The 56218-nt window shown below is 44.5% G+C and carries 51 protein-coding genes; 25 read left to right on the top strand and 26 right to left on the bottom strand.

What is annotated here, in order from left to right; translation table 11 throughout:
- Window positions 1-705: 705 nt before the first annotated feature.
- The 7 genes from ISR87_06095 to ISR87_06065 are packed head-to-tail and all read right to left on the bottom strand — an operon-like array spanning window position 706 to window position 6375.
- On the bottom strand, window positions 706-1689 hold the full coding sequence (locus ISR87_06095) for a hypothetical protein (GenBank protein MBL7025011.1): 984 nt from the start codon (window positions 1687-1689) through the stop codon (window positions 706-708).
- A 21-nt stretch (window positions 1690-1710) separates the two neighbouring features.
- On the bottom strand, window positions 1711-2205 hold the full coding sequence (locus tag ISR87_06090; protein MBL7025010.1) for a hypothetical protein: 495 nt from the start codon (window positions 2203-2205) through the stop codon (window positions 1711-1713).
- A gap of 1 nt (window position 2206) precedes the next feature.
- Window positions 2207-2626 carry a hypothetical protein gene (locus ISR87_06085; GenBank protein ID MBL7025009.1) on the bottom strand — a complete coding sequence of 140 codons (420 nt, stop codon included), beginning with the start codon at window positions 2624-2626 and terminating at the stop codon, window positions 2207-2209.
- A 1-nt stretch (window position 2627) separates the two neighbouring features.
- Window positions 2628-3176 carry an RNA polymerase sigma factor gene (locus tag ISR87_06080; protein ID MBL7025008.1) on the bottom strand — a complete coding sequence of 183 codons (549 nt, stop codon included), beginning with the start codon at window positions 3174-3176 and terminating at the stop codon, window positions 2628-2630.
- A 50-nt stretch (window positions 3177-3226) separates the two neighbouring features.
- Window positions 3227-4819 carry a hypothetical protein gene (locus tag ISR87_06075; protein MBL7025007.1) on the bottom strand — a complete coding sequence of 531 codons (1593 nt, stop codon included), beginning with the start codon at window positions 4817-4819 and terminating at the stop codon, window positions 3227-3229.
- Window positions 4809-5390 (bottom strand): hypothetical protein, encoded by a 582-nt coding sequence (locus ISR87_06070; protein MBL7025006.1) that lies wholly within the window; start codon window positions 5388-5390, stop codon window positions 4809-4811. Before ISR87_06070 ends, ISR87_06075 begins: the two co-directional genes overlap by 11 nt.
- Before the next feature lie 7 nt (window positions 5391-5397).
- Window positions 5398-6375, bottom strand: a complete 978-nt coding sequence (locus ISR87_06065; GenBank protein MBL7025005.1) for an HD domain-containing protein — start codon at window positions 6373-6375, stop codon at window positions 5398-5400.
- A gap of 174 nt (window positions 6376-6549) precedes the next feature.
- On the opposite strand from ISR87_06065, the gene ISR87_06060 reads away from it, so the two are divergent.
- On the top strand, window positions 6550-7029 hold the full coding sequence (locus ISR87_06060) for a hypothetical protein (protein MBL7025004.1): 480 nt from the start codon (window positions 6550-6552) through the stop codon (window positions 7027-7029).
- Here the strand turns inward: ISR87_06060 and ISR87_06055 are convergent.
- Window positions 7016-7534, bottom strand: coding sequence for a molybdenum cofactor guanylyltransferase (locus tag ISR87_06055; GenBank protein MBL7025003.1), 519 nt, complete (start codon window positions 7532-7534; stop codon window positions 7016-7018). The two genes, ISR87_06060 and ISR87_06055, sit on opposite strands and share 14 nt — an antisense overlap.
- A 72-nt stretch (window positions 7535-7606) precedes the next feature.
- The gene (locus tag ISR87_06050; protein MBL7025002.1) at window positions 7607-9676 is read right to left on the bottom strand and encodes a thioredoxin domain-containing protein; all 2070 of its coding nucleotides are present in this window, start codon (window positions 9674-9676) and stop codon (window positions 7607-7609) included.
- Between the two features lie 374 nt (window positions 9677-10050).
- Between ISR87_06050 and ISR87_06045 the strand changes: the two genes are divergently transcribed.
- The 22 genes from ISR87_06045 (at window position 10051) to ftsZ (ending at window position 36576) form a co-directional block, all read left to right on the top strand.
- The gene (locus tag ISR87_06045; GenBank protein MBL7025001.1) at window positions 10051-11868 is read left to right on the top strand and encodes a SurA N-terminal domain-containing protein; all 1818 of its coding nucleotides are present in this window, start codon (window positions 10051-10053) and stop codon (window positions 11866-11868) included.
- Between the two features lie 153 nt (window positions 11869-12021).
- Window positions 12022-12453, top strand: a complete 432-nt coding sequence (locus ISR87_06040; GenBank protein MBL7025000.1) for a heme-binding domain-containing protein — start codon at window positions 12022-12024, stop codon at window positions 12451-12453.
- 40 nt (window positions 12454-12493) lie between these two features.
- A complete protein-coding gene (locus tag ISR87_06035; protein MBL7024999.1) occupies window positions 12494-13321 on the top strand; it encodes a MotA/TolQ/ExbB proton channel family protein in 828 nt (275 codons plus the stop codon).
- A 6-nt stretch (window positions 13322-13327) separates the two neighbouring features.
- On the top strand, window positions 13328-14020 hold the full coding sequence (locus ISR87_06030; GenBank protein ID MBL7024998.1) for an OmpA family protein: 693 nt from the start codon (window positions 13328-13330) through the stop codon (window positions 14018-14020).
- Entirely contained in the window at window positions 14013-14708 is a 696-nt protein-coding gene (locus ISR87_06025) for an OmpA family protein (GenBank protein ID MBL7024997.1), read from the top strand. Before ISR87_06030 ends, ISR87_06025 begins: the two co-directional genes overlap by 8 nt.
- Before the next feature lie 301 nt (window positions 14709-15009).
- Window positions 15010-18876: a type IX secretion system sortase PorU gene (gene porU, locus ISR87_06020; protein ID MBL7024996.1), complete on the top strand. Its 3867-nt coding sequence runs from the start codon at window positions 15010-15012 to the stop codon at window positions 18874-18876.
- Entirely contained in the window at window positions 18873-19469 is a 597-nt protein-coding gene (maf, locus tag ISR87_06015; protein MBL7024995.1) for a septum formation protein Maf, read from the top strand. The genes porU and maf overlap by 4 nt, the downstream gene beginning before the upstream one ends.
- Before the next feature lie 114 nt (window positions 19470-19583).
- A complete protein-coding gene (locus tag ISR87_06010) occupies window positions 19584-20378 on the top strand; it encodes a helix-turn-helix domain-containing protein (GenBank protein MBL7024994.1) in 795 nt (264 codons plus the stop codon).
- Window positions 20379-20692: 314 nt separating this feature from the next.
- A complete protein-coding gene (mraZ, locus tag ISR87_06005) occupies window positions 20693-21154 on the top strand; it encodes a division/cell wall cluster transcriptional repressor MraZ (protein ID MBL7024993.1) in 462 nt (153 codons plus the stop codon).
- 62 nt (window positions 21155-21216) lie between these two features.
- The gene (gene rsmH, locus ISR87_06000) at window positions 21217-22101 is read left to right on the top strand and encodes a 16S rRNA (cytosine(1402)-N(4))-methyltransferase RsmH (GenBank protein MBL7024992.1); all 885 of its coding nucleotides are present in this window, start codon (window positions 21217-21219) and stop codon (window positions 22099-22101) included.
- Window positions 22088-22387, top strand: coding sequence for a hypothetical protein (locus tag ISR87_05995; GenBank protein MBL7024991.1), 300 nt, complete (start codon window positions 22088-22090; stop codon window positions 22385-22387). Before rsmH ends, ISR87_05995 begins: the two co-directional genes overlap by 14 nt.
- On the top strand, window positions 22384-24357 hold the full coding sequence (locus ISR87_05990; protein ID MBL7024990.1) for a transpeptidase family protein: 1974 nt from the start codon (window positions 22384-22386) through the stop codon (window positions 24355-24357). The genes ISR87_05995 and ISR87_05990 overlap by 4 nt, the downstream gene beginning before the upstream one ends.
- Window positions 24357-25829, top strand: coding sequence for a UDP-N-acetylmuramoyl-L-alanyl-D-glutamate--2,6-diaminopimelate ligase (locus tag ISR87_05985; GenBank protein MBL7024989.1), 1473 nt, complete (start codon window positions 24357-24359; stop codon window positions 25827-25829). The genes ISR87_05990 and ISR87_05985 overlap by 1 nt, the downstream gene beginning before the upstream one ends.
- Window positions 25813-27180 carry a UDP-N-acetylmuramoyl-tripeptide--D-alanyl-D-alanine ligase gene (murF, locus tag ISR87_05980; GenBank protein MBL7024988.1) on the top strand — a complete coding sequence of 456 codons (1368 nt, stop codon included), beginning with the start codon at window positions 25813-25815 and terminating at the stop codon, window positions 27178-27180. The genes ISR87_05985 and murF overlap by 17 nt, the downstream gene beginning before the upstream one ends.
- On the top strand, window positions 27180-28289 hold the full coding sequence (locus ISR87_05975; GenBank protein MBL7024987.1) for a phospho-N-acetylmuramoyl-pentapeptide-transferase: 1110 nt from the start codon (window positions 27180-27182) through the stop codon (window positions 28287-28289). The genes murF and ISR87_05975 overlap by 1 nt, the downstream gene beginning before the upstream one ends.
- A 1-nt stretch (window position 28290) precedes the next feature.
- Complete coding sequence (gene murD / locus ISR87_05970; protein MBL7024986.1) at window positions 28291-29667, top strand: UDP-N-acetylmuramoyl-L-alanine--D-glutamate ligase; 1377 nt, start codon at window positions 28291-28293, stop codon at window positions 29665-29667.
- Window positions 29664-30788: an FtsW/RodA/SpoVE family cell cycle protein gene (locus ISR87_05965; protein ID MBL7024985.1), complete on the top strand. Its 1125-nt coding sequence runs from the start codon at window positions 29664-29666 to the stop codon at window positions 30786-30788. The genes murD and ISR87_05965 overlap by 4 nt, the downstream gene beginning before the upstream one ends.
- On the top strand, window positions 30778-31920 hold the full coding sequence (murG, locus tag ISR87_05960; protein ID MBL7024984.1) for an undecaprenyldiphospho-muramoylpentapeptide beta-N-acetylglucosaminyltransferase: 1143 nt from the start codon (window positions 30778-30780) through the stop codon (window positions 31918-31920). The genes ISR87_05965 and murG overlap by 11 nt, the downstream gene beginning before the upstream one ends.
- Window positions 31913-33274, top strand: a complete 1362-nt coding sequence (locus ISR87_05955; GenBank protein ID MBL7024983.1) for a UDP-N-acetylmuramate--L-alanine ligase — start codon at window positions 31913-31915, stop codon at window positions 33272-33274. Before murG ends, ISR87_05955 begins: the two co-directional genes overlap by 8 nt.
- A complete protein-coding gene (locus ISR87_05950; GenBank protein MBL7024982.1) occupies window positions 33275-34048 on the top strand; it encodes an FtsQ-type POTRA domain-containing protein in 774 nt (257 codons plus the stop codon).
- Entirely contained in the window at window positions 34045-35295 is a 1251-nt protein-coding gene (gene ftsA / locus ISR87_05945; GenBank protein ID MBL7024981.1) for a cell division protein FtsA, read from the top strand. The genes ISR87_05950 and ftsA overlap by 4 nt, the downstream gene beginning before the upstream one ends.
- Before the next feature lie 33 nt (window positions 35296-35328).
- Window positions 35329-36576, top strand: coding sequence for a cell division protein FtsZ (ftsZ, locus tag ISR87_05940; GenBank protein MBL7024980.1), 1248 nt, complete (start codon window positions 35329-35331; stop codon window positions 36574-36576).
- Window positions 36577-36595: 19 nt separating this feature from the next.
- On the opposite strand, the gene ISR87_05935 is transcribed toward ftsZ, so the two are convergent.
- Window positions 36596-36748 carry a hypothetical protein gene (locus tag ISR87_05935; GenBank protein ID MBL7024979.1) on the bottom strand — a complete coding sequence of 51 codons (153 nt, stop codon included), beginning with the start codon at window positions 36746-36748 and terminating at the stop codon, window positions 36596-36598.
- Between the two features lie 67 nt (window positions 36749-36815).
- Between ISR87_05935 and ISR87_05930 the strand changes: the two genes are divergently transcribed.
- The gene (locus ISR87_05930) at window positions 36816-37268 is read left to right on the top strand and encodes a DUF2269 family protein (GenBank protein MBL7024978.1); all 453 of its coding nucleotides are present in this window, start codon (window positions 36816-36818) and stop codon (window positions 37266-37268) included.
- Window positions 37269-37278: 10 nt separating this feature from the next.
- Entirely contained in the window at window positions 37279-37827 is a 549-nt protein-coding gene (locus ISR87_05925) for a dihydrofolate reductase (protein MBL7024977.1), read from the top strand.
- Between the two features lie 182 nt (window positions 37828-38009).
- On the opposite strand, the gene ISR87_05920 is transcribed toward ISR87_05925, so the two are convergent.
- The 16 genes from ISR87_05920 to ISR87_05845 all read right to left on the bottom strand — a co-directional run bounded on the left by ISR87_05920 (window position 38010) and on the right by ISR87_05845 (window position 55992).
- Complete coding sequence (locus ISR87_05920; protein MBL7024976.1) at window positions 38010-39341, bottom strand: aminotransferase class III-fold pyridoxal phosphate-dependent enzyme; 1332 nt, start codon at window positions 39339-39341, stop codon at window positions 38010-38012.
- A gap of 80 nt (window positions 39342-39421) precedes the next feature.
- Window positions 39422-40201, bottom strand: a complete 780-nt coding sequence (locus ISR87_05915; protein MBL7024975.1) for a prepilin peptidase — start codon at window positions 40199-40201, stop codon at window positions 39422-39424.
- A gap of 18 nt (window positions 40202-40219) precedes the next feature.
- Window positions 40220-41434 carry a type II secretion system F family protein gene (locus ISR87_05910; protein ID MBL7024974.1) on the bottom strand — a complete coding sequence of 405 codons (1215 nt, stop codon included), beginning with the start codon at window positions 41432-41434 and terminating at the stop codon, window positions 40220-40222.
- A complete protein-coding gene (tadA, locus tag ISR87_05905) occupies window positions 41435-43141 on the bottom strand; it encodes a Flp pilus assembly complex ATPase component TadA (GenBank protein MBL7024973.1) in 1707 nt (568 codons plus the stop codon).
- A 20-nt stretch (window positions 43142-43161) separates the two neighbouring features.
- Complete coding sequence (locus ISR87_05900) at window positions 43162-45726, bottom strand: hypothetical protein (protein MBL7024972.1); 2565 nt, start codon at window positions 45724-45726, stop codon at window positions 43162-43164.
- A gap of 28 nt (window positions 45727-45754) precedes the next feature.
- Window positions 45755-47182: a hypothetical protein gene (locus ISR87_05895; protein ID MBL7024971.1), complete on the bottom strand. Its 1428-nt coding sequence runs from the start codon at window positions 47180-47182 to the stop codon at window positions 45755-45757.
- A complete protein-coding gene (locus ISR87_05890; GenBank protein MBL7024970.1) occupies window positions 47182-47739 on the bottom strand; it encodes a hypothetical protein in 558 nt (185 codons plus the stop codon). The genes ISR87_05895 and ISR87_05890 overlap by 1 nt, the downstream gene beginning before the upstream one ends.
- Entirely contained in the window at window positions 47739-48296 is a 558-nt protein-coding gene (gene pilO / locus ISR87_05885) for a type 4a pilus biogenesis protein PilO (GenBank protein ID MBL7024969.1), read from the bottom strand. The genes ISR87_05890 and pilO overlap by 1 nt, the downstream gene beginning before the upstream one ends.
- Window positions 48296-48907 carry a PilN domain-containing protein gene (locus ISR87_05880; protein MBL7024968.1) on the bottom strand — a complete coding sequence of 204 codons (612 nt, stop codon included), beginning with the start codon at window positions 48905-48907 and terminating at the stop codon, window positions 48296-48298. Before ISR87_05880 ends, pilO begins: the two co-directional genes overlap by 1 nt.
- A gap of 84 nt (window positions 48908-48991) precedes the next feature.
- Window positions 48992-50053 (bottom strand): type IV pilus assembly protein PilM, encoded by a 1062-nt coding sequence (pilM, locus tag ISR87_05875; protein ID MBL7024967.1) that lies wholly within the window; start codon window positions 50051-50053, stop codon window positions 48992-48994.
- A complete protein-coding gene (locus ISR87_05870) occupies window positions 50050-51828 on the bottom strand; it encodes a hypothetical protein (protein MBL7024966.1) in 1779 nt (592 codons plus the stop codon). The genes pilM and ISR87_05870 overlap by 4 nt, the downstream gene beginning before the upstream one ends.
- Window positions 51825-52433, bottom strand: coding sequence for a prepilin-type N-terminal cleavage/methylation domain-containing protein (locus ISR87_05865; protein ID MBL7024965.1), 609 nt, complete (start codon window positions 52431-52433; stop codon window positions 51825-51827). The genes ISR87_05870 and ISR87_05865 overlap by 4 nt, the downstream gene beginning before the upstream one ends.
- Complete coding sequence (locus tag ISR87_05860) at window positions 52433-52915, bottom strand: type II secretion system protein (protein MBL7024964.1); 483 nt, start codon at window positions 52913-52915, stop codon at window positions 52433-52435. The genes ISR87_05865 and ISR87_05860 overlap by 1 nt, the downstream gene beginning before the upstream one ends.
- Window positions 52916-53974, bottom strand: a complete 1059-nt coding sequence (locus ISR87_05855) for a type IV pilus twitching motility protein PilT (GenBank protein MBL7024963.1) — start codon at window positions 53972-53974, stop codon at window positions 52916-52918.
- Between the two features lie 5 nt (window positions 53975-53979).
- Window positions 53980-54399 carry a prepilin-type N-terminal cleavage/methylation domain-containing protein gene (locus ISR87_05850; GenBank protein MBL7024962.1) on the bottom strand — a complete coding sequence of 140 codons (420 nt, stop codon included), beginning with the start codon at window positions 54397-54399 and terminating at the stop codon, window positions 53980-53982.
- A gap of 273 nt (window positions 54400-54672) precedes the next feature.
- Window positions 54673-55992, bottom strand: coding sequence for an NCS2 family permease (locus ISR87_05845; GenBank protein ID MBL7024961.1), 1320 nt, complete (start codon window positions 55990-55992; stop codon window positions 54673-54675).
- Between the last annotated feature and the right edge of the window lie 226 nt (window positions 55993-56218).

Genomic DNA, 56218 nt, shown 5'->3' with positions numbered 1-56218 from the left:
TCTTAGAGCCATCCTTTTTGCGCCTGATTTTATCCGTACCAAAATCGATCAAATATGGCAAGTTATTAGAAACATTGACGCTTGCTGCGATACAGCCAAAATCCAGGTGGCGTAAAACGTGGTTTATCAGGGACGACTATTTTAGTCACAGATTTACACCCGTCTCTGCTCGTTGAGCTACGCCGGGAAGGCGGATTATCACAGATGTTAAAATCCAAGCTATGGTGATATTCTCAAGTCATGGGAGCTACAATCAGCTCACCAGAGACAGCTAACCGACTCTTTCCCGTTCCCATGATTCTCTTCGTCCATAGTTTCATGAGACTCTGGGCAATAGCATCAAACCCAAACTCACTATTCAGTTTATGAAAACTTCGGAGTGGAAGTAGCTGGAGTAACGATTTGTTTTGACCGAATACTGCCTCCAGGATAAATGTGAAGAACCCTATCCAGTTCCACCTTGTCGATCACCTTGCTGATCAGACGTACCAAATGGTTTCTGGTAGCCATAGAGCGAAAGAGTTGGGATAGGTGTTGTTCGTATGCTTTGAAGTTAACCTTTGGGGACAATGGATTGATCATATACAGCTATAATATTAACAGTGATATATGTGTGAATATTCTTTTATACCCCCTTTATTTACAACAAAAAAAGGCTGCCATTTGGGGACAGCCTCTAATTTGTATTTTATGCTTTATTACTGGCTAGGGTCTTACTCTTTCACGAGTCGTATAAATAAAACCCAGTGTAGCTGAAGTATACGTTTCATAGTCATGATCAAAAAGAGTACGGAAATCAATTACTTCAATAAAACCTTTGAAATGTCTGCGATGGAGCCTGGTAGGAAGGATGCGCTGGGTATATACCTTATCACCTGTATCCAGGGTTTCAGTATAATGAAAATGAAATCGTGATCTCGAGTCGGGACGGCTTAAGCGAGGATGATATCCAAGTCGACCAGCGACCATCTCTCCTTCACCTTCAACCTCATTGCTCAAGACCACATTCATTCGATTGATCCCAGTTTGAGAGAGGAGGAGTGGATTATTGCGGCTATAGAATACGTTTCCAAAATCGGTCAAAACCAAAGTGGAATCTTCAGCAACCCATTCCAGAGCCTCGATATCAAGCACCTCGCCAGAGTGACCACTTAGCAAAGTCATTGCAACTGGCTTCCAATGCTCCTCGCCAGCATCATTCAAACGTTTTCTAAAAGCGACTCGACGCGTTGATGTCATGGCAATGGGCTTCTCACTGAATCGGATTGAATCACCTCTTGTCCATTCACTTTCACCTGTCCAAACCCTGGCAAATTGACGTACGTGAAATGTCCCGGTGACAGCATGTGTGATAAGGGCCAGGGCAGAACTATCGTCTTCGACTTCCACTGTAATACCGCGTTCCACATCCATTCCTCTGCGACCGAATCTCCATACATAATTTGAATCTCTTACTGACATTATTGTAAACAACTCAGCGGAATGATCTCCCTCTGGCGATTTACCCAGGGCGTAATCTTCATCTTCAATATCACCCATGCCTTCAATTCCATACGTGCTATCATCTGCAGCGATAACTCTCATAATGGCATCTTCAATAGCGGTATTCGTATCGCTTTCAGCCACATCACAGGATACAAACATTCCCAGAATGAGTGCCAACAAAACGATAATTTGATACTTTTTCATAGTTCAATCTCCACTTAAATATTACTTACCTTTTTGGGTATTCTTCATGGTTTTTTTCATACCACGCCGTTCATTTTTCATGTACTCCCTCAAATCACTTCTGAAGCGAGCCTCAAAACCGATATAAATAAGCTGTTGCTCAGGAGTCAGATGCTCTGGCAGGCCAGTGATGAAATCATTTTTTATTTTAAACACTGCTCTCTGCTTCTCAGCATATTCTTGTAAGAATTTATCGACCTGTTTCTGAGTCACATCACCCTTTTCCATGAGTGCATGGGCATCTTTGGCCAGGACTCTGATTTCGCCCTGAATTTCTTTTAGTTTGCGCTCATGAATTTGAACGAGAGGAAGGAATGTAACCACCTGTTCTTCGGTTAACTCCAAAACCTCTGTCAACTTCCAGATTCGAATGGCATCCATATTCTGCGGATTCCTCCGACCTTCCATTGGCGTTGGCGGTTGCCCAAGTGAGGTTCCAACCAGGATGATGGTCAAAAATAGAAGCTTTGTTCGCATATTACGCCTCCTTTAAATAGCCCATGAGAGCTTCCAGATCATTTTCGTCCAGAAGTGCATCGGCCTCTTCAACGTATGTAAAGTAGTTATCATCAATTAAATAGTCCACGCTCTGATCATAAAATACGGTGTCTTGCGTATTTACTAGATCCAGATCCTGGGTTTCGGTCCAGGAATATTCCCAACCTGCTACAATCAGTTCGCTACCAGGCAATGTTAAGTCCTCATCATTTCCTGGAATGACCATAATCCCAATCAACACCAGCAAAATGGCGACAGGACTTGAATAGAAAGCCTTTCGTCGAATCGCCCTCTTTTTGATGCTGGAATAGGTTCCAGCAATGACTGTATCAATATCAAATTGGAGGTTTTCATCTCCAGATGATAATTCTTCTCTGATAAATTTTTCTGTTTTGTCCATCTTAACCCACCTGCTTATTTATATATGATTCAATTCTTTTTTTACCCTCATGAAAATGCACTTTTGCTGCATTCTCTGAGCATCCCAGTGCTTCTCCAATCTGAGCAAAGGGCAGATCCTGATAGATGCGAGCCACCACAACGGCATGCTGTCGCGGTGTTAATAATACCAGACTCTTTTCAAGTAGCGTAGAATTATACTCTCTCTCAGTATCTCGAGCTGGATCAGATCCTGAAATCAGAGACTTGATCTCATCAAGGATTGATAAACTCCAGCGCTTCCTCTTTTTCAAATGCGTGTACGAAAGATTGATAGCAATTCTGAATATCCAGGTCTTGACGCTTGACTTGCCCTTGAACTGATGACTTTTTTCCCAAACACGAACAAAGGTATCTTGTAAAATATCCTGGGCGTCTTCAGTATTGGATACAATCCTCAAAATGAAATTGTACAACTCGGGGGAATATTCACGCATGAGTTGATCAAAGGCCCTGGAGTCACGGCTTTGAACCTTTTCAAATAGCACAATATCAGGCTTTTTTGTCATCACTGGAGGTTTAGATGCTTGTCAGTGACAAAAGGTTAAGAGGGTGGATAGGGCTAGTTATCAAAGGTCCAGACAATCGACAGATATCGAAAACGAGAATTGGGGATCTGATTGGCCATAAGTGAATATTCAGGGTTCCAGGAAGTGGATCCATATTGTGACCAAAGCTGGTCATGTAAAAGATTTTGGTCGGTGAAACTGACGATGACAGAACTTACTTGTCCAGAAATGGTGTAATTCAGAAGATGTAGCAGTTCCTCACCTGGGAATCCGGAGTAAGTAGTCTGAAAGTTCTCTGCGTCCAGCATACCTGGTTGGGTATCAAACCAATGTTTCCCCCAGACTTTCAATTCACCATGAAGGGCTGCCTTAAACAGTGTGAGCTCCTGATTGACTTCCCAGTTGATATATTTTTTAGAGAATATCCAATCATGTGTCCCACCCACGATAGCGCCACCCATCATAGCTGACATGTGCCATGGGAACCGGATGCGACCCTCACCAGAATACCCAGATATGCCATATCCGTCGTCTTCACCACTCCAGTAACTCATTGAAAGGTTTATATGTCGAAAGGTAAGCCCTGCTGTCAACTCTTGAATAGTGCTAATAGATAATTTTGGATTCCAAATTCTCTCTTCAACCAATTGATGGGTTTGATATTTGAGGTGCAGGGAACCTACTCCGTATTGAGCGTCGATTATGGGAGAAAAATGCGATTTCCCCACCATTCTCAAGCCCATCTCCAGTGAATAATTATCACCTGACCACTGCGGCAGTGTGAACTCCGACAAGTGGTATGCTCGTTTATTGCCACCGAATTGTTTGGAAATGTATCCTATTTTCAGCCCTGCAGATCCCAGACCCAGCAGGCTAAATCTATGTTTCATATTAGCCATTTGAGAAAGAGATTTTCTCTCACCTCCTGACCAATTCCATACGCCACCCTGTACCCATGCAAATAATTCGCTTCCTTGAGAATTGGAGTCCAGATTATTCCATTCAAAGCTTCCATCCCACCGATTTGAGTGTACCTGGGGAATATCATTGTAATACCAGGCAGACAGACTATCCTGAGCAATCATATAAAGCGGGTTGATCTGGTGATCATACCCAGCTTCAAGCTTATAATATTGACCATCCTTTTCTGTATTGACTTGAAACCTGTGCCGTTGTTCATCATATACCGTGGCATCCAAAATGCGGGGATGTGATCTCAATTTTGAGGTCCATCCATATCGAGTCTCAGTATCCAGACTGTTATGATACCACAATGTAAAATCCTTAAATATCCCATCCCCCTGTCTGTAATTTACCAGAGTTGATGCTGCCGTCGTATCGGCAGGTGCCGTAAGTGAAGGATGCATTTGCTGCCAGAGACTTGCCGTGGGGACTATGGGTATCCAACCCTGGCGGTCTGTATTGAAGGGCTCACCGCTTAAGGGAGATACAACAGTCAAATCTCGCCAATCATCCACGACAATACCTTGCATCCCGAAGGAGCGATAAAATTGAAGATGTCCCCAACTTCCATTGATGCCCCCAAAATCGGGATAGCTATTCCCAACCACTGCAAAGTGATCCAATTGTGCGTTTAAGAAGAGTGGGACACACCCAAGCGTCAGAAAGATATTTCTAACCCGCATGCTGCCCCCTCAATAAGCCGTGCATCTCAAGCTGTCGAAGCACCAACCTGACCAGACCAGGACCAAAAAGGCTAAACATGATTGTGTTTGAAACGAGGTGTGTGACAAAAAATATGATACCAGCACTCAGTGTAGCCCAGACAGTTCCTTCCGTCATCCCTGAACTGATAGGAAAACTCAATGTCGTAAGTACATCATAAAACATTGTCAATAAAAAGCCAATGATACCCAGTGCGATGGAAGTTAGCAGATAGGGTTGTTCTTTTGCTAAAAACCTGGATAAAAGCCCGCCAGTCAGTCCGCTCAAACCCAGGCTGATGATTTGAAAAAGGTATAGAACCGGGAATCCCAGACCAGAGCCGATGGGATTTAAAGCTGAAAAGATTGCTTCCGCCACCAGCGCAACAATTAAACCGCGTCTTGGTCCCAGTGCCACACCACCGAGGAAGGCTGATAGAATAATCAACTCAATATTGGGAATCAACGCGAAAACCATTCCAACCGTGACAATCAGACCTGTCCACAGCGACATGAGGGCAATTCGTCTATATTCTGATAGAGACATTTCCATGAATTGGTTAGACTTCCTGATCACTCTCTAGTTCACCTTTCAGTAGTGGAATGCGGAAATAGTTAAAACGATTGGTCCACACACCTGGCTCTCCGTCTTTATCGAGCACTTCCTCCATCATATTCATGCGGGCATCCAATTCGTCAATATGGTGCAATAGTAACGCTTCCTTGAATTTTGGTCGCTTGGGTGATTGCCATTCATATTTGCCCTGATGTGAAAGTATCATGTGCTCAACCTTAAGTTGTAAATCTTTGGGAAAGTCATCAATTTTTGCCATGGCTTCCCTGGCTAAATCACGTCCCAGTACTATATGCCCCAAAAGTTGGCCTTCATCGGTGTATCCTGGTTGTTGAGCCGGATTCAACTCAATGATTTTTCCAATATCATGGAGCAGGATACCAGTCAGGAGCAGGTCGCCATCTACATTATAGTGTTCACCCAGATACACACCAATCTTGGCCATGGACAATACATGTTCAAGAAAGCCACCTAACCAGGCATGGTGCAATTTCATTGAAGCGGGGTGTTGTTTTATTATATCGGCATTATCTTTATAGATGTTGCTGATCAGGGATTTGAGATGGGTATTTTTCATCTCTTTGATAATTTTGGCTAATTCGCGCCACATCTGATTCACATTGTGTTTGGTGCTGGGGATCAATTTTGCTAAATCAAATCCATACTCCGCGTGCTTCTCAGGTGAAGCTTTCCCAATATCCTCGACTTCAAGCTGAAGCTGTTCTCTGTATAGGCTTACCCTGCCTTTCACGACCACAGCATCTCCAACATCAAATGATTTTTCAAAGGCGGGCACATTTTCCCAAACTTTTGCTTCGATGGTGCCTGTACTATCCTGCAAATCCAACTGCAAATAGGGATGATTTGTACGCGTACTCCTGAGATGTTTTTCTCTGACCAGAAAAAACCCCTGAATGAGGGAATTTTTACGAAAGTTATTTATCCTGGTGATTTTGGCTTTCATGTAAGAAACTACCTTCCTGCTTATGCTCGGGGAACAGTTTAATTAATTTTAATTGTGAGACAATTCCAATGCTGAAGGTCGTGGTTTACACCCTCTGAATTGAACTTGGTCTACCCAACTGACTTTTGTTTGTCTACATTCTAAGCAATATCAAAACGGCAATCAAGGTGAAATGTGTCCAATCTTCAAGAAGACTATATCCTGCGCATGATTCAGATGATAGGCGAAGTCATTACTGCTGCTTTACAACTGAATGCAAAAGGGCAAGCTTCTGAAGCAGATCAGAATTTAGCAAATGTCCTCCATACAATCATGCCCGAACACGCCGATCTTGTTGAAATGGTGGATGAAAGCACTGCCCTAACCCTACTGGGTGATTCAAAATTGGTTGAGGCCTATGTGGAACTTCTACTGGTTCAAGCTGAAATGAAAATAGCTCTGGATAAATACAGAGACGGAGAAGCTTTCCAGACCAGGGCAATCCGACTCATGATCAAGTGTATTCAAAAGGAAGGATATGTCAGCCTAAAAGGTCAATTAATCTGGGGGCGTCTTTCAGAAATAGATTTGCACTTACTGCAGGAAAAAACGGAAATTGAGCTATGGGCAGATCTGGATAGAGCAATCAAAAACGGGCTAATTACTGTTCCCTGAGATAAGATTCGTAGTCCTCTTTCCGATTTAGATTCATCAGGGGCGTTTCGTCTTTCATGGGGAAGAAATATACCGGGCATTTTTTCAAAGCTTTATGGATGGCATACTCTCCATCATCCATGGCTGATCTGAAGATGGGTATGCAGTTCTTACTGTAGAAAGCGAATAGGGGTTGTTGTCGCCCGTCAATACATATTGGCACTACTGCAGATACATGATCCAGGTGTGATCTCATTTTCTCAACCAGAGTCATGTCAATGGTAGGAATATCAACTGCTACTACAAAATTGTACTCTGTCCGTGAAGCACTGAGGACTGAAGTTAACCCCTCGAGGGGACCTCGACCCTGGTGCTCATCTTTCACAACAGGTAAATTGAGATATGCCAGTTTTCCTGGATCGTTAGCCGAGATGAGGACATCCCCAAAATATTGTTTTAAGATACGAACCTGACGATCCAATAGCTGCTCATTGCCCACTTTTAGAAAGCGCTTATCCTTCCCCATTCTTTTCCCACTACCACCAGCAAGAATTATAGCGGTGCAAGAATTACATGGCGAAGCATTCATCGCTTAATCTCAAAATGTTTCCTGAAGAGCTTTCTCCAGTGCAGGCAAATCAGTTGAGGGATATTGACAGGCATAGTCCTGGCAAATATAAACGGTCAGGCCCCCATCAATAGCTTTTTGGTAAGATAAAAATCCTGAAATATCCTCGATAAGATCAAAGTTTTCATTGGGTCGGTAAAGTGTAAGTTTAAAAGGATCATAAAACTTCCTGAGGACACCACGTGCATCAGCAAGATTCTGTTTGTCACCAGCGATAACAATCTCCCGGGTTCCATTCACCTGCGCTTGAACAATCTGCAAGAGTGCCGAAAATCCACGTGGAGCACGATTGACCTGTTCAGAAAAGGTCTCACCGATCTTTCTTGAAAGTCTTTCCCATTCAGGCTTTTCTGCCAGGCGCCCCAGATAGTACAGGTTTTCTGCGGCAATAGAATTCCCTGAAGGAATGGCGCCATCATAAATTTCTTTCTGACGGATGAACAGATCACTATCCCCTGTTTCCGTAAAGAAAAATCCACCACCCTCTTCATCCCAGAATTTGCTGAGCTGAGTATTCTGTAGCTGAATCGCCAATTTTAGATATTCTGCATCAAATGAGGTTTCGTAATAGTTTCTGAATCCCTGGATGATAAAACTGTAATCATCAAGAAATCCCTCAATTCTATTATCCCCAGATTCTGGCATATGCAATAATTGGCCATCCCTCATGATTTCATCCCTGAGAAATGTAGCCAATTCAGAAGCCGCCTTGCTGTACTGTGACTTCCCTGTAGCAGAAGCAGCACGGGAAAGTGCCGAAAGGGCCAAACCATTCCAGTCTGCCAGTATTTTATTGTCCAGACCAGGATGAATTCTGTCCTCCCGTAGCTGATACAGTTTTTCACGCAGCTCTGCCCATTCCTCGCTATTTACTAAGACCTTATATTCTGAACCAGAATCAATATCAAAAATGTTCTCACCCGAAGGTTGGCGACTGGCTTCATCATCGAAATTTCCTGCTTTTTGAAGGCCAAAGATGGGTGCGAATTTGGCGAGTTGATCATCACCCATCACTTCCTGGAGTTTCTCCCAGGACCAGACATAAAACTTACCCTCCTCCCCTTCACTATCGGCATCTTCGGCTGAGTAATAGGCTCCTGTGGGAGCCTTTAGTTTGTCTGAGAGATAGGCGAAAATCTCGTCTACAGTTTGGAGAAATAGAGGATCACGGCTTAGTTCCCAAGCCTCAGTGTATGCCAGCATGAGGTTTACCTGGTCATAAAGCATCTTTTCAAAATGTGGGACATGCCAGTTTGCATCTGTGCTATATCGATGGAAGCCAAAGCCGATATGATCGAAAATACCCCCTAGTCTCATCTCCTTGAGACTGTGAAGCGCCATGTTAGAAATTGTAGAATCATCGGTTCGGTACCCTTCCCGGAGTAAAAATACCAGATTATGGGGTGAGGGGAATTTAGGCGCAGACCCAAAGCCACCTTTGGAGGAATCATAATTTCGCTTGAAGTCTGAACTGGCCTTGGCAAGCACATCACCATCCAATAATTCACCAGCCTGTTCCGGTGTCTTTTGCTGCAATGCATGCATTATTTGATCAGCGGCACCTTCAATTTCTGCTCTTTGTGTCTTCCACGCTTCGGTAATTTTGGGTAAGAGGTCTAACATACCCATCCTCCCTGGTGCGGACTCCTTGGGAAAATAGGTCCCTGCAAAAAAGGGCCGTTTATCATGACTCATCACAATGGTGAGCGGCCAACCCCCTCGCCCGATGAGGGTAGTCGCTGCAGCCATGTAGACTTGATCAATGTCGGGGCGCTCTTCTCGATCGACCTTTATACATACATAATTCTCATTCATGAGCTTGGCCACGGCTTCATCCTCGAAAGATTCATGAGCCATCACGTGGCACCAGTGACAGGTTGAGTAACCAATGGATAAAAAGATTGGTTTGTCCTCCAGCCGTGCTTTTTCAAATGCCTCATCCCCCCATGGATACCAATCAACTGGGTTATGGGCGTGTTGAAGTAAGTAGGGACTAGATGATTTAGCGAGTCTGTTTGTATACGGGTGGGAGTCGTGCATTGAATCTCCTTGGCAAGATATGATAAGCGCTGTAATGCTAATAATTATTAGGGTGTTATGAGAGCGATTGAATCTAAACATTTGTTTTGTCATTCGAGGAATATATTCATTGGCACTTTTAATGCGATTAATATTGTCATAATTGTCATGAAGCAGATCTTTTGTTTTCTCTGGATTTGGTATCATGATTGGATTCCAGGTATCCATATCTGCTTTTCCGACGACAACTTGCAACCATATAAAAATTGAATGTAATACTATTCTAATTCAGTGTCAGCCACCCTTGCAACCCCATGTGTGTGAAACTATATTGGGCGGCTTTTTTTAAATCCAAAATTTTTATACGCTATGAGTAGCGCAGGAGGAATAACAAAATGGGTGTGATGAATAAAATGCGGGACAACATGGCTGGGATCATGATATTTCTGGTTGTTGTCTTCGTACTGACCATGTCTGTAGGTGGATTGGTTGGAGGTGCGGATATCACGGACCTGCTCAGCGGTAATCAACCCAATGCCTTTACTATGGTAAATGGCGAGGAGCTTTCCCGAGAAAATTTCATGCGTTCTCTACAAAATGAGCGGGAAAACTATAGACAACGCAACGGATCCGAACCAACAGAACAGCAAATGGCCCAGTTAACGGATCAAGTATGGGAAACCATGGTGACTCAACTGCTTATTCAACAGCAGATAAAGAAACAGGGCATATCTGTTTCTGCAGATGAGATAAAATACTACTTCTCTGAAAATATTCACCCCAGCGTTCGTCAATATTTTGTTTCTGAAGCTGGAGAATTCGACTATAACGCCTATCAGGAAGCAGTTAATTCCCCTCAAGCCGGTAGTTTTTGGGCTGCCATGAGGCAACAGGTTGCCTCCATCGTCCCGGTTGAAAAATTACAGCAAAAGGTACTGGCTACCACTCAGGTCTCAGATGCAGAAGTCCGGGCAGAGTACATGAAAAACAATATCTCCTATGACCTGGATTATCTTTTCGTGAAAACCTCCCTCTGGAAGGATGATGAAGTAGAAATCTCCGAAGCAGAGACGCAAAATTATTATGACCTGAACATTGAAGATTATCAGCAGGATGAAACACGCGGCTTGCAAGTGGTTGCAACTGAGATTAAAGCCACTGCATCAGACTCCACACGAGCCCTGAACCTCATTGAGGATATCAAAGCTGATATAGTCGCTGGCGCATCTTTTGAAGCCACAGCTCAAATTCAATCTGAAGGTCCTTCAGCTCCAAATGGTGGATTCCTTGGTTGGTTTGGAAAAGGTAAAATGGCTAAACCTTTTGAAGATGCAGCATTTGCAGCTCCAGTAGGTGAAGTTGTAGGCCCTGTATTAACTCAGTTTGGTTATCACCTCATCAAAGTTGAATCTACGAGAGAAGTTGAAGGTCAGCCCGAAGTTGAAGCCCGCCATATCCTCATAAAAATTCTACCCAGCGAAACCACTCGCGATAAAATCAGAAGAAGTTTGAAAAACCTTGAATTTATGGCTGACGAGGTCGGGTTTGAAAAAGCAGTTGATTCACTGGGGATGAGTGCAAAAGCCAGCAATAAACTCCATCAAAAGGACACCTTTGTATCTGGTGTTGGATCTTTTCAATCGGCCGTCCGTTTTGCTTTCCTCTCTGAAGTTGGTACTCACAGTAAGGTGATGCAGAATGAGACACATTTCGCAATTTTCATGCTCTCAGAAATCACTCCAGCTGGTCCCAGACCTTATGATCAGGCCAAGGTCAGTATCGAACGCAAATTGATGAATGAGAAAAAGCAGTCCCTGGCAAATGATGCAGCATCCGCCCTTCTCACCCAGCTAGATGCTGAAAATGATTGGGCCAGCGTGAAACTGGATGATCGCGAAGATTTGGTCCACGAAAGCCTCACGGGGGCCATGGGTAATGCCAGCCTCAAAGGTTTGGGTCGAGTCCATGAGATTTTTGGTTTTCTGGAAAATGCCAGAACTGGTTCAATTTCACCTGTTTTTGATACACCTCGCGGTGCTATTATAGTCAGACTAAATGCTCGTTCAGACTTCAACCAGGAAGACTTTGCAGCTCAATATGACGATCTATATAATGGCCTGACACAAACGCGACAAAATGAAATCTGGAATAAATATCTAGAAGCCCTTCGCGAGAATGCTGAGATAATGGACAACCGTCTTCGCATGTTATAAGTTTTAAGTCAAATATTGTCTCAAAAAACGGGGAGCTTGCTTCCCGTTTTTTATTTATCAGAAGCACTTGCAACCTGAATCTCACCCAAATAAGACTTTATATTTCCTCCTCATTAATTATGTTGTCATAATTGGTTTTTAAAGGAGAATTTTGTGACGCGAACAAAAATTATACTGATCGTTATTGTCGGATTGTTCATCATCATGCAACTTGTTCCGCTCAATCAGACAAACCCACCGATTATTCAGGATGCCTCGGCGCCGTCAGATATAAAATTAATACTTAAAACCTCGTGCTATGATTGTCATTCAAATGAAACTGAATGGCCCTGGTACAGCCGCATTGCCCCAGGATCATTCCTCATTACGCGAGACGTTGTCGAAGGCAGAAAGCATCTGAATTTTTCAGAATTTTCAGGTATGGATGCCTTTGATAGCACGGATATTGCCGATGAAATATTGGAAGTTTTAGAAGCAGGAAAAATGCCCATCCTGCCCTATCTGCTATTGCACCCAGGCGCAAGTTTGAGCGATAGTCAAATTGAGAGTCTTTTAGACTGGGCAAATACATTGTATCCAGAGTAAATTGCTCCAAAAATTATAGATCGAATCCCAAGGGGAGAATATGGATATTGCAACCATAATTGGATTAATTTTCGGCTTGTTCCTGGTCTTTTTTGGAATGTCCGAACCTGGTACTTTTACGCCTCCAGATACATTCTTCAACCTTCGTGGCCTGGCTATTGTATTAGGGGGGACTTTTGCAGCCACATTGGTGAATTATCCTTTAAGGAATGTCATCGGAATGCTAAAGGTTTCACTTCAAGCTTTTTCAAATGGAAGTTCCTTCAATCATCTCGAAGTTATTGATGAACTTGCTGGATATTCTGAGCAAGCCAGGAAAAAAGGGCTGCCCTCTCTGGAAACCATTCTGGATGGAGTAGACAACCATTATCTACAGATGGGTCTCGAGAATGCGATTCTGGAAAGAGACCCCAAGAAACTTGAAAATTTTCTCGACAATGAACTCAACTCCATGATTGATCGACATTCAAATGGTCAGGAGATTTTCTATAATATGGGTTCATACGCCCCTGCCTTCGGATTGCTTGGAACCGTGATGGGGTTAATCCTCATGATGACACGTCAGGCATCCACTTCCAGTGTAGACAGTTATGCTACAGGGGCACAGGATTCTATGTCAGCCCTGCTGCAGGGTATGGGTATCGCCCTGGTCACTACTTTTTATGGTGTGTTATTGGCTAATCTGCTTTTTATTCCCATTGCCGGGAAGTTGAAGGCACGCTCAGATGCAGAAGTTCATGGTCTCAATATAATAAAGGCCGGAATTCTTAGTATCCACTCCAAAGAACACCCACTCATCATGCGTGAGAAACTGCTTACATTTGTAGACAAAGATACGCGGAAGGCAGCAAGACAAACCACGACCTAATATCATATGCCTGACCTATCATTAACTTCTGAACGGGCATCCAACTCGTGGAAGGTTACCTATAGTGATCTCCTCACTGGTCTACTGGCCTTCTTTCTGCTTTTGATTATTAAAGCTGAACAGGATGCAAACACCACTTTCAAATTTGCTGACCAGATGAAAGACGTCATCTATGCCAAGGTGATGAAAGAGAAGCAGGACCGCCAACTTGACTGGCTCTACGTTGAACATGCAGGCCCCAAAGGTATCAAACTTCTCATCCCCTCTGCCATTGGTGATCAAACCTTTTTTGAATCTGGTGAGGATCAAATTGTCATCAATTTCATATTTTATCTAAGAGCGGTTGCCCGGATAATCGGCGGATTAGAGCTGGAAAAAATTCCTGTGCGGAACAAAGACATATTTGCCAAACTGGAAGCATCAGGAAAAACCGTAAAAATTAACGTTCGCATCGAAGGGCATTCTGATGCAGTACCCCTGGGCCGATCCTCACGATTTAGGGACAATTGGGATTTATCAACAGCCAGAGCCCATCAGGTTGCGCAGTTCCTCATTGGGGAGACAAGCATTCCAGAATCTTATTTCTCCATTTCTGGATATGGTCCCTTTCACCCCCTGGTTGATGAAACAAATTATGATGAAAACCGTCGCGTGGAAATTTACCTAGATATCCAATTGGTGGAAATCGAGAATGATTAACCGATCAGAACGAATAGCCAAGGTCGCAGGTAATGCCCGATCCAGCTGGGTGCTATCATATGGGGATACAGTTACCCTGTTAATCTGTTTCTTTATCATGATGATCACCGTGCGAGCTGGTCAGATAAACAAGGTGCATGCCTGGGTGAATGATCGTCTCGATGAGGCTTCTGGAGAAGTCCAGGTAGCCATGGATAATGCTGGGATTGAAGAAATTTCAGTCAGCCGCAATTCAAAGGGTGTACAAATCACACTGAAGGATCCAAGACTTTTTGAGGTTGCTTCCGCTCAGCCAGTTAGCACTCACCTCTACCAGCTGGATGCTGTGGCCGCCTCCATCCAGAATCTTCACATCTTCCATCTTCTGGATACCGAGCATGCAGCATTCTTGAAAGAGCTGGAATCATCAGGTTTGCGCTGGCAGGTAGAAATTCGAATTGAAGGTCACACAGATGATATGCCTCTGACCCGCAACGCACTCTATCGAGACAATTGGGAGTTAAGTGCAGCCAGAGCTCAATCAATCATGATCCAACTCCAGGAGCGTACCGGTCTTCCAGCTTCTATTTTTGCCATTGGTGGATTTGGTGAATTTCAACCCATTGGCGACAACTCAACCCAGGCCGGACGTGAAATCAATCGTCGAGTTGAAATTTTCATCGGAGCCTCGCTGGTTCAATCACTCTAATTAGAGTTTGTCTTTAAACGCTTCTTTCACAACAAATTTGACAAAATTCACGAAAACATTTAATGCTATTTCGCAATATTCGTCAAATTTGTCTATCGAAACCCATAGGGTGTAGACAGATTCGTTGTGAAAAGCTGTAGTAGCAGCTATTAAAAACTTACTTTATGGACAGACCCTAATTAATATTCTATCCACTTATAATTCTGTTTGTGCATCATTTCCCTTTGTGGAGGTGACTTTTCAATTATTATTACCAAATATGACTGAGGAACAATCCCCTTGGATTTACGTTTAGGAATTCATGAATAAACTATTTGCATTAATCGTACTCGCCACCTCTCTCGCAGGCATGGACCTATCAATTTCACAGGTACAGAAACATAGTATGACCATAGACTTGAAGATTGAGATCCCACAATTATCTGAATACGAGATTGATGGAAACATTATCCAACTCCCCCGTTGGGCTGATGCCAAATTTGCATTTCATCCTGAACAGGAAAAAATTCACCCTGTTTTTAGTATCCCAATTCTATTACCTCCAGATGGAACCCTTCCAGAAGTTGAGATTATTTATTCACAATCCAGTCAGGATTCACGACTACCCGGTAAAATTCAGAACAGCGATCTCCATAGCGATATGGATTTGCCACTTCTCCAAAGCTCACAAATTATCAATGTCATCTCTGCGGAGGATTTTCGGGCATTCAATACAGCCAGAATCTTAATCATGCCCTATGCAGAACCAGGTCAACGACTGGATAACATCAGTTTCAGACTGATTTTCCCAGACAATATCACTGGGGGTCGGATACAGGATAGCGATCTTGTCTCGACCTACCTCAATTCGCAGATGGCATCAAATTGGGCCAAAATTGAGCCGCAAAGCCTGCATCGAATTGCCAGTTCCCTGCCTACCGGTCAATGGTTTCGCTTCCCAATCAATGAAATGGGCATTCAACGTATCAATGCCAGTTCTTTTCCTGGAAATGTGCCTGATTCAAACCCCCTTAGCTGGCAAGTTTATGCCCCCTATTATGAAGGTCAATCCCTACCCTTTGAGTTGAGCAACACGGATCCCATGCCAGATAACCTGAAAGCCATCAGCATGAAAACCCAGGGCCTGGAGGATGGCGTAATGAGTGGAGATGATGAAATTCTCTTTTTTGCCCAAGCTCTGAATGGTCAATTCAAAAGCAATAATTTTACACATCTCTATGGGAATCAACGCTTCTATTGGTTATGCATCCCTGATCAGGATAATCAGACTGCCAACACTGTCAGTGTGCTTCAAGAATCAACTCTGGATGCAACACACACCATCACCGCGTATGAGAAACGTATTTATCATGAATCTGAGCTACACAATCAACTTCATTCAGGGGTGACCTGGATTGGAGAAAAGCTTACCGGTACAACAGATCAATTCAGTCTCAACTTCACTGACAATTATCTCGATTTAGATTCAGAAATAAAGTTTAACGCTTTGATGGTCATTGACTATGATGCAGGAATTTTCCAACATTTCCTGGATATTGAGTTGAACGGTGTAGCTTTTAACGTGAGTCAGAATAATGGACTCTATAAACAGATCGTCCTTAGTGGTACTGCTGGTGAAAACATGTTACGTGATGGAGCCAACACGCTGAGCATTGGGTATCGAAGTAATTCCAACGCCTCTATTTTATACCTGGACAGCCTGAGATTGATCTATGACAGGCAATTAGCGCCTTCCCCGGACTATTTATTTGGAACCGTAGATCTTAGCGGCAGTGTGAATAAGTTGATCTTTCATGATACCACTCCCCAATTTCATTTATGGGATATCACAGATCCCAGTGCCATTCATGAATGGGAGATTACGAACAATCAATTCTCCATCGCTGACAACGGTTTCCGCGAAGTGATTGGCTTTACTGAAGACCAGGCTGAACAGGTTGTTCTCAGCGAAACCGTCAATCTGGGTGAACCCAAACTGCGCCGCACTGATATGCAGGCTGATTACATCATTATCACACCCTCAATATTTGAGGCACAAGCAGAACGACTGAAGACCCTCCGCGAAGAGCAGGTTCCCTTTGATGAACAGCTCAATGTTGAAATTGTCTTTATAGAAGATATTTACAATGAATTCTCAGCTGGCACTCAGGATGCAGCTGCCATTAAACATTTTTTACATTATGTATACTTCTACTGGGGCGCACCGACGCTGAGGTACGTCCTGTTTCTTGGTGATACGGATTATGATTTCCGTAATATTACCGGTCAGAGCAAAATGATCATACCCAGTTTTCAAAAAGATGGGAATACGGATGTGAGTTCCTATTCCACAGACGATCGATATACACATATTGCATCTGGAGAATGGGATCGGCTACCTGATATTGCCATTGGTAGATTACCGGCGCAAACAAATGATCAGCTCGAGATCATGATAGACAAAATTATCAGCTATGAGCTGACTCCGGAGCCAGGTATCTGGCGTAACACGGTGACCCTGGTTGCAGATGATCCACTTCGGCCAAGTCGCACCAGAGTGGAATATGAACATATCAGAGATACAGAAGGGCTGGCCAGGATTATGCCCTCAAGTATGCATGTGAATAAGGTTTACCTTACAGAGTATCCAGAAGTTCAGGACCCCAACTCGCCATACATTAAAAAGCCTAAAGCGCGGGATGCATTTCTCCAAACGCTGTACAACGGGACTTTAATGGTGAATTATCTTGGTCATGGTTCTCCAACGGTGTGGGCCCAAGAGGAGGTGTTTACTTCCTCAGATCTTGGTCTGGTCAAAACCGGCATGCGTCTCCCCTTCTGGGTGGCTGGAACCTGCGACTGGGCAAAATATGATGATGTAAACTCATCATGCGTACCTGAAGAGCTTATGCTCATGGAAAGCAATGGCGCTGTTGGCATATTATCCACAACCCGCAAAACCTATGCAGTATTTAATGAGATACTCCTTTCCGACTTTTTTGATTTTCTTTTTCCTGAACTTGATGCCGGCAGATCGCTGACTGTGGGTGATGCCGTCATGATGGCAAAAAATATTACAGCAGGATCTGATCCAAATAATGAGAAATATATATTGTTCTCTGATCCAGCCCTGCGTTTGGCCTCTCCTGTCCGCAAAGGTCATATTGATACAGTTTCACCCTCTGTCATGCAAGCTATGGGTCGTATCAATTATGCTGGTGTTGCAGATACCTCTCTCGGTACAGATGCCAGAGCAGCCGTTACGGTGTTCGATACGCCAACTCCAGTGACCAGATCATTTTATAATAGTTATAATAATACAACGGCAAGCATTTCCTATGTCCTGCCTGGGAAGCGAATTTTTCGAGGGCTGATTTCCGTGAATGATAGGGATTTCTCCGGGAGCTTTACCCTTCCAAAGGATATAAAATATTCCGGGACGGGAGGTATCCTGAGGGTTCAGTATTGGGATCAATCAGGACTGGATGGCAGCATCTATATTGACACACTGAGATTTATGGGTACCGATTCAACAGCACTGGATACTGAAGGTCCAGAGATTCTTTTTATCTCTGACAATATGGTGCTGCTGAATGGTGATCATTTTTCTGCAAATGAAGCACTGGAAATAGAAATCAGTGATGCCCAGGGCATCAATCTGACTGGCGTCGCCGGACATGGAATTACACTTGCCATAGATGGGGACTGGGAAAACGCTTTTGAAGTCACAGAATTATTCGAATATGACCTGGATCATTCTGACTTGGGTCGTCTCTCCGCCTATCTTTCTGAAATTCCACCAGGTGAACATGTCGTCTCTGCCAAGGCATGGGATAGTCAAAACAATCCCAGTGAAGCCAGTGTTCGACTTGAGTTTTTTGCCGCAAATGACTTTCGTATATACGATCTTTTCAATTTCCCCAATCCCATGGTGGATCAAACTGATGTCACCTACATGCTCTCCCATCCTGCTGAGGTAGCGTATGCGATCTATACCTTGGCCGGGCGTAAAATTGTTTCTGACTCAGAGGGTTTTCAGAACCAGGGGTTTAATTCATTCCCATGGGATGGTCGAGATCGTTTTGGAAATCAGTTGGCCAACGGTGTCTATATCCTGGTGATCGAAGCAGATAGCGATGATTTCACCGAGCCGGCCCAGAGTTTACAGAAGATCGTCATCAGCCGTTGAGACCTGAAACACAGCTTATATTAGCCAGTGCCTCTCCCCGCAGAAAGAGTCTCCTGGAACAAATCGGTTATTCTTTCAGGGTTATCCCCAGCCATGTTGACGAGCCACCTTTTGAGGACGATGATCCAGCAGGCTATGCCTCAAATCTAGCTACCCTCAAGGCTGGTGAAATCTCCAATCAATATCCAGATGCCTTAGTTATTGGAGCAGATACCATCGTCATCATTGGCAACGAAGTTTTAGGAAAACCAGAAAATGATGCCTCAGCCTACAGAATGCTTAGTCAACTCTCTGGGCAAAACCATCAGGTAATTACTGCCTACAGTTTTCATTTAAAGGCATCCAACATCAAAGAAGTGCATCATGTGTTAACTCAGGTTCATTTTAAAAAACTTCGTCCCGAAGAAATTAACTATTATATAGAAACCCGGGCTCCATTCGATAAAGCGGGAGCATATGGGATTCAGGATTACTCCAGTGTGTTTGTGGATCGAATACAAGGGTGCTTTTATAATGTGGTTGGCTTGCCACTCTCTGACTTTAACGAGAAATTAAACAATCTCCTCCGTCACTACTCCATCACCCTTAAATAATCTTTTTATGATTTCCCTTTTTCCTGGGAAAAACATATAGGCCTCCCTTTCTGCGGTCTTGATTTACGTGGAAAAATACTTAAACTCACCAGCACTTAGCGAAGAGGAACTATCGTGGCATTTCATGAGGACTTAAGAAACCATCGCCTGAAAAAAGGACTTATCCTGGAGGAGATCTCCGAGGATATAAAAATTAACGTTCGCATCCTACAGGCACTTGAACAGGGTGATTATCACATTCTCCCTGTACCCTATGTCCGATTATTCATGAAAGCCTATGCCCAAGCTATAGATTATCCCGTTGAGGATATCCTCCGCGGTCTTGAAAATGAGCTTAAATTGACTGGGGAACAGGGCGTTTCTGGTAATATATCTTCAGATTTAAATGCATCTCAGGATATGAGTGGAGCAATGCTCTCTGAGGCTCAGAACTTGTTAGAGATGGAAAAGGGATCCCAGAGTAATGTGATTCGCCTTGTGGGTGTAGTGGTGGTAATGATTATCGTCATCATCTTTGGCAAGAGTCTCTTACAACCAGACAATGCTTCTGATTCTAAGCCGCTTTCCTCACTCCTACCGCCAATGAATCGCACGGAGAGCATGGAATCAATGAATATTTCAGGGTCACTCCTCTCTGCCAATTTGGATACCTTGACGGTGACATCAACCGATTTTCTCTCCATTATCCGAAATGACGGTCCACTTATAACTGACACCTTGTTCCAGGCGCCAGGACTATCCCTTAATTTTCTACTCACTGATTCAACTGAACTGCAGTTGTATCCCGGTGAGGCTGCCCTGTTATCAGTAAAAGGCGATACCTTGCCAGGATCGCCATTTAGCAATTCCTGGTTAGTGGTTACAGCAGATTCCACAGGTGGACACTTACAGACCTATCCAACCCTGTAGTTCGCTTCCCCTGTTAAGCGTCATTTCCAGGCTTAATCAGGAAAAACACCTGGGTTTTTAACCCACGCTTCATTCACCAGCCCCCACATTTCCAAAACTGGTTAGATCTTAAAGATCATTTATCTTATTGTATTATATGCATTTATCCATATAGATTCATGTAATAATCATCACCCAACAAAGCATCCTGTTAATACACCCCTGGCAAAATTATCACAATATTTTGCCATTTTTTCTTGATTTGTGGGTTATAATCCCTAACTTATGGTTAATAGTGGGTAAATATCCCTATTATTAGAAAGCTGAAACGGGAAATGGGAACAAACACATTTACAGGCGAATTTCGTTATTCAATTGATGCAAAAGGTCGATTGAATATTCCTGCGAAATTTCGCAAAGCGTTACCGGAGACAAGTGAGGACACCTTCGTGGTGACACGAGGCGAGGAAGAGAATATCGTTGTATACTCACTAGACAAATGGCGTGAGAAGGAAGATGAGTTACTTACACTTTCTTCGAAACTTCGAGCACACCGAGCCTATAAAAGACAGGCTACTCGATTTGCCACCCCCCTGAAATTCGATAGCCAGGGTCGCGTTATGATACCTGCAAACCTTCTGCAATTTGCCGGGGTTGATAAAGAAGTCGTGATTATTGGGATGATCGACGAAATCGAAATCTGGGATCCGGACATTCTCAAACGCTATGAGGAAACTGAGTTCCAACTTGATGCTGAGGATATAGAAGCCATTGACAAGTACACTAGATCATCGTGAATCAACTAAGTCAGCCGAAATTTCGTCACACACCAGTACTGGTGGACGAGGTTTGCGCGCTGATGATAAACGATCGATCTGGGATATACATAGATGGCACCTTCGGTCTCGGTGGACACTCAAAAGCAATATCCTTACTGTTAAATGCTGATGCTACTCTGATCGGTATCGATCAGGATGAATCTGCCCTCCAACAATTCGACCCTTCCCTAATTAAGCAAACACTGCACTTGAAGTGCACGAACTTTGAGAATTTGGATCAGGTGCTGGTTGACCTGAATATGACGAAAGTCCACGGAATCCTACTGGATCTCGGGCTGAACTCCTTTTCCCTGGACGATCCAGAAAGAGGATTCGCCTTTAGTCTTGAAGGTCCCCTGGACATGCGTTTTGACCGCTCAAATGAGCTTACTGCCGAAACGGTGATTAATGAATACTCGCAGGAACAGCTTGCAGATATCATGTATCGCTTCGGAGAGGAAAGGAATAGTCGCAGGATAGCGCGTAAAATTGTGAATATGAGAACCAATAAAAGACTGACGCAAATTGATGAGCTCCGCGAAGCGGTCGCTGGCTGTGTCGACCCTCGGTTTCGCAATAAATCATTTGCACGTGTTTTTCAGGCATTCAGAATCGAAGTCAATCGCGAAATGGAAGTTCTTGAGACCGTCCTGAATATAGCAATTCAAGTTTTAGCCCCTGGCGGCCGTCTGGCTGTCATCTCGTATCACTCCCTGGAAGATCGCATGGTGAAAAATCATTTCCGTGAATGGTCTCAGGATGTTCCACGGCAACCTGGCATGCATGATAGTGAAGTAAAAATTCCTCTACTGCTGCGCATCAGTGGAAAACCTATAACAGCCAGTCCGGAAGAAGCTCAATTAAACCCCCGAGCCAGAAGTGCAAAACTTCGTGTAGCTGAAAGGACGTCGCATGCGGCAGTCTGAGACCCGCAAGGAAATCCTAAAGACGATTCTCTATATAGGGATGATACCTGTGGTCGCCAGTTTGCTCTTTCTATATATATGGCTGGGCGAAGAAGTCAGATCAGGTGAATTGAAGCTGGATTCACTTCGAACCCGCGAAATCAAATTGCGGGGGGAATACAATCTTGTACAGAGTGAGAGAAATCGTCTTCATCGCCCAGATAAACTCTCAAAACTTGCCCGTGAAAAGTTGGGACTCGTTCAGCCTGATCCGGAAACACGCGAAGTCAGGGTAAATCTCAAATGAGTATGACCTACAAGAAATTTCGCGGACGGTACATCTTTGTGGTTGTTACTTCCATCATCATCTGGGCTACCCTGGTCCTGAAGATGTTCTATATCCAGGTGATTGATCCAGACAATCTTGGAACAGCGCTGGAGTCACAATTCGAGGACAAGATAGCCATATCACCCCTGCGGGGAAATTTTTATGATCGCTATGGCAAAAAGCTCACTGATAATATAGAGCATTTCACATTTTCAGCTCACCCTGCTCAAGTGAAAGACAAAGATGCAGTCGCCAGATTGTTTAGCAAAACATTCAACAAGTCGAAACGTTACTATCTCAACAAACTGAAAACCAAAAAGTCATTTGTCTATCTTGAAAAAGACGTGAATCCCCGTTTGGGTCGCGAATTGAGCCAGAGCCCCCTCCCTGTTGGTGTTCAAGTTCAGTCAAACGTACGGCGTTATTATCCCTATGGTGATGTAGCAGCACCATTGATTGGCTTTGTGGGAACAGAAAACCATGGGCTGTCAGGTTTGGAAGATTATTACGATCATCAACTGGCAGGGATAGATGGGTGGAGAGAGCTTGGTTCTGATGGTCGGGGCAATACCAGGATCAGGGGCGGCTTTAGAGAGCAGAAGCCCATCAATGGGGATGATTGCTTTCTTACCATTGATGTAGACATCCAGATAATCATTGAAGAAGAATTACGCGAAGCAGTTGCGAGACACAACGCAGATAAGGCTGAGGCAATCCTGGTTGATCCAAGTACAGGTGAAATACTGGCTCTGGCAAACATACCGACCTTTAATCCGAATTCACGCTCCAAAATCACTGAAGCATCCTTGATAGCTCACCCCATCATGTCAGCTTTTGAGCCTGGCTCAACATTTAAGGTAGTTGGTGCCACCGCGCTACTGGAGGACAATAAGGTTCATCCCATGGACGTTTTCGATTGTGAAAGAGGCGAATACTCCATTCATGGGATAGATGTAAAGGATTGGAAATCATTTGACAAGCTAACCTTCGCAGAAGTTCTTCAGAATTCATCCAATATTGGAATCATCAAGGCCATGGAATTACTTGATGAAAAACAGATGTTTAATACGGCCCGGAAATTTGGATTCAGCGAAAAAAGTGGTATTCAATTCCCATATGAGAGCAGTGGCTCTCTAAAAAACAACAAGCTCTGGTCCGATTTATCAAAATCTGAAATTGCCATTGGCTATGAAGTGTCTGTGACCACTCTGCAGATGGCCATGGCTTACTCTGCCATCGGAAACGGTGGTATTCTTATGAAGCCTCAGCTCATTCAAAAGCTCAAAACGCCAAAGGGACATGAGCAGAAAATTGACCGTATGGATGCGTTGCGTCGTGTGGCTTCAGAAAAAACCATGCATACCATGTCTGATATTCTTGAGAAAGCGGTCTCTCAAGGAACGGGGCACAAAGCATTCCTGCCCAACCTGAGAATAGCAGGTAAGACCGGTACCGCTAAAAAACTAAAAAATGGCAAATATGTCAGTGAGTATGTTGCTTCCTTCGCCAGTTTTTATCCCTCAGAGGATCCTGAATATACATTGATCGTCACCGTGGACCATCCCAGAAAAGGTGGGTACACCGGTGGAATGATTGCAGCTCCCATTGCCAAGGAAATTTATCGACGGATTTATAATCTTAAAGGACGAGACGCAGAGCCTTATTTACAGGCCTCTGTACCTAAGGACAGAGATGAAAGCATCCGCGAGGCACCGCAGTCGCTTCAGGGACAATTGCTGAGCTCCTCCCTCCCAGTCATGAAGGCTAACACTGCTCAGATCACCATGCCTGATTTATTGGGTATGAGTTTGAAGATGAGTCTTTCAGGGCTTTATGCCATGGGTCTCAAGCCAGTCCCTCACGGAAGTGGACGAGTCATCAGACAGGTGCCAGCAGCGGGCAAAACACTTAAAACAGGTCAATCTGTAGAAATCTATTTGGGTGAATAATGCAACTAATTAATATCATTCAGCAAGTCCCGGAAATTTTAGAAACACGCGGTGAGCAGAATACGGAAGTCACTGGTATCAGCTATGATTCCAGACAGGTTCAAGCGGGACATCTATTTATCGCCGTACGCGGTCTCATTACAGATGGTCATGATTTTATATACACTGCCATTGAGAATGGGGCTCAGGTCATTGTATATGATCGGTCAGATTTCGTCATTCCAGAAAACATAGTTTCAATATTGGTGCAAGACTCACGATTGGCCTTACCAGTCATCGCTTCTAGCTATTTTGGCCATCCTGAAGAGGGTTTAAAGCTGGTAGCCATCACTGGAACGAATGGCAAAACCACAACCAATTATTTTGTTCAGCATCTCCTTACTCAAAGTGGAACCTTGGCTGGACGTATTGGCACCACAGGCGCTGAGATGGATGATGTTGACATTGATCTCATGCATACCACTCCAGAATCTGCTGATCTATATGAAATTCTTGCAGAATTTGTTTCTCATGGGGCAAAAGCAGTGACCCTGGAGGTTTCTTCTCATGCCCTTTCACAAAATCGAGTTGACGGACTGACCTTTGACGTTGCAGTGTACACAAATCTTACCCAGGATCATCTCGACTACCATGGTTCCCTCGAAGACTATCTGGCAGCAAAACAGCTGCTTTTCAAGGGCTTACCTAAAGAATCTGTAGCTGTAGTCAATATGGATGATCCCTATGCAGAAAGAATCATAGAAGTTTGCGTAGCGAAAATTATCCGATACGGCTATAACTCAATTGCAGAATACCGAATCCTGGACCATTCAATAAACCGTCGGGGTGTTGAACTCACCCTGGATACGCCTTATGGGCAAAGAGTTGTACAGGTAAATACTGTTGGAACTTTCAACTATTATAACTTCCTGGCAGCCTATGCAGCAGCCATCGAGTTGGAATGTGATATTGAGAAGGTTGAGATCTCGGCCAAAACGCTTCCCATGGTACCTGGTCGTTTGGAAAAAATAACACACCGTGCACCTTTTCAGGTTTTTGTGGATTATGCGCATACACCGGATGCCATGGAAACCGTACTCGCGACCCTGGCTGAATCCTACCCGGAGAATCGTCTCATCACTGTTTTTGGCTGTGGTGGTGACAGGGACAAGGGTAAGCGTCCCATTATGGGTGAAATTGCAACTCGCCTCTCCAGTAAAGCATTCATCACAGATGACAATCCTCGAACAGAGGCACCTCTCAATATTATCCAGGAGATCATTGCTGGTTGCGGCGAGCGCTCAAATTATTGCGTCATTCAAGATCGGACTGAAGCAATAAACGCGGCTTTACTGGAAGCCAAACCAGGCGATATCGTTGCTGTGCTGGGCAAGGGGCATGAGCCTTACCAGGAAATCATGGGTGAACGCAAACCTTTTAGCGATATGACAATTGTAGATCAATTCATGGAGCAACATGGCTATTCTGCCTGAAACTATTACGTCGCTCCCTGATGTAAGCATTAAGGGGGCCATCATGTCCCCCATAACCGGTGTCAGTATTGATACTCGAAGCTTAAATGCTGGAGACCTCTTCGTTGCATTTATCGGTTCCCAAGTGGATGGTCATGACTATATCCCAAAAGCCATTTCCCGTGGCGCTTCAGCAGTTATGGCCTCCACTTCATGGGACGGATACGAAGATTGGGACGCTTCCATCCCTCTGATAATGACAGAAGATCCGGTCAAATCTCTTGCTGACCTTGCCACTGCACACCGGAAGCTTTTTAAGATACCTCTCATCGCCATTACAGGGACAAACGGAAAAACATCCACAAAAAACCTGCTCGCGCATATCCTGAGCAAGCGATTTTCCGTATTATCAACTGATGGTAACTTTAACAATCATATTGGCTTACCATTGACAATTCTGAAGCTGAACGAATCCCATGAAGTGGCAGTGATTGAAATGGGCGCCAGCCAAAAAGGTGATATCCAGTACCTGTGCGAAATTGCCCAACCGGATCAAGGTGTCATCACCAATATCGCTTTGGCACACACTGAATTTTTTCATGATATCGAGACTATTCAAGCTACCAAGGGTGAATTATTTCAATATCTCGGTGCCAACCATGGGCGCGCCTTCGTGAATGTTGATGATCAAAGAGTCGCACAGTTGGGGCAGAGCTGCCCCAATCATATCGCCTTTAGCTTTAAAAAGGAAGTTGAACGCAGCTTCACAATGGCAGGACCGGATGTCTTAGGTTGCTATGATCTTCAATTCAGAAAATTCTCTGCCCATTTGAGTCAGGCTGGGAAGGCCATCGTGTTAAATGCAGCTGCTGCAGCTACCATTGCTTTACAAAATGGTATTCGCTTTGACCAACTTCAGGAAGCTCTTGAGAATTACCCAGGTGAAGCTGGACGCATGCAACATGAAGAAGTTGGGGGGGTGCACTTCTATAATGATGCCTATAATGCTAATCCAGCCAGTGCAAAAGTTGGATTTGAAACCATGGCTGAAATCAAGACGTCAGCAAGAAAAATTCTCATTTTCGCCGACATGCTGGAGCTTGGTGTTCAGAGCATCGAATCACATATCAAAGCTGCTTCACAAATGCTCATGGCCGGATTTGATTACATTATTTTATTTGGGGAAGCAGTTTCCAGTAGTGCTAATTACCTTAAAGAACAGGGTTTTACATCACTTTTCTACAGCAAAGATAAATCACAATCTCTTCAACATTTCTTGAATGAAGTCAAGCAAGGAGACCTTGTTTATTTAAAAGGGTCTCGTGGGATGCAGTTGGAAGATTATGTCAATGCCTATAAGGAAAACAACTAATGCTATATCATTTACTGTTGCCCCTCCAGGAATACTTCTCTGCATTGAACGTATTCCGATACATTTCCTTTCGCTCAGCTGGTGCTGCCATTACTGCGGTCCTGTTTTCATTTATTGTAGGCCCCTGGATTATTAAAAAACTGCATAAAATGCAAATTGGCGAAACTATTCGAACCAACGGACCTGAATCCCACTCGGCCAAAGCCGGGACCCCTACCATGGGTGGCCTCATCATTATCGGTGCGATTCTGGTACCTACTCTCTTATTTGGCAGGTTAGATAATGTCTATATCCAAATGATGGTGGTCTCAGTGGTCTGGATGGGAATTGTTGGATTTATCGATGACTATCTCAAGGCCGTAAAAAAGTCTAAGAAAGGTCTTATCGCCCGCTATAAACTCCTTGGGCAAATAAGTCTGGGCTTGGTATTGGGTGGCGTCATGGTACTTCATCCTGAATTTGCAGGTGTTGAGACTGCTACTACCCTCCCCTTTTTCAAGGACCTGGTTTTCGATCTCAAATCTGCCTGGATATACATCCCCTTTGTTATTTTTGTTATTACTGCAACGTCAAATTCTGTCAACCTCAGCGACGGTCTCGATGGTCTTGCTTCAGGTCTTATGGCAATCGCAGCCCTCGTTTTTGCTGGCATAGCCTATATCACAGGCCGTGCAGATTTTAGTCAATATTTAAATATCATATATCTCCCTAGTGCAGGAGAGCTCACTGTCTTTTGTGCGGCACTTATTGGAGCTTCGCTTGGTTTTCTCTGGTTTAACGCTCGACCTGCAGAGGTCTTTATGGGCGATACAGGGTCGCTGGCTCTTGGTGCCGCACTTGGGGCGGTGGCAGTCATGCTGAAGAAAGAGTTTCTACTCCCCTTCGCAGGTGGTGTATTCATCATTGAATCCATCTCCGTGATCATTCAAGTGCGCTACTTCAAATATACCAAAAAGAAGCATGGTGAAGGTCGCCGGCTATTTCGCATGGCCCCGATTCACCATCATTATGAACTAAAAGGTTGGGATGAGAATAAAATAGTGATCCGCTTTTGGATCATGGGAATTCTCTTCGCCTTTCTAACGCTGTCGACATTCAAGATCAGGTAACATGAATACTGCTGACATATCAGGTAAAAACGTTACCATCCTGGGGAGCCAACGCTCTGCCATGGGTGCAGCACGACTGCTCAGACATTTTGGAGCGAAGGTTCTGGTGAGTGAATTTGATGCTGATAAATTTGATGCTGATAAACGTCAAATTCTGGCTGACATTGAAGCTGAATTTGAATTCGGCTATCATTCTCCTGACGTCCTTGAAAGTGATTTCGTGGTTGTCAGCCCTGGCATCCCTGAGAATGCTGATATCATTCAAAAGATCAGGACTAAGAATATTCCGCTGTATTCAGAAATTGAGATGACATCCTGGTTCATCGATGCTCCAATTATTGCCGTTACCGGTTCAAATGGTAAGACAACCACCGTAAATCTTATCCACCATCTACTCCTAACTGCAGGGTACGATAGCTTTCTTGGTGGGAACGTAGGTGTGGCCGCTTCTGAAGTGTTAATGGATAGACTTGAAAAAGAGCCTGCAAAACCCATATTTGTATTAGAGGTCAGTAGTTTTCAGTTAGATAATATTGATACTTTCAAACCTCAAGTTGCGGTAATACTGAATCTGACACCAGATCATCTCGACCGGTACCCAAGTCTGGCAGCCTATTACGAGTCCAAACTAGGCTTGCTCAGGAATCTTGACGACACGTGCATGGCTGTTATTAACAGGGATGATCCTGAGTTGTCACGTCACGATATCACAGTGGATCCCATCCGATATTTCTCAGTGTCAAGCCCATCTGGCGGTGATGTCATGTTGGCAGAAGGTGTCATCGGTATCATGAGAGACGGTGAATGGAGTCCCATTCTTCCCGCCAAAGCCCTGCCTCTGCCCGGTAAGCACAATTTAAGCAATGCCCTGGCTGCAGTTGCTGCCGTCATGGATTTTATCAATGATCCTGCAATACTGGCTCAAGGTCTGATGACATTTTCTGCAGTTCCGCATCGCATTGAATATGTGGGCAGAATCAAGGGCATCCGTTGTTACAATGATTCTAAAGCGACCAATATTGCTTCAACTGAAGTTGCCATTCACAGCTTCCCCCAACCCCTATGGCTCATTCTGGGTGGCAAGGACAAGGGCGGTGATTTTACGACGCTCATCTCTCAACTGGAAGCTACAACGCGTGAAGTCCTTCTGGTGGGAGCAGCTTCAGATATCATTCAAACCCAGATCAGCCCTGCCCTGCAAACGCGAAAGGTTGAAACCATAGAAGCTGCCATAAACCATTGTCTCAATCATGGCGAAGCTGGTGATGTACTGCTCCTCTCACCAGCCTGTGCAAGTTTTGATCAATTTGAAAATTTTGAAGCCCGTGGTGATCATTTCCGTACCCTGATACAAGCTCATGAAGGATGGTCAATGTGAAATTTTTCCATCTTGATAAAGTATTGTTTATTATAGTCATTATACTGTTTGTTGCAGGGTCTGTCGTTATGTATTCAGCCTCCACCTCCCAGAATGCCGATTCAGCACATTATCTAAAACGCCATCTTATGAATGGCACAATTGCCGTCATCCTGGGTATAATCTTTTCCAGATTTCCCCATCAGTATTTCAAACACCTGCGCTACTTCATTCTCATTGGTATCTATCTCATGCTGGTCGGTGTGTTGATCTATAATAAATCCATGGGGCTGAGGCATCCTGCCCGTTGGTTGTACCTGGGCAGCTTTAGTTTTCAGGTAGCTGATTTTGTACGCCTTGGGATGATTATTTTTATAGCGGATTATCTCCATCGAAATCAGCAGACGCTCACTGATTTTAAAAAGAGCATACTACCAGCTTTCCTCATTGTTTCCACTGTGGTGGCTCTGATTGCCATCCAGCCGGATCTTTCCTCATCCCTCATGATTATGATGCTGTGTCTGATTCTATTCTATCTCGGGAATGTTCAGATCAGTCATATCTCGGCATTTTTATCCGTTGGATCTATTACGGCCCTCATCTATGCCTGGAGCAGGCCATATATGTGGAAACGCATCATGACTTTTTTCAGTGATAATGTAGATGTGGCAAATGAGGGTTTCCAGGTACATCACTCGCTCATGGGCCTGGCTCATGGTGGTTTAGGCGGTGTTGGTCTGGGCAATAGCTATGTTAAAGATCTTTTTCTACCAGAACCACATACTGATTTTGTCTTTAGTATTCTGGGTGAAGAATTTGGATTTATTGGATCCTCCTTCTTTCTACTTCTCTTTCTACTTCTCTTTTTAAGAGGGCTGAGAATTGCCAGAAATTCAACAGATTCATTCAGCATGCTTCTGGCTATTGGTATCAGCTTCTCTCTATTCAGTTTTGCCATGGTTAATATTGGTGTGGTGACGGGTTTTTTGCCAACCACAGGTCTTCCCCTGCCCCTCATTTCATATGGAGGTTCAAACCTTCTGGCTACGGCTGTAATGCTGGGGATCCTGTTTAACATTTCCTCCAACAATGAGTCAGGTAAGATTTTGTCAGCCGAAAGGGTATTGAACATTGACTTCTAATAATATGTTGCGAGTAGCATTTGCCGGTGGTGGAACGGGTGGCCATATCATCCCTGCTCTGGCTATTGCTGAAGGATTACAGGCCTGTGTTGCCAGGGAAAGTGCATTCTCAGATGTGGAAGTCTTATTCTTTGGAAGTGACTACGGGATGGAGACACGTCTGATCCCAGAGGCTGGTTTCAAGCTTATAGCTCTGCCTATCAGGGGTCTTTCCAGATCAATATCTCTGGCAGGTTTCAAGCAAAACTTTTTTCTCCCTGGTCGCATGGTTGCATCAATTATCAAAGCGAACCGAGCTTTACGTGATTTTGATCCGCACATTACAGTTGGAACAGGTGGTTATGCTAGCGCTGTACCCGTTCGTCAATCCCTTCGAAATAATATCCCCATTGTGCTTCAGGAACAAAATAGTTACCCCGGAATGGTAACACGACTTTTTGCACCCAAGGCCAGACAGGTATTTCTCACTTACGAGGATGCCGGTAAATACCTCAAAGGTGCTACAACTCAATTGACAGGTAATCCCAACCGTTATATGGGTGATCCCAGCGATCGCAGTGAAGCGGCAGCGTTTTTCGGCTTAAATCCTGAAATTCCAACCCTCTTTATTCTGGGCGGGTCTCAGGGAGCCAGGGCAATCAATCTGCATTTTATTGATCGTATATCCAAATATCTGGAAAAGCTGGGCATGCAAGTACTGTGGCAAACGGGCAAATCTGATTTCGAATTCTGTCAGAAACAGATTGGCACAAATCCTCGCATCGTCCTCAAACCATTTATCAAGGAGATGGATAAGGCTTATTCCATAGCTGATTTAATGGTTTGTCGTGCAGGTGCAATGACGCTGACAGAAATCAATCACTTTGGATTGCCTTCAATTTTGATTCCCCTCCCCAGTGCAGCAGCGAATCATCAGGAATTTAATGCAAGAAGTCAGGAAAAAGCTGGTGCAGCCAGGGTTATTCTTGAATCTGCACTTGCAGAAGGCGCATTTCTCCCTCTGCTTACTGACATATTCACCAACAAAGAAAAACTTAGCGGGATGGCTCGAGCATCTGCTGCTCTCAGGCGTCCTCAAGCCACTCAGGAAATCTGCGACAGCATCATAAGAATTGCGAGCACCTGTGCTTAAGTCAGCAAAACATATTCATTTTGTCGGTATCGGTGGCATCGGGATGAGCGCGCTTGCACTCTTGCTCAAGCAACAGGGTAAGCAGGTCTCAGGATCTGATCAGCTGGATAGCGAATTGCTCAATTCTCTCAGAAAAGCCGACATTCAAGTCTATATCGGCCACGCAGCCAGTCATGCTCATGACGCAGACCTGGTCGTCTACTCAAGCGCTGTGAAACCTGAAAATCCTGAGCGAGCCTATGCTGAGTCTCACCATATCCCGGAAATTCGTCGGGCTGAGTTGTTGGGTCAGATCGCAGAGGCTTACGACTATACCGTAGCAATTGCTGGCACCCATGGAAAAACCACGACCACAGGTATGTGTGGACAGATACTAATCGCAGCAGGTCTCGATCCAAGCATACTGGTTGGTGGAATCCTCCCAGACCTGAAATCAAATCTGCGTCTCGGGAAACAGAATCATATTGTCGTGGAAGCTGATGAATATGACAGGTCCTTCCTGGCGCTCAAACCCACTCAGATCATTGTGACAACCCTTGAAGCTGATCATCTGGATATATACAAGGATTTGCAGGATGTCCGTGACACTTTTCTACAATTCATATCTAAACTGGATGATTCAGGACTGCTTGTCTTGCAGGGTGATGACCCAGAATTGCTTCAGCTGGCCAACCGCAGCCCCCACCCTGTTATAAGCTATGGTTTGACCAATATGCCTGATTACCAAGCTATTGACATTGAAGTAAATAACTTCACCAGCAAGTTCACTGTGGTCAAACAGGGTAAAAAGTTGGGAAATATTATCCTAAACATGCCTGGGGACCACAATGTCATGAATGCCCTGGGCGCCTGTACACTCGCAGATCAGATGGGGATTGATTTCAAGCATATCAAAGCTGGTCTGGAGTCCTTCCATGGTGTTGAGCGTCGATTCCAGCTCAGGGGTTCCAGAAATGGTGTCCAATTCATTGACGATTATGCCCATCATCCTTCAGAGTTGGAAGCAACCCTGCTGGCTGCGCGTAGTGGGTGGTCAGACTCTCGAATTATTGCCATCTTTCAGCCCCATTTATATTCCAGAACCAGAGATTTTGCCCAGGAATTTGCCACTGCACTGGAAATGGCTGATATCGCTATCCTCACTGATATCTATCCAGCCCGAGAACTGCCCATCCCTGGCGTTACATCTGAAATGATTTTAGAATTTGGAAGCGGTAAAATCCAGCTTCTCTCTGGCATTGCCGAAGTATACAAATTTTTGAGTCCCCAACTGGAAAGAAACGATTTGGTAATAACCATGGGTGCTGGCGATATCTGGAAACTTCATGGACTGTTCCTGGAGGGAGAAGCGTAAGTGGCACGGGTATCAACATATACCATTCCACCACTTAGCTGGGCTTTTTCAGCAGGTCTGCTGGTTATTGTGCTATTGATAGGATTTTTGAGTGTGACCTATGCCAGCCTGCTCAGAAGTGATGAAGTTGAAGCGATCAATCTTTATGGCCAACGCACCATGAGCCCGGAAAGAGTTAAAAGCCTCACAGAAGTTTACCTGGGTATTTCCCTCACTGATCTCAACCTTGCAGAAATTCAGGACCGGTTTCTGGAATATCCCCTCATTCGGAGTGCCAAGGTCACCAGGAACTATCCCCATTCCCTTGATATCTACCTGTATGATGTTCTTCCTGTAGCCTATATAGCTGTTCAGGACATCATGACCCTTGATGAAAAGGCCATTCTGCTACCTCTACCAGACAAGGGAATGCTGTATAATTTACCCATCATAACCGGGATTGATGTGGATGTACCGACCTCTGACATCGGTCAGGTTATTCCAGATGAGACCGTACAGATGCTGGTCAGTTTCCTTAAGAAAATTCGCAAAGAACATCAGGGCATATATCTGGATATATCTGAGATTTCCTATGACAGGCGCGGGATAAAATTGATATCAGCCACTCACGGGACCTCAGTTTTTCTGGGAAACGAGGATGATGCTATTCTAAACAGTATCATTCTGGAAAAATTTGTATCCGAAGAATCAGATTCAGGGATCATCAGTCCCTATCAGTATATCGATCTGCGATTTGATCGCCAGGTCATCGTAAAGGAGCGAGAATCACGATGAACAGCCGTGGAATATACGTAGCCGTAGACATTGGTACATCCAAGGTATGCGCAATTGCAGCAGAACCAGATCACGATGATGTGCTTAAGGTAGTCGGTCTCAGTACTTCACCATCCACAGGACTTCGACGTGGAACAATTGTTGACATCGAAGCCACTGCTATGGCTATCCGAACGGCCCTGGATGATATTGAAGCCCATGCCGGGATAAAAGCAGGGCAAATCACAGTGGGAATTGCTGGAGAGCACATTGCCAGCCTGAATGCTACTGGTGTTATTGGTATTGCCGATCTTTCCAATCGGGGCATGGAAAAGGAACTTAAGATTACACAGGAAGATGTTGACCGGGTTATCGAATCAGCCAAAGCTGTTGGTCTGCCCAATGGACGCAGGATCATCCATGTCATTCCACAACAATTTACAGTGGATGATGAAGCTGGCTTACGGAATCCTGTTGGCATGACCGGTCGCCGGCTTGAAGCACAGGTTCATCTCGTCACATCAGCCACAGCAAGCACAAAAAATATTATTACAGCAGTACGCCATGCTGGCTGTCAGGTCAAAGACTTTGTCCTGGAGCCCATTGCTTCTGCCCAATCTGTATTAACTGAGGAAGAAAAGAAAGTCGGTGTGGGTCTCATAGATATTGGCGCTGGGACAACAGATGCCATCGTCATTTCCAAATTTGGCGTTGAACATACCGCTTCCCTTCCCTTTGGTGGAAATCAGGTCACCTCAGATATCGCCGGCATTCTCAGGATTACTGACGAACAGGCTGACGCTCTCAAGCTCAAATATGGTCATTGCTTCACCGCTGAAACTGAAGTTGATAAAGTTTTTGATGTAAAAGGGGTTGGTGGTCGTCAGGATCGCAATATCAATGAATCCGAATTCTCAATGTACATCGAGGCACGTATGGATGAGACCCTTAGAATGGTCAAAGCCAACCTGGAAGAGAATGGCATGATGAAACATCTGAATTCTGGCTTGGTATTTACTGGAGGTGGATCAAAGATTCCTGGAATTATTTCCCTGGCAAAACGTGTTTTTGATCTTCCCGTCCGTCTGGGTAGTCCCATTGGATTTATTGATACCACAGAGCGGATAGATAGTCCTGAATATGCCACCGCTACCGGCCTTATCGCCTATGCAGCAAAATTTCAATCAGAAGAGACAGGTCTCGATGATAGATGGACTCCTGCTCGACTGTTTAAAACCATAACTGAATTTTTTCAGAAAAATTTTTAATAAGAAAACACATCCAAAACGGAGGATACTAACATGTTGTTTGAATTTGATAGTTTAAAAGAACAGAAAGCTCGGATCCGGGTTATTGGTGTTGGTGGTGCTGGAAGCAATGCCATCGATCGAATGGTCGACTCAGAACTTTCAGGCGTGGAATTCATCGCCGTAAATACAGATGCTCAGGCTCTTGATAACAGCAAAGCTGATGTCAAAATCCAGATTGGCAAGACCATTACCAAAGGTCTGGGAGCCGGTGCAAAGCTCCATGTAGGTGAAGCTGCCGCTGAGGAAGATGCTCAGGCAATCGCAGCAGCTCTTGATGGATCCGATCTTGTCTTTGTTACAGCAGGTATGGGAGGCGGCACGGGAACAGGCGCTGCCCCGATTGTTGCACGGATTTCAAAGGAAATTGGTGCCCTCACCATCGGCATAGTTACAACCCCCTTCCGCTGCGAAGGTCCCCAAAGATCCAAACGGGGTAAAGAGGGTGTAGAGAATCTGCGTCAATACCTGGATACCCTTATCGTCATTCCAAATCAGAGACTCCTCTCTATTGTTGAGAGAACCACCACCATGGTCGATGCTTTTCTGGAAGCCGATTCAGTACTTCTTCAGGCTACCCGTGGTATTTCTGATTTGATCAATGTTCCAGGTCTTATCAACCTGGACTACGCAGATGTCAAAACGACCATGGAAGGCATGGGCGATGCCATTATGGGCACCGGCATAGCTTCTGGTGAGGAACGCGCTGTATTGGCCGCTCAGACCGCTATATCGTCACCTCTGCTGGATGATACGAATATTAATGGAGCACAAGGCCTGCTTATCAATATCACGGGTGGTCCAAATATGTCACTCTTTGAAGTTGATGAAGCAGCAAACCTCATTTTTGAAGAAGTCGGTGATCAGGCCAATATCATCATGGGTGCAGTGATTGATGAGACTATGGGTGATGAGCTCAGAGTGACAGTCATTGCCACTGGTTTTCATCATGACTCAGATCTGAAATTCGATAGAAAAGAAACCCAACCTGCCAGAGTATATCGTCCAACTGCTCCAATGGCTGCATCCAATTCTGCCGAAGAGATTGTGATCGAAGCTCCAGTCCAGAACTTCGTGGAGCCAAAGATTGCCCCACGACTGGAAACCTTCGAAAATCGTGAGAAATTGGAGGTGCCTACATTCGCGCGTCAACAATCAGAAAAAGAGGATGTCATCATGCATTTTAGCGATGATCTCTCTGTACCTACCTATATCCGTCGTCAAGAGGGTATGACGTTATAAAGCGTTTCTGATCTCAGGATCAGACTGCCCGTTGACTCGGGTCACCACCCCGCCAGGTCGGGTCATACACCTCCGTTTCCCGTAAGCCCTGCTCTCCTGGGAGTAGGGCTTTTCCCACCATCTGCAATGCCCCACACACGGTCTCAAGAAATGCCGGGATTATCACAGCCATAAATTGAATATCTTGTGATCAAAGCGTGAGCCGTCTAGTTTCACGGCTTGAAAGGAGACTATTCTTCATGATAAAAGTATTTCACATTCTCGGGGTTGTCCTCTTCCTGGGAAATATCATAATCAGCGCGGTGTGGCGACTCTTAGCTCAAGGCGTGGATGATAAGGCAGTTCATAAGTTCTCGATCAAATTGATTCAACGAACCGATGTTATATTTGCCATCCCCGGGATTATCCTCATTGCTGTTACTGGTCATATGCTAGCTGCAGGAGTTGGGGGCATAGGCGCACACAGCTGGATCTATCATAGTTATGCTCTGTTGACCGTTTCAGCCCTTATCTGGATCGCTGGATTATTGCCTATACAGCGTAAGCAGATGCGACTTTTGAATGAATCCCATTCCATAAAAGAAGCCGGTATTCGATATAAAACATTGAACAAATGGTGGATCATTCTGTGGATTGTTGCTGCTGTATTGCCTCTCATTGCACTCTATCTCATGGTCGTCCGTCCTGTCTAAAGGAACTCCAATGAAAATCACCGTATTTATGGCCACCAGCCTGGATGGTTTTATAGCAGATGAGGATGGCAGTGTGGAGTGGCTCAATGAACTGCCTCCCCCAGAGGATTCAGACGAGGATATGGGTTTTGGAGCCTTGCTGCAGTCGGTAGATAGATTGGTAATGGGGCGCACAACCTTCAATCAGGTTCTGAGCTTTGGGAGCTGGCCGTATGGTGACACACCAGTCATGGTATTATCCCATCAAGCAGCTCCACGAGTTCTACCAGATGGCGCCACTATAGAATTTGCTCATGGATCACCAGAGACCCTGGTTCAACAATTCAAATCTGCAGGAGATAAGCACATTTATCTGGATGGCGGGAATGTGATTCAGCAATTTCTTGCGGCTGGACTGATTGACGAAATTATCCTCACCCAGGTCCCAGTGCTGTTGGGCAGCGGTATCAGCCTGTTTAAAGCAGCTCTGGACGAGAAATTATGGGGTGTGGAGGGTGTCACCAACTACCCCAATGGATTTGTTCAAACCCATTTCAAAAAAAGGAAGCCATCCTTTTAGCTTAGCCTCATCATTTTTGAATTCCGAAGTTTGCTCAATTTCTTAAATCTTCAATCGGTGTTCCTTGCCTGCCTTGCCGAAGCAGATGTGCGTAGGCAGGTTCATAAATCAAGAAGAGACTACCCCTATATTGGGACAGCCTCCTCTTATGAATTAAACCTTATGAAGGTTATTTATACTCTTTATAGTTCTCTGATCACCTTGCGAATGGAATCGCCTATATGGTCGATACCTGCAGCAGTAATGGTTAAAGCAGGAGCTAATCGAACCGTGGTTTTATGGGTTTCCTTGGCGTAAATCCCATTCTCCAGCAATTTCAATGAGACTTTATGTCCATCCAGACCAGGTTTGTCAAACATTTCAAAAGCAGTTAACAGTCCAGCTCCTCTGCCCTCTTTGATTTTATCGGGGAACTCGGCCCGAACACTTTCAAAGTGGGCTAGTAGTCTATCCCCCATATTTTTTGCATTCTCAGCCAGCTTTTCATCAATCATGGCTTTTATGGAAAAAACAGCCGTTACTGAAGCCAGTGGGAAACCGCCAAAGGTAGATCCTTCAGAACCTGGTGTAAGCACATCAATGACATCCCTGCGACCAGCTACAAAAGATACAGGCATAATCCCACCACCAGCTGCTTTTCCACAGGCCATGAGATCAGGATGCACGTCATAGAGCATATGAGCAAAATGGGCACCGGTTCTGGCAAATCCAGTTTGTACTTCATCTACACAGAATAGAACATTGTATTGTTTACACAACTCAGCAACTCGTGGCAGATAGTCTGCTGTGGGTAAAATCACACCTGCTTCGCCCTGAATGGGTTCTACGATGTATGAGGCAATTCTATGACCCTTTTCCTTGAATAATGCCTCCAGGGCATCGGCATCATTAAAGGGAACCACCTCGATACCGGGCAGAAAGGGACCAAAATCGTCCTTGGCCATAGGATCTGTAGAAGCAGAAACTGCAAATAATGAACGTCCATGGAAATTCTCTGCTGCAACGACAATGATAGCCTCATTGGCCGGGATGCCCTTGACACGATAACCCCAGCGACGTGACAGTTTGGCCATGAGCTCAGGGGCTTCAACCCCAGCGACCTTTGGAACAACCTTCTCCATCTTGGTGACAGCAGTAGCAGCCATGAGAAAGGCTGCCATATATTTATGTCTGATTGAGCGTGGAACCGTGGGTATTTTCTCATCCCGGAGGTGGGCAATAACTGCATCCACGATGGTTTTGTTAAGTTGCCCCTGATTGACAGCTGAATAACAACATAATCCGTCTAATAATTCCTCTTCCACATATGCCTTTATTCCCTCTGGATCTGGTTTGCGACAAATTAATGTAGAACTATCCTGAACATGGCTCACAACGACATTTTCCAGGGGCACATAATTTTGACCACCCTTTTCCAATTCGATTGCTTCGTGTTCAGCGGGACCGAGATCACCAATCCGGACACCATTTATGGTAAGATCGTCACCGTAACCTGAAATTCTGATGTCACTCATCTATATTACTCCTCATTATTGTTTGTATAGAATGGGCCAGATAGACCCTGTCCCTGCAAGTTTCACTCGCTCAAGATATTTTAAAATCTGAAGGTAAGCAAATGAGTAACAAACTGGGGGTCCAATACCCGGCCAATTCCAAAGATCATGGTTGACAAGGCAACAAATGGGCCAAAGGGGACCCGGCGCTGAGCAGAAAAACCTCTAAAAATTACACTGAAGACCCAGGTTATGAATGCCAGTAAACTGGCCAGAAATAATACGTAGGCCGATAGGATCCACCCCAACCATATCGCCACGGCCAGACACAATTTCACATCACCCAGGGCCAGGGTTTGATCGCCACTACCAAAGCGTTGTGGTAGGATGATAAAAAGGGAAACAATTGAGGCAAGGGTTAGGCCCAGAAGGGAATCGATTAGATTCACAGTATTGCCTGTGACTCCTAATACTCCAATGGCTATGATATAGACCACAAACTCGTTGGGGATAATCCATTTTTTCAAATCCATGTAGGTCACGCCAAGCAGGGCAAAGAAAAGAGCACTAATTTGGAAAGCCAGAAATGGTTTCATGACACTAAACGCCCAAAGCGTGAATCCAAAGATGAGCAACTCCAGAAATGCGTACAGGCGTGGGGGTTCATGACCACAAACTGGACACACCCCCGAGGTGTAAAAGGCGGCTATAATTGGAATCCGGTGAAAATATGGTTGAGATGCACCGCAGGACTCGCATACCAGTTTCTTGGAGAAAATGGATATCTCCTGAGAAATTATCGAAAAAATGTGTGTGAGGGATGAAGCAAGAACCAACCCAACCACAACACTAAGTACCAGAATATTAGTGGATGGGATCATTCGATAAACCTTAACTCCTTACATACCTGACTTCATGGCCATACCGATATAGAACACCGGCAAATAGGTCACAATCAGGATGACGAGAATCATGCCACCTACAAACATAATCATGAGGGGCTCGATAAGAGATGTCATACGGTTTACCATGGAATCAACTTGTTTGCCGTAGAAATCCGAGGCCTTGTCCAGGAGCGTATCAATTTCTCCAGTTTCCTCACCTGTGGAGAGTAACTGAAGCATGATGGATGGAAATTTTTCAGTAATTCTGAAGGCCGCAGAGATATTATAACCATCTCGGATGTATTCAGTTGCCGTACCCACAGCCTTGGCATAAACTCTATTATCAACAACTTTCTGAATTAAACGCATGGAGGGAATAACTGGAACACCAGCCCCCAATAGAATTCCCAGGGTTTTGGTCATCTTATTATAGATATTGTAGTTGATCAAGGTGCCAAATACAGGGAAGTTGAGCTTGAAGGTATCTAACAGATACCCTCCTCTCCGCGTGAGACCAATCATCCAGACAGCCACCAATCCTACAAACAGAAAAAACAGAACCTGACCCCAGCTCTCAACGACTGCATCAGATATGCGCACCAGCATCTGCGTGGCAATAGGTAATTCAGCGCCCAGGGATTGGTACACTTCGTTAAATCTGGGGACAATATAAACCAGCATCGCCACCACCACGACCACCAGAAAGCCTAGAACCATGAAGGGGTAATACAGTGCTGACTTTACTTTTTGAGCTGTATCGTGTACGGCTTCAATATAGGAGGCGAGTTGATCAAGAATGGTCTGTAGACTACCGCTGACCTCGCCTGCCTTGACAAGTGCAACAAACAAATTGTCAAAAGTAGCGGGGTGTTTTTCCATGGCATCACTGAGACTCAATCCGCGGCGAATATCATCTGAAACATTTGTGAGTGTCTTTTTAAAACCAGGATGACGTTCTTCCTCAGCAAGATTTGTAACCGATTTTTCAAGTGTCAATCCTGCAGCAAACATCGTTGCCAGCTGACGTGTAAAAAAGACCAGGTTTTTTAAGGGGATGCGAGTCTTTAATTTCTGTAGGGATAAACTGAGTTCCTCAATGAACTCATCTCCCCACTGAATATCGGCTTTCTTTTTCTTTTTACCACCAGCTGCAATTTTCTCAAAAGCTTCTTCAGCAGTTGGTTCGCCCTTTTTTAGCTGTTCGGCTAATTTTGCATCAATTTCAGCCACTTAAAAATCCTCAACTGTTGAACGTAATACTTCTTCAAATGTGGTTATACCATCTCTCAGCTTTCGGATACCAGCTTCACGAAGGGATACCATGCCATGTTCAATGGCTTTTTCACGAATGACTTCCTGGTTGGCATTTTCAAACACAAGTTTTCTAATATCCTGTCGCATTTCAAGCATTTCAAAAATACCTGATCTACCACGGTAGCCGGTTTGACGACATTGGACACACCCCTTGCCGTGAAAGTATTTGTGACCATCGTTTTCCAGCCCAAGACGAGTCAAATCTTCTTTGGTGGGTACGTATTCCTCTTTGCAATTCACACATATGCTACGAACCAGTCGTTGAGCCATCACCAGGTTCAAACTGGAACCTACCAGAAAGGGTGGAACACCAATATCTATAAGACGAGTTATGGTAGATGGTGCATCATTGGCGTGAACCGTGCTGAACACAAGGTGACCTGTCAAAGCAAATTTGATGGCAATATCAGCTGTTTCTTCATCACGAATTTCACCAATGAGTAAAATATCTGGATCCTGACGCAAAATTGATCTCAATGTGGACCCAAAGGTGAGCCCGATTTTTTCCCGCATCTGAACCTGACTGATACCATCCATCTGGTATTCAACAGGATCTTCAACGGTAGTGATATTGGTCCCTTCACTTTTAATTTCCTTAAGTGAGGCGTATAAGGTGGTTGATTTACCAGATCCTGTAGGACCAGAGATTACAACCATACCGTAGGGCTGGCGAATCCAACGGCCAAACATGTTTAGTTCTCTTGCATGAAAACCAAGCGTGGTCAAATCAAGATTAAATCCACCCTTATCCAGCAAACGCATCACGATCTTTTCACCATGTACTGTGGGCAAAACAGAGACACGAACATCAATCTCTCGCTCCCCCATCTGAATACTCATACGACCATCCTGTGGAAGACGTCGCTCTGCGATATCCAGGTTTGAGAGAATTTTAATACGTGTGGTAATACCACTCAATGAGGTGATGGGTGGTGTCATAATCTTCTGCAACACACCATCAATTCTGATTCTCACATTCACAACATGTGATTGAGGTTCGACATGGACGTCAGTGGAACGTTCTTTGATAGCTTCAATGAGAATCAGGTTCACTAATTTGACAAAAGGTGCATCCTCTTCGTTGATACCCTCTTTACTGAGGTCAACCATGTCGGAGTCATCTTCATCACCAGAGAACACCTGAATATTTGACAAGGCAGCGTCAACTTCATCAGTTTGACGAATTCTACCATAGTGATATTCAATGGCGTTTTGGAGGGCCGTTTCGCCTGCCACTACAACTTCAACTTTTAGTGAAGTTAATTTCTCGATTGAATCTACTGTCGCCAGATCTTCAGGATCTTCCATAGCAACGACAACGGTGGTTTCTGATTTACCCAGGACGATGGACATGTTCTCATAGGCAAAATCTTCAGGGATGGTGTTGACAATATTCCCGTCCACCTTCATCAAATCCTCTTCATAGACAGCAGGATGACCCAGCTGCAAAGCATAGACCTTGACCAGTTCAGTTTCAGTAATCATACCCATGCGAATGAGTAGTTTACCGAGTTTTTCCTTGGTAGTTGATTGTCGCTCCAGGGCCTGATCAAGCTGCTCTTGAGTAATCACAGCCTCATGAATAAGGATGTCACCGAGTTTCTGAAATTGGGGATTAAACATTGCTATGGATTTCCCTTTTATTAATTCTGAATTGTCCGGACCAGCTGAATACTGGACTGTTCACTACCAATACTCTGCGGATCTAAGAGAGTACCCCACACCTGTGCAGTAAATGGATTGTAAGAATTGACTGAATTATCGGCATTAAAGTTGGGTGTACATAAGCCAGCATCAAAGAAAACTGTGATCTGAGCAACACCCTGATTGTTCGTTCTCACGATAGGCATACCCGTCTCTGGATCAAGGGGATCCCAGGCAGCTGCACCAAATGATCCAAACAAGATGCGTGCGTTCTTGATGGCATTATTATAATAATCCGTTAAAACTGCAGTCAAAAGCACGGGAACCTGGGATGGATTTGGATTATTGGCCGGCTGGAAATCATAGAACTGCATTGATGGGATCACAATCAAATCACCGGGATAGAAAGGCAGTAGCAAAAGACTATCCTCTGCAGCATTCACATAACCCTGGATGGTATCTCCATTGGCACCATAAGTCTGAGCAATGACATTGACATTGTCAAAGGTTCTATCAGAATTCCAGTAAATCATGGACCATGCTATTCCATGATACTGATCACCATTCAAGTTTTCACCATAGGTTAGTGATCCACCAATGACAGATGCAATACTATCAGGTTCAATATGCCAGTACACCTGAGACGAATCCTCAACAGGATTTGTGTATTGATCCCAGACTCTGGCGGCCATTTCTGCCTGATATTGACCACCGCCAATAGGTTCAATCTGGTTGATATCAATATCTACATCAATAAAGGCTGGCGGTCCAGCTGAAATGGTAACTGGAATTGCTGTGGCTGAAATGGTTCCTGTGGTAAGCACAACTCTGGCTGTGACACGCACAGGACCTGATTGGGAGCCACTGTTCAGCGTCACACTCGCCACACCATAGTTTGATTGCACGGTAGTGATAATACCGATACCATCAAGGTTGGCGCCAGCGGGAATGGCTGGACCCAACTGAAACTGCACCGGATAGGGCTGATCTACATATTCACCGCGAGCATCTCTTACCTCAGCCCGGATAGTGGTTGAGGCAACACCAAAACCGCCTGCTACAACAATTTTATTTGGAGTGGAGGGTGGAATGATGATATAGGTTGGCAAACCTGGTCGAACTGTAATTAAGGTCGAGTCTTTCACACCACCAACGTTCGCTCTGATGGTGGCAATTCCTGCAGAATCACCGATGCTAAAGGTGGACAATGCAACCCCATCTTCATTTGTGGTGGAAAATTCTGTCACAAATCCTATATCTGTAGAAAACCTGACCAGTGTGTTTGCCTCTACCGGGTAACCAGAAGAATCCATGACAGTGGCTGTTAACAGGGATTCATCAATACAATCCGGGTTGGTGAGAGATGGAAGTTGCACACATTGTGATACCAGATCAATTCTCGAGGGGATTCTCTCAGGTGGATTTGGATTATTTGCACGAACCAGGACTTCCACAGTATCACGTATTACGCCATAAAATGGGTGTTCGATTTTAGCAACTATGCGCGCTACCACATCTTCTGTAATACGGGCACCAAGATCTGAAAATACAGTTTCTGCAACACCAGCATCATTGGTGAATTTGGGTGAGTTTATCGTTCCAATAGAAGCTGAGAAGGTGACCTTTGTGGTATCAATACCCTGATCGTCCTCATCCTTCACAATGGCATAGATTCGGGCGGTCGTTTCACCATTATCTGCATATATGGTTGTGTCTAATGTATTCAGCTGTAGAAAATATTCCTGACCAGCAATATAATTGATGGATACAGTATCAGAAAAAGCAATAGCAGAATTCTGTGAACTCTTCAGGAGGGATCCAAACTCATAGACGCCATGATTATCCCTCATCAAAGATTCCATGGCCAAAGTTGTTACTGAAGCCTCAACGACGACATTGCCAATTTGTCCTTCATTATTGGTAAAGGTGACATGACTGGTTCCAATCGCATTGGTGGAGTCAGAGGCAGCATTCAGATAGCCAACAGTAGAGCCTTCCAATATGCGATAATTTACCAGCACATTCTTGACTGCCACACCGAGACTATCACGCACATTGGCATTGATAGTAGCTGTGTAAGTGGAATCCGTTTTGAATACTTTTACTTCACCAGATGTGGGTATGGTCGTTGCGAAAAATGAAGAAACCAGATCTTCCATGGGCAAAACATCTATAATCACAGTATCTCGTACTGTATTACTATTGCTATCCGTATACCTGGCAACAATTTTCACATTTGAAGCGGCTTGACCCTTATCATCAAAAGTGGCTACAGCCTGACCAGATGAGTTGGTAGCGATGTTTGATGCTATTGCTCCAGTCAGCGCTGAGAACACGATGGTGGCCCCTTCCTGGGGCTCATTGACGGCGTTGGTGAGAATGGCAGTTATTTTTGCAACCGTCTTGCCATTATCTGCATAAATCACAGCTCGATCTGAACTCAAATTGAGATTATACTCGATCTCCACCTTTTCAGGGTCATCAGGGACTCTTACATCACAACTGACCAGGACGAATGCTGCCATGGCAAGTGTGCCCATAATTTTGAATAAATTACTTTTCATATTCAATCCTCCTCCAAAAAGCCTTGAGTTATTCCTTTTCAACCGGAACCTCCTCAATAACTTGAGTTTCATCTTGTTCAGCATCCTCAGTGTTAATGTACATGTCCTCTAATTCCAGCATCCGATCAGTTTTTTTGATGCCAGTGTAGGTATCCCTAATGATATGGGGAGTGATTTCGATGATCAGATCTTTTTTTGTCTCCTGCTCAAATTCATGTTGGAAAAATCGACCGATATATGGGAGTTTACCAAGAATTGGAACCGTGTGAGTAATTTTCTTGCGATCTACAGCCAATAAACCAGCAATGATGATAGGCTCGCCATCAGGCACCCGAACGGTAGTCGTTGAAATTCTTTTTTGAACCCAGGGAATATTTCGCTCAGGTCCGACGAAATCATAAAAATTTGAAATTTCAGGGGTTACAGTGGCAGTAATAAATCCATCGCTGTTGACATTCGGTTTCACATGCAATTTGATACCAACAATCTCACGTTGAACCTGAACCTGACCACCTACACCACCGCTGGAGAGGATGTAAGGAATCACATCAACCATCTGAATGTAGGCCTCACGACCATTCAGGGTCACAACAGATGAATTGGCCAGAATCTCAGCCTCATTGTTCTTGAGTAACATATCAAGAGTAATATCAAAAGCTGAGAGTTGACGACTAAACCCGATTGAGTTGGAAGGGTCTATTCTCTGGAAATACATGTTATCTGGTGCCCGTCCGCTTGGCAGGGCACTGTATTGTTCAATAACTGATCCATCAGACTGACTCTGCTGGGACATACCTGGAACCAGGGATCCACCAATTTGGGCCAGCGTTGGGGCAGCATTTTCAGCAACGATGGTTGTAATCTGGGCCAACCGTGACCAATCAACACCTACTCGATTATCACCGGAAAGTGTCACTTCTATGATTCTGGCTTCCAACTTGATCTGTAAAACCGGGACATCAATGCTGGCAATAATTTCCATAATCTCAGATATGCTTTTGGGGCTGGTGTGGACCAATAGTTTGTTGCCCCCCTGATCCACTTCGACTTTATCAGTAATATCGTGGAGGATATTCTTTACTTCAGAAGCATCAGCATATTGAAGAGGAATGACATAGGCCTTCCCACCAATTTCTTCTGAGAGGCGATCGGCTGTGGCGACGAGGAAAGATTTGCCCACCAGCTCATAGCTCAATCCAGCAGCTCGAACTACCAGGTTGACAGCTTGTTCAATTGGCACATCATCCATGTGAACTGAAATTCTATCCTGGCTGTTTACTTCGGGGCTGGTAACGATATTATAGCCACTCTCATCAGCAAGTATTGAAAGAACCGTTGGGAGATGGGCATCTTCAGCGTGAATGGTAATCAATTTCTGTTCTGCATCCTGGGCCATACCTAGGGTTGCCAGTAGCAGCGTAATTATGCTGGCCAGAATATATCTACTCGTTTTCATTAATAGGTTTCCTCTTCATCATCAAATTGTGGACCTCGCGTCGAATTCCGGGCTGCATCAGCAGTAACCGTCCTTCCCTGGAGGGGATAAAATTTTGATTTACCCTCTCGGTAAGCAACAACGCCATTTTCAGTAATTCGTAAAATTTTATACTTCCCTATCATATCCCCTACCTTTACCTGACTCTCCTTCTGTTGGAATTCAACAGTAGCACGGGGAGGATCAAAATTCATATACAAGCCACTTACTCGAATGGTGTTGGCCTGCATACTTTGAATCAAACGTCCCATTTCGTCAGTCAGGAATACGACCTTGTTCAATTTCATGGGATTATTCTTAAGTGTAAATTTGAAGGAGGCTCTCTGCTCTAACTCAGTTTCTAATTCACCAATAACTCTTTCCAACTCCTCGTCGGTACCAATACTAATATTTGCAGCATCTGCCAGAATATCCTCACGATCAGCGCGGATACCACTCAAGGCATAGACCTCCACTCCAAAGATTATGACACCTGCCATGATGGTAAGAGACCAGAAGAAGCGTGTACGTCTATCCATTATTTCTTACCTTTCAATAGGGTTAGTGTCGAAATTTTCAGCTCAATATTCTGTTCTGAAAGGATGCGTTCGTCCTTGGTATTCTTGAGACGCTCTATTCCGTTCTTCACATGGAATTCATTTACTTGAATCAATCGCATGGAACTCTCAAGCTTGGCCATCAAAACGCCAAATTGTTTGAAATTGCAGCGAATTTCCAAATCATAGGGTGTTTCCACACTGATTCTACCCGTAATGCGGGGCTTTGGTCGCATATAAATGGTCGTAATACCCAGACTATCCAGGGTCATGGTCAATGAATTGAGAAACGCCATTGAAGCATCTTCCGTCACTTCATCTGACTTGCTTTCAGCCAGGTTTTCCTCAAAAAGGTTATATACGCGATCTAATTCATTGGATAGAATTTGAGCGGTTATCAAGCTCTCATTAAGTTTTTCAATTTGTTTGTCCAGATAGCGGATATCTGCCGGTTTGTCGCCATACACCCAGTTTACCGTATAATAGAAGGCAAGAGCCAGGACGAATATTATCCCAGCTAAAATGTGTACACGTCTCATCAGCTTCTCCTCCCCATATCTTTTTTACGATCTTTGGGGTCAGGAATGTCCAGAGTGGCCCGGACTTCAAAGTTGACCACATCCTGATTCAGAATGGTCATCCTTGAATAACTGGCAAATTTGATATCGGTAAAATCTTCTGAAAATATCTGATCATTCTCTAATCTGGCAATGAACTCTTCAAGAATGTCAAATTCACGTTCATCCGGGTAAATTCGAGAAACACCGGCTATGGTTAGATAACGATCTTTAAAGGTGAGATGCGTAATTGCCATATCATGGGGCATTAAGCGTCCCAGAGCGTTGAGTTTCTCAGCCCAGATGGTGCGTCTATCCGAGAGCTCTGACATGGCGAGAATATCATCTTTGGCCAGGTTACGGCCTTCTTGCTTTAAGGTATCTATTTGTGCCTGGATAGATGCGATCTGTGATTCTTTTTCTTCGATAATTTGGGCATACTGGGAGTTTTCAACAAGCAGGTATGCAAAACCTGCAACCAGGATCAGTACAACGAAGCCAAAGGCACTCCATCGTGTCTGTTCACGACGTTTTTCCAGACGGGCTGCTTTGCTGGATGCTTGGTTTAAATTGATTTTAATTACGTTAATCATGATTCCTCGACATGAGCTTCAAAATGCTTTTTAGTATTTCACAATGATGGATGTGTATTCGTAATTTCGACTTGTATAACGCTGTTATTCCAGCAGTCCACGCATAGCGTACCCGACTGCCACAGCATATGCGCCGGGATCAGTGATATCCTTATGCATATCGTGATGCAATTGAGCAGTGGGGTTGTACACTTCCGCTGGTACGTTCAAGCGGTTTGCAATAAAAGCATCCAGGTCTTTTATGCTGGTGGATGCGCCTACCAACAAAATTTTGTGAAAATAACTTTCATTACTTTCCTTAATATAAAAACGCAGGGATCTGCGAATTTCATCCACAAGATTGTCGTAAATGGTATGTTCGGCCACACTGACTGTAAAATCTTTCTGCTCACCACCTGCAACCTTCAACGTGAGTTCATCGAAATTAGGATCACATTTGATCTTTTCAGCTTCCTGATAGGTGATTTCCTTTTTCTCAACCAATTCCTTGGTAAAATGATGCCCACCGATCTGAATATCTCTGGTAAAGAATGGTGCCTGCCGGCCCCAGACAACCAGGGTAGAAGAAACGGCTCCAATATTTAAAAATACATTGGCGCCATCTTCAGGTAATCCATGTTCAATCACATAGGAGTTGGCCATGGCTACAGCCTCGGTATCGACAATTCCTGGTCTAAACCCGAAATTTTTAATCATTCTCAGGTGACTCTCAAGATTTTTCTGAGTGGAGGCAACCAGGAGTACATTGAGTTTGTCCATCTCCTTGATATCCTCTCCCAGGATTTGAAAATCCATGAGAGCATCCGTGCCATCCATGATGATATGCTTGCGAGCCTCAAACTGGAGAGCAGACGCCAATTCATCCTCATCATCCGTATTCATCATCTTCATCTGACGGATGCTGGATTGTTGGTTACTTAACCCTGTGGTCACCAGCTTGGCGCGGCGAGGGTTGATCTTCATGCGACCCAGTAAGCGTTCTGCAGCAGCAATAATTGTGTCTTCATCGAGACGTTCCGGGTCATAATCACGCTTCGAGTCGAATACTGGCTCGGTTCCAAAATTTTGCAGCGTATACCCCTTTGGCGTTTTTTGAAGCTGTACGATTTTGATCTGATAACGACCAATGTCAATTCCAATACTCATTCGCCTAAATATTCTCCTATACCTGATAGTTCCAGACTTGAGCTTCCGTCTGAATTCTTGGTTTCCGGCCACTCTGGAGGTGGAAACTTGCGTAAATTTCTGTCATAGTGATAATCTTTTTCATAACCAATCCCTGGCGTAATATTATATCCTCCCGTTCCAGGTGCCGGTGAATTGCGCTTCAGATAACCACGCTTATCCTGTACCACACTACCGTAGATCATCACAACCCCCCGGATATCAGCTGTTCCTGTGGGTGGTACAAATGGGGGGCGCGTACCTCGATTGTCACCCTTTATGGAAACGCCGTCCAGAAAAGTGTATCCCGTCGTGCTATTCTGCCAGTATTGGATCATAAATGATTCATTCATGGCAATCATGGCAGCATTAATTCGCACATCGGCAGCAGCAGCGCTATTCCTTTTTCCATTTACTGCTGTATTGGCCACAATAATGTTGCCACCAGACAATAATCCAAGCCGATTGGGATTCCCCGGCAGTATGTAGCCATTGGCCTGTGAATCTTCATACAGCAAATCATTCATAATCCAGATATTGCAGTTTAATTCGGCAAGCGTCGAATCGTCATGGGCCATTTTGTAGGGTTGTGGTGTTGAGGTAGCAATAGTGTATCGACCACGAATACGTGCACCTGTAACAGTTTGGACCTGCACCTGCCCTCCCTCTACCCAGATCACAGCTTCAGATGTTATAAGGACATCGTTTGCAATTAGTTCCGTTGGATCTGCAGGTGGCGGGAAGTCAAAGTGTTGAAATTCCAGATTACCACGATATACATTCTGTCCCAGACCATTTGAATTCCGATAATGTGCGGGATGGTACATTTTCATCTCTTCATCGAAATCAGCCTGCTGGGCTGCAGATGCCGGTTCCTCTAGGGGTGGTATCTGATACGCCCACTGCTTTATGGCAACCTGGCCCGGCGAGAATGAAATGTTGGTCATGATATGAAAATCTTCATGATCTGGGTCAAGTGCATTTATCAAGGCATTCCCGGCATAAAAGTAGTCTGCCTTGGATTTTACCAGATCCTGCCCTTCATATGGGGGCCACTCAATCTCTGGCATGGAATCCCTGTGAATTCCCTCGAAAATGGTATTCTCATTGCAACTTCCCAGATTGAATACACCTGCAGTATATACCTGGCTCTGTTCATACTCTGTGTCAGTCACATAATCAACGAATTGAGGACAACCAAAATTACTCATGGTGATATCATCATTTGAATAAACCAGACCCTCAAGTACTTCACCTGAACCAAAATTTACTGTGGTTCCCAACCAGGGTCCCCCACCAGGAGCTTCTTCGTTGGTCAAATACATAAACTCTTCAAAACCACGAGCTCGGTATTTAACTTCCATTGTATATTCAACCTCAATGGGTTCGTTCACAAAACTGTTATAGGTACTCCATCCAGTAGCTCGACCATGACGTTCACTGCGATGGGTCCTCAGATTTTCAACCATGCTGGCCGTCACATCCCTAAAGCCACCTACCATTTCCTCCAACTCCTGATCATCCAGGGTCGTATCGGCATCTGTGTTATAATTGGGACTTCTGATTAAAGCATTAATCGGAGTAAGGCCTGAAATGGCATTGTATCGTGCTCGAGTTTCGGCATATCTTTGTGAGAACAGTATCCGCTCCCCCATAACAAAGTGGAGATAACCCACAGTATAGCCCAAACTGATCATGACCATTAGTAATGACAGAAAAACGATAAATCCATGCTGATTCTTTATAAAAGTTCTCATCGGAAATATTTATCCTTGGCCCAGGCTATTCGTTTAAACGTGAGATATTCTACTGAAGACTCCCCTTGAAATTTTGTGGTTACAGAAATGATCATCTCGATTTGCCAGAGACTTTTGGCCAATTTGTTAAGATAGGGTCTACCATTAAAGATATTCTGGAACTCCTCCACCTCGGTCAACTCGGTCACGATGAATTTGTTAAGCTCGACAATGCGCTGCCCTTCATCTCGATAGACACCTTCAGCTGGGAAATCAGCATACTCCAGCATGGGCTGTCCATTAACGGTTAGACCATCATATTTGTTACCCTGAATATTTATTTGGCGTGTGCCATCCTTGGGAGTGATGAGCAAATTATCGTAGTTGGCAAGATAAGCTCGACGAATGACTACCTCAGCTGTTTCAACTTTTTCTATGATATAATCCATGGATTCATAACCCCAGAAGCGGGCACCCTTTGTTACCCAATCATCCTGATAGAAACCAACGATTGATGTTATTCCAGTACCAACGGCTAACACGCCAAGGGAAGAAATAACCATGGCAGTAACCAGTTCGATAAGCGTCAGGCCTGCCGAACGTTTAAGTAAGGTTAAAGGCTTCATCAGAAGGTGGTAAATACGGTGAGACTCATCCGTAACTCCGTGCGTTCTTGCATGTCTCCTAAATGATCCCACCAGCGGATATACATCTCAAGTTCATAGTATGGGCTGTCATCTAAATCATGCACTGTATACTGTTTGAAGGTAGGTTCTCTAAATATTTTGGCACTAAAGTACTCACCATCCAGATTGTCATCAGAATCCGGATTGTAAAGAATCACATCAGCCCCACGCAAATCACCTAATTTCTCGTGATCCGTCATCTGACCATCTAACAATCTCACGATCCAGTAATCCATCTGAGATCGGAGTTCTTCCAGAGCTCTTTGCTGTATGATAATTTTCCGAGCTTCAGCCCGAGCATAGTTGACACCATAAAACATGGTAGCAGAAGTGGCAGCCATGATAAGAATACCCACCATCACCTCGATGAGGGTAAAGCCAGGAGAATTTCTCGTGACCCATGTCTGCCGCTTCTGTTTCATTTATAGAATCCCCTGTTCGAATAACTTGGGATTATCTGCAATCTGGGCTGCTGCAGCGCGAGTTATTTTGCCCGCGCTTACTAAACGCTGCAAGTCCTGGTCCAATGTCTGCATACCATCAACTCCACCAGCCTGAATCACAGATGGAATCTGATATATTTTATCTTCACGTATGAGATTTCGGACTGCTGAATTCGCGATCATGATTTCACAAGCAGGGACACGACCCTTCTCGTCCTTGGTTTTTAAAAGTTTCTGGGCAATAACTGCCACGAGACTTTCTGAAAGCATGGAGCGTACCTGTCCCTTCTGGGCCACAGGAAAAATATCTATAATACGATCGATGGTTTTGGAGGCACTTGATGTATGGAGTGTAGACATGACAAGGTGACCGGTCTCAGCAGCTGTCAAAGCCAGCTGAATGGTCTCAAGGTCGCGCATCTCACCTACCAGAATCACATCGGGATCTTCACGCAAAGCAGATCGGAGGGCATTGGCAAAACTATCTGTGGAAATTCCCAGCTCGCGCTGATTCACCAGACAGTTTTTACTCTCATGATAATACTCGACTGGATCCTCAATGGTGATAATGTGGGCTTCACGGTGCTCATTGATATGATCCACCATGGCCGCAAGTGTTGTTGATTTTCCAGATCCTGTTGGACCAGTCAGGAGAATCAACCCTCTATCTTTCATAGCCAGCTTGGCGAGAACCGGGGGAACATCCAACTCATCAAAGCCTTTGATATCTGTTGGGATGGTTCTGAATACGCCGGCAATACCCCGAATCTGCTTAAAGAAGTTTACTCTAAATCGGCCTCTCCCCTCAAGCTCTCGCGAAAAATCTATTTCCTTCCTCGCATGAAACCGTTTTTGTTGATCATCATTCATGACCTCGGAGGCAATCAGGTCCATCTCTTCTTTGCTCAGGAGGGGTAGATTGAGTTTCCGCATGGTGCCGTTAATTCGAACCATGGGAATTGCACCTACACTCAAATGTAAATCCGAAGATCCACTTTCAAGGGAATAACCAAGCAATTGGTCTATCTTAGAAGCCATGTGGCTTATTCTTCTTCGTCGAAACCGTAACCGGTGAATTTACCATCATCAGTTGTATAGCGAACTTCGTGGCCAGCACCCTGCTTCATTTCTTCTGTACTTAAGGCTGTGATTTCAGAGATACCATCACCACCACCAATAATTGTGAAAACCCACTGGCGTTTGGTTGCATTTTTCATCTGGATGTATTTTGGCTCAAGTTGTCCTTCAACATCATCTGGCCATTCTCCTCTGTCCTGGTAATACATTTGGGCAGCATTCCAGATCGAACCAATGGCTGACTGAGCATCAGATGCATAGGCACCTTTCACGTAGTTTTGGTAGATCGGGAAAGCTACCGCAGCCAGAATGGCAACAATAATAACAACGACCAACACCTCAATAAGGGTAAAGCCGGATTCCCGGGTTCTCAGGTTCTGTTTCATCTTCTCTCCTTAAAAAATTATAATGCTCTTGAACTCGTTTTAGCGGCGCAAGATACATGCGGGATTAAGGACATTCAATTCGTACAGGATAAAGAAATGATAACAGAATTTTGATATATATCACACGAAGCAAAAGCAGACTTTCCCATATGGTATGGGATTAGTCTGCTTTTGAGTTTGATTAACTAGATTAATGCAGGTGGTGAGCCCCAATAATGGCTGCATCCAACCTGCAATACATCGTGTTTAAGGACCCTTCCCTAAAGCCTGGAATCAAGCGATCAGGGCCAGTATGGCAAAAACATCAATCCCCCACAACATGGGAGAAACCTCATCCCGCTTGCCATGGATTACTTTGATAAATGTCCAACTCAGAAAACCCCAGATGATTCCCTGTGTAATACTGAATGTCAGCGGGATGAGTAGCATGGCAATGAAGGCAGGGATGGCATTGTCCATTTCGCTCCACAAAATCTTCCGAACCGGTTTCATCATAAATACGCCTACCAATACCAGGGCTGGAGCCGTGGCGATGCTGGGGATAATGGAAAGCAAAGGTGACAAAAACATAAAGGGTAGAAATAACAGCCCGGCAACCAGGGCGGTCAATCCACTTCTTCCCCCCTCTTCTATACCCGTTGCTGATTCGATATAACTCGTTCCAGAGCTGGTGCCCAATAAGCCTGAGATGGTCGTAGAGAATCCATCTACAATTAGTGATTCTTTGATGTTACGAGGCTCTCCATCATTGGTTTTCAGATTTCCGGCCTCAGCCACGCCTACAAATGTGGAAATACTATCAAACATATCTGTAAATAGAAAAGCAAAAATAACAGGGATCATGGCAAATTTCATCGCCCCAACGAGATCCAGGGCAAAAATCAGAGAAAAGTCTGGAGCAGCAAAAATGCCATTGAAACTGACCAGGGTGGGAGTTCCGAAATTGATAGCGCTGGCATCTCCCCACCAGCGGCCAATGGGAATCGCCATGAGGGTCGTAGCGATGATCCCAATGATGAGGGCACCCTTGTAGCGGGCCACCACGAGTGCGGAGGTTACCAGCAAGCCAATTAAAAAGGTAATAACCGCTGGGGTCAGTTCCCCAAGACCTACCAGGGTGGCCGGATTGGCAACAATAAAACTGGCATTTTTGAAACCGATAAAGGTTATGAATAGACCAATACCCGCTGCAATGGCATATCTTAATTGTGTGGGGATGGCATGGACGATCATGGTACGAATATTAAATATGGAGAGCAGGAGAAACACGATTCCTGAAAGGAAGACCGCTCCAAGTGCTGTTTCCCAGGGGATTCCCATTCCCAGAACAATCCCATAGGTAAAAAAGGCGTTGATGCCCATACCTGGAGCCAGTAGAATGGGATTGTTGGCATAGATACCCATGGCGATTGAACTAAAAGCACTAACCAATACGGTAGCTGTTAACACGGCAGTGAATGACATTCCTGTCGCGCTTAAGATGGCCGGATTAACCACTATAATGTACATAGTTGCCAGAAAACTGGTAATACCCGCAATCACTTCTGTTTTGACATCACTTCCCAATGCTTCCAATCGAAAATTCTGCAACATGCTTTTTCTCCCTGATTTTTTTTGTGAGCTTTCTAGTTTAACAAGTTTCGGGAGTGAGGCAATTATGGTCTTGGTCGGCTAACACCAGACTTAAGAGGCTGTGTGAAAACGGGGGTCCAATAGAGGATACTTAGTTAGGGTTTCGATCCCGCGACTAGACAGATCATGCGTAACCTTTTGATAATAAACTAGATAAGTTGTATTTATTCTTGTTATTAATTGTAAA

This window comes from Candidatus Neomarinimicrobiota bacterium (assembly GCA_016784545.1).
In the GTDB taxonomy this organism is placed as follows: domain Bacteria; phylum Fidelibacterota; class UBA8477; order UBA8477; family JABMPR01; genus JABMPR01.
The sequence above is the reverse complement of the archived record's forward strand: the minus strand, read 5'-3'. Positions and strand labels throughout refer to the sequence as shown.

Excerpts from the sequence above, each read along its gene's own strand:
- ISR87_06095 (MBL7025011.1), bottom strand. The coding sequence starts at position 1,689 with ATGAAAAAGTATCAAATTATCGTTTTGTTGGCACTCATTCTGGGAATG.
- ISR87_06090 (MBL7025010.1), bottom strand. The coding sequence starts at position 2,205 with ATGCGAACAAAGCTTCTATTTTTGACCATCATCCTGGTTGGAACCTCA.
- ISR87_06085 (MBL7025009.1), bottom strand. The coding sequence starts at position 2,626 with ATGGACAAAACAGAAAAATTTATCAGAGAAGAATTATCATCTGGAGAT.
- ISR87_06075 (MBL7025007.1), bottom strand. The coding sequence starts at position 4,819 with ATGCGGGTTAGAAATATCTTTCTGACGCTTGGGTGTGTCCCACTCTTC.
- ISR87_06070 (MBL7025006.1), bottom strand. The coding sequence starts at position 5,390 with ATGGAAATGTCTCTATCAGAATATAGACGAATTGCCCTCATGTCGCTG.
- ISR87_06065 (MBL7025005.1), bottom strand. The coding sequence starts at position 6,375 with ATGAAAGCCAAAATCACCAGGATAAATAACTTTCGTAAAAATTCCCTC.
- ISR87_06055 (MBL7025003.1), bottom strand. The coding sequence starts at position 7,534 with ATGGGGAAGGATAAGCGCTTTCTAAAAGTGGGCAATGAGCAGCTATTG.
- ISR87_06050 (MBL7025002.1), bottom strand. The coding sequence starts at position 9,676 with ATGCACGACTCCCACCCGTATACAAACAGACTCGCTAAATCATCTAGT.
- ISR87_06045 (MBL7025001.1), top strand. The coding sequence starts at position 10,051 with ATGGGTGTGATGAATAAAATGCGGGACAACATGGCTGGGATCATGATA.
- ISR87_06035 (MBL7024999.1), top strand. The coding sequence starts at position 12,494 with ATGGATATTGCAACCATAATTGGATTAATTTTCGGCTTGTTCCTGGTC.
- ISR87_06030 (MBL7024998.1), top strand. The coding sequence starts at position 13,328 with ATGCCTGACCTATCATTAACTTCTGAACGGGCATCCAACTCGTGGAAG.
- ISR87_06025 (MBL7024997.1), top strand. The coding sequence starts at position 14,013 with ATGATTAACCGATCAGAACGAATAGCCAAGGTCGCAGGTAATGCCCGA.
- porU (MBL7024996.1), top strand. The coding sequence starts at position 15,010 with ATGAATAAACTATTTGCATTAATCGTACTCGCCACCTCTCTCGCAGGC.
- mraZ (MBL7024993.1), top strand. The coding sequence starts at position 20,693 with ATGGGAACAAACACATTTACAGGCGAATTTCGTTATTCAATTGATGCA.
- rsmH (MBL7024992.1), top strand. The coding sequence starts at position 21,217 with ATGATAAACGATCGATCTGGGATATACATAGATGGCACCTTCGGTCTC.
- ISR87_05995 (MBL7024991.1), top strand. The coding sequence starts at position 22,088 with ATGCGGCAGTCTGAGACCCGCAAGGAAATCCTAAAGACGATTCTCTAT.
- ISR87_05990 (MBL7024990.1), top strand. The coding sequence starts at position 22,384 with ATGAGTATGACCTACAAGAAATTTCGCGGACGGTACATCTTTGTGGTT.
- ISR87_05985 (MBL7024989.1), top strand. The coding sequence starts at position 24,357 with ATGCAACTAATTAATATCATTCAGCAAGTCCCGGAAATTTTAGAAACA.
- murF (MBL7024988.1), top strand. The coding sequence starts at position 25,813 with ATGGCTATTCTGCCTGAAACTATTACGTCGCTCCCTGATGTAAGCATT.
- ISR87_05975 (MBL7024987.1), top strand. The coding sequence starts at position 27,180 with ATGCTATATCATTTACTGTTGCCCCTCCAGGAATACTTCTCTGCATTG.
- murD (MBL7024986.1), top strand. The coding sequence starts at position 28,291 with ATGAATACTGCTGACATATCAGGTAAAAACGTTACCATCCTGGGGAGC.
- ftsA (MBL7024981.1), top strand. The coding sequence starts at position 34,045 with ATGAACAGCCGTGGAATATACGTAGCCGTAGACATTGGTACATCCAAG.
- ftsZ (MBL7024980.1), top strand. The coding sequence starts at position 35,329 with ATGTTGTTTGAATTTGATAGTTTAAAAGAACAGAAAGCTCGGATCCGG.
- ISR87_05935 (MBL7024979.1), bottom strand. The coding sequence starts at position 36,748 with ATGGCTGTGATAATCCCGGCATTTCTTGAGACCGTGTGTGGGGCATTG.
- ISR87_05930 (MBL7024978.1), top strand. The coding sequence starts at position 36,816 with ATGATAAAAGTATTTCACATTCTCGGGGTTGTCCTCTTCCTGGGAAAT.
- ISR87_05925 (MBL7024977.1), top strand. The coding sequence starts at position 37,279 with ATGAAAATCACCGTATTTATGGCCACCAGCCTGGATGGTTTTATAGCA.
- ISR87_05920 (MBL7024976.1), bottom strand. The coding sequence starts at position 39,341 with ATGAGTGACATCAGAATTTCAGGTTACGGTGACGATCTTACCATAAAT.
- ISR87_05915 (MBL7024975.1), bottom strand. The coding sequence starts at position 40,201 with ATGATCCCATCCACTAATATTCTGGTACTTAGTGTTGTGGTTGGGTTG.
- tadA (MBL7024973.1), bottom strand. The coding sequence starts at position 43,141 with ATGTTTAATCCCCAATTTCAGAAACTCGGTGACATCCTTATTCATGAG.
- ISR87_05900 (MBL7024972.1), bottom strand. The coding sequence starts at position 45,726 with ATGAAAAGTAATTTATTCAAAATTATGGGCACACTTGCCATGGCAGCA.
- ISR87_05895 (MBL7024971.1), bottom strand. The coding sequence starts at position 47,182 with ATGAAAACGAGTAGATATATTCTGGCCAGCATAATTACGCTGCTACTG.
- ISR87_05890 (MBL7024970.1), bottom strand. The coding sequence starts at position 47,739 with ATGGATAGACGTACACGCTTCTTCTGGTCTCTTACCATCATGGCAGGT.
- pilO (MBL7024969.1), bottom strand. The coding sequence starts at position 48,296 with ATGAGACGTGTACACATTTTAGCTGGGATAATATTCGTCCTGGCTCTT.
- ISR87_05880 (MBL7024968.1), bottom strand. The coding sequence starts at position 48,907 with ATGATTAACGTAATTAAAATCAATTTAAACCAAGCATCCAGCAAAGCA.
- pilM (MBL7024967.1), bottom strand. The coding sequence starts at position 50,053 with ATGAGTATTGGAATTGACATTGGTCGTTATCAGATCAAAATCGTACAG.
- ISR87_05870 (MBL7024966.1), bottom strand. The coding sequence starts at position 51,828 with ATGAGAACTTTTATAAAGAATCAGCATGGATTTATCGTTTTTCTGTCA.
- ISR87_05865 (MBL7024965.1), bottom strand. The coding sequence starts at position 52,433 with ATGAAGCCTTTAACCTTACTTAAACGTTCGGCAGGCCTGACGCTTATC.
- ISR87_05860 (MBL7024964.1), bottom strand. The coding sequence starts at position 52,915 with ATGAAACAGAAGCGGCAGACATGGGTCACGAGAAATTCTCCTGGCTTT.
- ISR87_05855 (MBL7024963.1), bottom strand. The coding sequence starts at position 53,974 with ATGGCTTCTAAGATAGACCAATTGCTTGGTTATTCCCTTGAAAGTGGA.
- ISR87_05850 (MBL7024962.1), bottom strand. The coding sequence starts at position 54,399 with ATGAAACAGAACCTGAGAACCCGGGAATCCGGCTTTACCCTTATTGAG.
- ISR87_05845 (MBL7024961.1), bottom strand. The coding sequence starts at position 55,992 with ATGTTGCAGAATTTTCGATTGGAAGCATTGGGAAGTGATGTCAAAACA.